This is a genomic window from Gammaproteobacteria bacterium (genome assembly GCA_021648145.1).
Taxonomy (GTDB): Bacteria; Pseudomonadota; Gammaproteobacteria; order JAADGQ01; family JAADGQ01; genus S141-38.
In genome coordinates this window covers 1-57,671 of record JAKITI010000016.1, presented here as the reverse complement: position 1 = coordinate 57,671, position 57,671 = coordinate 1, and the positions used below count along the sequence as shown (strand labels likewise).

Annotated in this window: 57 protein-coding genes and 1 pseudogene (1 of these 58 running past the window's edge); 21 read left to right on the top strand and 37 right to left on the bottom strand. The window is 44.5% G+C overall.

Annotated features, from left to right (window positions below; translation table 11 throughout):
• The 4 genes from L3J70_10480 to L3J70_10465 all read left to right on the top strand — a co-directional run.
• Window positions 1-129: the 3' portion of a prevent-host-death protein gene (locus L3J70_10480; protein MCF6236778.1), read on the top strand. The gene continues 114 nt to the left of window position 1, outside the view; the window shows 129 of its 243 coding nt (coding positions 115-243); its start codon lies off the left edge, out of view; its stop codon occupies window positions 127-129.
• A gap of 156 nt (window positions 130-285) precedes the next feature.
• Window positions 286-1,104 carry a phosphate ABC transporter substrate-binding protein gene (locus tag L3J70_10475; protein ID MCF6236777.1) on the top strand — a complete coding sequence of 273 codons (819 nt, stop codon included), beginning with the start codon at window positions 286-288 and terminating at the stop codon, window positions 1,102-1,104.
• Window positions 1,104-1,961, top strand: a complete 858-nt coding sequence (gene pstC / locus L3J70_10470; protein MCF6236776.1) for a phosphate ABC transporter permease subunit PstC — start codon at window positions 1,104-1,106, stop codon at window positions 1,959-1,961. Before L3J70_10475 ends, pstC begins: the two co-directional genes overlap by 1 nt.
• On the top strand, window positions 1,958-2,791 hold the full coding sequence (locus L3J70_10465; GenBank protein MCF6236775.1) for an ABC transporter permease subunit: 834 nt from the start codon (window positions 1,958-1,960) through the stop codon (window positions 2,789-2,791). The genes pstC and L3J70_10465 overlap by 4 nt, the downstream gene beginning before the upstream one ends.
• A 15-nt stretch (window positions 2,792-2,806) precedes the next feature.
• Here L3J70_10465 and L3J70_10460 read toward each other — a convergent pair whose 3' ends face one another.
• From L3J70_10460 to L3J70_10445, 4 genes are read right to left on the bottom strand one after another with little or no spacing between them, the layout of a single operon-like run.
• Window positions 2,807-3,364, bottom strand: a complete 558-nt coding sequence (locus L3J70_10460) for a porin family protein (protein ID MCF6236774.1) — start codon at window positions 3,362-3,364, stop codon at window positions 2,807-2,809.
• Window positions 3,365-3,379: 15 nt separating this feature from the next.
• Entirely contained in the window at window positions 3,380-3,985 is a 606-nt protein-coding gene (lpoB, locus tag L3J70_10455; GenBank protein ID MCF6236773.1) for a penicillin-binding protein activator LpoB, read from the bottom strand.
• Between the two features lie 6 nt (window positions 3,986-3,991).
• Window positions 3,992-4,426, bottom strand: coding sequence for a YcfL family protein (locus tag L3J70_10450; protein MCF6236772.1), 435 nt, complete (start codon window positions 4,424-4,426; stop codon window positions 3,992-3,994).
• Window positions 4,427-4,450: 24 nt separating this feature from the next.
• The gene (locus tag L3J70_10445) at window positions 4,451-5,857 is read right to left on the bottom strand and encodes a hypothetical protein (GenBank protein ID MCF6236771.1); all 1,407 of its coding nucleotides are present in this window, start codon (window positions 5,855-5,857) and stop codon (window positions 4,451-4,453) included.
• Between the two features lie 120 nt (window positions 5,858-5,977).
• Here L3J70_10445 and L3J70_10440 point away from each other — a divergent pair, with 120 nt between their 5' ends.
• The gene (locus L3J70_10440; protein ID MCF6236770.1) at window positions 5,978-6,745 is read left to right on the top strand and encodes a phosphate ABC transporter ATP-binding protein; all 768 of its coding nucleotides are present in this window, start codon (window positions 5,978-5,980) and stop codon (window positions 6,743-6,745) included.
• A 73-nt stretch (window positions 6,746-6,818) separates the two neighbouring features.
• Here the strand turns inward: L3J70_10440 and rpsD are convergent, their stop codons facing one another.
• Together rpsD and htpG are read right to left on the bottom strand one after the other, a co-directional pair.
• On the bottom strand, window positions 6,819-7,439 hold the full coding sequence (gene rpsD, locus L3J70_10435) for a 30S ribosomal protein S4 (GenBank protein ID MCF6236769.1): 621 nt from the start codon (window positions 7,437-7,439) through the stop codon (window positions 6,819-6,821).
• A 279-nt stretch (window positions 7,440-7,718) separates the two neighbouring features.
• Entirely contained in the window at window positions 7,719-9,611 is a 1,893-nt protein-coding gene (htpG, locus tag L3J70_10430) for a molecular chaperone HtpG (GenBank protein MCF6236768.1), read from the bottom strand.
• A 138-nt stretch (window positions 9,612-9,749) separates the two neighbouring features.
• On the opposite strand from htpG, the gene L3J70_10425 reads away from it, so the two are divergent.
• Entirely contained in the window at window positions 9,750-11,381 is a 1,632-nt protein-coding gene (locus L3J70_10425; GenBank protein ID MCF6236767.1) for an alpha-D-glucose phosphate-specific phosphoglucomutase, read from the top strand.
• 104 nt (window positions 11,382-11,485) lie between these two features.
• Here the strand turns inward: L3J70_10425 and sat are convergent, their stop codons facing one another.
• The 4 genes from sat to L3J70_10405 all read right to left on the bottom strand — a co-directional run bounded on the left by sat (window position 11,486) and on the right by L3J70_10405 (window position 17,452).
• Window positions 11,486-12,703 carry a sulfate adenylyltransferase gene (gene sat, locus L3J70_10420; protein MCF6236766.1) on the bottom strand — a complete coding sequence of 406 codons (1,218 nt, stop codon included), beginning with the start codon at window positions 12,701-12,703 and terminating at the stop codon, window positions 11,486-11,488.
• Window positions 12,704-12,793: 90 nt separating this feature from the next.
• A complete protein-coding gene (locus tag L3J70_10415; protein MCF6236765.1) occupies window positions 12,794-14,158 on the bottom strand; it encodes an NAD-dependent succinate-semialdehyde dehydrogenase in 1,365 nt (454 codons plus the stop codon).
• Between the two features lie 15 nt (window positions 14,159-14,173).
• Window positions 14,174-16,282 (bottom strand): hypothetical protein, encoded by a 2,109-nt coding sequence (locus L3J70_10410; GenBank protein MCF6236764.1) that lies wholly within the window; start codon window positions 16,280-16,282, stop codon window positions 14,174-14,176.
• 297 nt (window positions 16,283-16,579) lie between these two features.
• Window positions 16,580-17,452 carry a phosphoribulokinase gene (locus L3J70_10405; GenBank protein ID MCF6236763.1) on the bottom strand — a complete coding sequence of 291 codons (873 nt, stop codon included), beginning with the start codon at window positions 17,450-17,452 and terminating at the stop codon, window positions 16,580-16,582.
• A 226-nt stretch (window positions 17,453-17,678) separates the two neighbouring features.
• Here L3J70_10405 and L3J70_10400 point away from each other — a divergent pair, with 226 nt between their 5' ends.
• Both L3J70_10400 and L3J70_10395 read left to right on the top strand, forming a co-directional pair.
• The gene (locus L3J70_10400; GenBank protein ID MCF6236762.1) at window positions 17,679-18,140 is read left to right on the top strand and encodes a hypothetical protein; all 462 of its coding nucleotides are present in this window, start codon (window positions 17,679-17,681) and stop codon (window positions 18,138-18,140) included.
• A 13-nt stretch (window positions 18,141-18,153) separates the two neighbouring features.
• Window positions 18,154-18,621 carry a peroxiredoxin gene (locus tag L3J70_10395; GenBank protein MCF6236761.1) on the top strand — a complete coding sequence of 156 codons (468 nt, stop codon included), beginning with the start codon at window positions 18,154-18,156 and terminating at the stop codon, window positions 18,619-18,621.
• 42 nt (window positions 18,622-18,663) lie between these two features.
• Here L3J70_10395 and L3J70_10390 read toward each other — a convergent pair whose 3' ends face one another.
• From L3J70_10390 to trmJ, 18 genes are all read right to left on the bottom strand, one after another.
• On the bottom strand, window positions 18,664-18,861 hold the full coding sequence (locus L3J70_10390; protein MCF6236760.1) for a DUF3330 domain-containing protein: 198 nt from the start codon (window positions 18,859-18,861) through the stop codon (window positions 18,664-18,666).
• Window positions 18,862-18,923: 62 nt separating this feature from the next.
• Window positions 18,924-22,025: an efflux RND transporter permease subunit gene (locus tag L3J70_10385; protein MCF6236759.1), complete on the bottom strand. Its 3,102-nt coding sequence runs from the start codon at window positions 22,023-22,025 to the stop codon at window positions 18,924-18,926.
• 44 nt (window positions 22,026-22,069) lie between these two features.
• Window positions 22,070-22,264 (bottom strand): hypothetical protein, encoded by a 195-nt coding sequence (locus L3J70_10380; GenBank protein MCF6236758.1) that lies wholly within the window; start codon window positions 22,262-22,264, stop codon window positions 22,070-22,072.
• A gap of 212 nt (window positions 22,265-22,476) precedes the next feature.
• Window positions 22,477-23,298, bottom strand: coding sequence for a KilA-N domain-containing protein (locus L3J70_10375; GenBank protein ID MCF6236757.1), 822 nt, complete (start codon window positions 23,296-23,298; stop codon window positions 22,477-22,479).
• A 78-nt stretch (window positions 23,299-23,376) separates the two neighbouring features.
• Window positions 23,377-24,528: an efflux RND transporter periplasmic adaptor subunit gene (locus L3J70_10370; GenBank protein ID MCF6236756.1), complete on the bottom strand. Its 1,152-nt coding sequence runs from the start codon at window positions 24,526-24,528 to the stop codon at window positions 23,377-23,379.
• Window positions 24,515-25,879, bottom strand: a complete 1,365-nt coding sequence (locus L3J70_10365) for a TolC family protein (protein ID MCF6236755.1) — start codon at window positions 25,877-25,879, stop codon at window positions 24,515-24,517. Before L3J70_10365 ends, L3J70_10370 begins: the two co-directional genes overlap by 14 nt.
• 131 nt (window positions 25,880-26,010) lie before the next feature.
• On the bottom strand, window positions 26,011-26,526 hold the full coding sequence (locus L3J70_10360; protein ID MCF6236754.1) for a DUF1566 domain-containing protein: 516 nt from the start codon (window positions 26,524-26,526) through the stop codon (window positions 26,011-26,013).
• A 59-nt stretch (window positions 26,527-26,585) separates the two neighbouring features.
• The gene (iscX, locus tag L3J70_10355) at window positions 26,586-26,786 is read right to left on the bottom strand and encodes a Fe-S cluster assembly protein IscX (protein ID MCF6236753.1); all 201 of its coding nucleotides are present in this window, start codon (window positions 26,784-26,786) and stop codon (window positions 26,586-26,588) included.
• 1 nt (window position 26,787) lies between these two features.
• Window positions 26,788-27,126, bottom strand: a complete 339-nt coding sequence (gene fdx, locus L3J70_10350) for an ISC system 2Fe-2S type ferredoxin (protein MCF6236752.1) — start codon at window positions 27,124-27,126, stop codon at window positions 26,788-26,790.
• Window positions 27,127-27,130: 4 nt separating this feature from the next.
• Window positions 27,131-29,014, bottom strand: a complete 1,884-nt coding sequence (gene hscA, locus L3J70_10345) for a Fe-S protein assembly chaperone HscA (GenBank protein ID MCF6236751.1) — start codon at window positions 29,012-29,014, stop codon at window positions 27,131-27,133.
• 10 nt (window positions 29,015-29,024) lie between these two features.
• On the bottom strand, window positions 29,025-29,573 hold the full coding sequence (gene hscB, locus L3J70_10340; protein ID MCF6236750.1) for a Fe-S protein assembly co-chaperone HscB: 549 nt from the start codon (window positions 29,571-29,573) through the stop codon (window positions 29,025-29,027).
• A gap of 2 nt (window positions 29,574-29,575) precedes the next feature.
• Window positions 29,576-29,899, bottom strand: a complete 324-nt coding sequence (gene iscA / locus L3J70_10335) for an iron-sulfur cluster assembly protein IscA (GenBank protein ID MCF6236749.1) — start codon at window positions 29,897-29,899, stop codon at window positions 29,576-29,578.
• A gap of 4 nt (window positions 29,900-29,903) precedes the next feature.
• The gene (gene iscU / locus L3J70_10330; GenBank protein MCF6236748.1) at window positions 29,904-30,299 is read right to left on the bottom strand and encodes a Fe-S cluster assembly scaffold IscU; all 396 of its coding nucleotides are present in this window, start codon (window positions 30,297-30,299) and stop codon (window positions 29,904-29,906) included.
• Between the two features lie 21 nt (window positions 30,300-30,320).
• A complete protein-coding gene (locus tag L3J70_10325) occupies window positions 30,321-31,535 on the bottom strand; it encodes an IscS subfamily cysteine desulfurase (protein ID MCF6236747.1) in 1,215 nt (404 codons plus the stop codon).
• 14 nt (window positions 31,536-31,549) lie between these two features.
• Entirely contained in the window at window positions 31,550-32,683 is a 1,134-nt protein-coding gene (locus tag L3J70_10320) for a cysteine desulfurase (GenBank protein MCF6236746.1), read from the bottom strand.
• A gap of 24 nt (window positions 32,684-32,707) precedes the next feature.
• Entirely contained in the window at window positions 32,708-33,181 is a 474-nt protein-coding gene (locus L3J70_10315) for an Rrf2 family transcriptional regulator (protein MCF6236745.1), read from the bottom strand.
• A 104-nt stretch (window positions 33,182-33,285) separates the two neighbouring features.
• Window positions 33,286-34,041, bottom strand: coding sequence for a serine O-acetyltransferase (gene cysE / locus L3J70_10310; protein ID MCF6236744.1), 756 nt, complete (start codon window positions 34,039-34,041; stop codon window positions 33,286-33,288).
• 46 nt (window positions 34,042-34,087) lie between these two features.
• Entirely contained in the window at window positions 34,088-34,819 is a 732-nt protein-coding gene (gene trmJ, locus L3J70_10305) for a tRNA (cytosine(32)/uridine(32)-2'-O)-methyltransferase TrmJ (GenBank protein MCF6236743.1), read from the bottom strand.
• Window positions 34,820-34,931: 112 nt separating this feature from the next.
• Between trmJ and apbC the strand changes: the two genes are divergently transcribed.
• From apbC to L3J70_10290, 3 genes are read left to right on the top strand one after another with little or no spacing between them, the layout of a single operon-like run.
• Window positions 34,932-36,020 carry an iron-sulfur cluster carrier protein ApbC gene (apbC, locus tag L3J70_10300; GenBank protein ID MCF6236742.1) on the top strand — a complete coding sequence of 363 codons (1,089 nt, stop codon included), beginning with the start codon at window positions 34,932-34,934 and terminating at the stop codon, window positions 36,018-36,020.
• 32 nt (window positions 36,021-36,052) lie between these two features.
• Window positions 36,053-36,619: a dCTP deaminase gene (dcd, locus tag L3J70_10295; GenBank protein ID MCF6236741.1), complete on the top strand. Its 567-nt coding sequence runs from the start codon at window positions 36,053-36,055 to the stop codon at window positions 36,617-36,619.
• 46 nt (window positions 36,620-36,665) lie between these two features.
• Complete coding sequence (locus L3J70_10290; protein ID MCF6236740.1) at window positions 36,666-36,932, top strand: hypothetical protein; 267 nt, start codon at window positions 36,666-36,668, stop codon at window positions 36,930-36,932.
• Window positions 36,933-37,018: 86 nt separating this feature from the next.
• On the opposite strand, the gene L3J70_10285 is transcribed toward L3J70_10290, so the two are convergent.
• Together L3J70_10285 and L3J70_10280 are read right to left on the bottom strand one after the other, a co-directional pair.
• Complete coding sequence (locus L3J70_10285) at window positions 37,019-38,098, bottom strand: hypothetical protein (GenBank protein MCF6236739.1); 1,080 nt, start codon at window positions 38,096-38,098, stop codon at window positions 37,019-37,021.
• Window positions 38,099-38,383: 285 nt separating this feature from the next.
• Entirely contained in the window at window positions 38,384-39,109 is a 726-nt protein-coding gene (locus tag L3J70_10280; GenBank protein MCF6236738.1) for a DUF3108 domain-containing protein, read from the bottom strand.
• 96 nt (window positions 39,110-39,205) lie between these two features.
• Between L3J70_10280 and L3J70_10275 the strand changes: the two genes are divergently transcribed.
• Window positions 39,206-39,652 (top strand): YaiI/YqxD family protein, encoded by a 447-nt coding sequence (locus L3J70_10275; GenBank protein MCF6236737.1) that lies wholly within the window; start codon window positions 39,206-39,208, stop codon window positions 39,650-39,652.
• Window positions 39,645-40,517, top strand: coding sequence for a peptide chain release factor N(5)-glutamine methyltransferase (gene prmC / locus L3J70_10270; protein MCF6236736.1), 873 nt, complete (start codon window positions 39,645-39,647; stop codon window positions 40,515-40,517). Before L3J70_10275 ends, prmC begins: the two co-directional genes overlap by 8 nt.
• Here the strand turns inward: prmC and L3J70_10265 are convergent.
• Genes L3J70_10265 through L3J70_10235 form a run of 7 tightly spaced genes read right to left on the bottom strand, consistent with a single transcriptional unit; the run spans window position 40,495 to window position 47,733 of the window.
• A complete protein-coding gene (locus L3J70_10265) occupies window positions 40,495-40,953 on the bottom strand; it encodes a type IV pilin protein (protein ID MCF6236735.1) in 459 nt (152 codons plus the stop codon). The two genes, prmC and L3J70_10265, sit on opposite strands and share 23 nt — an antisense overlap.
• The gene (locus L3J70_10260; protein ID MCF6236734.1) at window positions 40,946-41,215 is read right to left on the bottom strand and encodes a hypothetical protein; all 270 of its coding nucleotides are present in this window, start codon (window positions 41,213-41,215) and stop codon (window positions 40,946-40,948) included. The genes L3J70_10265 and L3J70_10260 overlap by 8 nt, the downstream gene beginning before the upstream one ends.
• Window positions 41,216-41,235: 20 nt before the next feature.
• Complete coding sequence (locus L3J70_10255; protein MCF6236733.1) at window positions 41,236-45,192, bottom strand: hypothetical protein; 3,957 nt, start codon at window positions 45,190-45,192, stop codon at window positions 41,236-41,238.
• Between the two features lie 33 nt (window positions 45,193-45,225).
• Window positions 45,226-45,816 (bottom strand): PilX N-terminal domain-containing pilus assembly protein, encoded by a 591-nt coding sequence (locus tag L3J70_10250; GenBank protein MCF6236732.1) that lies wholly within the window; start codon window positions 45,814-45,816, stop codon window positions 45,226-45,228.
• A gap of 8 nt (window positions 45,817-45,824) precedes the next feature.
• Window positions 45,825-46,622: a PilW family protein gene (locus tag L3J70_10245; GenBank protein ID MCF6236731.1), complete on the bottom strand. Its 798-nt coding sequence runs from the start codon at window positions 46,620-46,622 to the stop codon at window positions 45,825-45,827.
• A complete protein-coding gene (pilV, locus tag L3J70_10240; GenBank protein ID MCF6236730.1) occupies window positions 46,619-47,110 on the bottom strand; it encodes a type IV pilus modification protein PilV in 492 nt (163 codons plus the stop codon). Before pilV (L3J70_10240) ends, L3J70_10245 begins: the two co-directional genes overlap by 4 nt.
• Window positions 47,110-47,733, bottom strand: coding sequence for a GspH/FimT family pseudopilin (locus tag L3J70_10235; protein ID MCF6236729.1), 624 nt, complete (start codon window positions 47,731-47,733; stop codon window positions 47,110-47,112). Before L3J70_10235 ends, pilV (L3J70_10240) begins: the two co-directional genes overlap by 1 nt.
• Before the next feature lie 251 nt (window positions 47,734-47,984).
• On the opposite strand from L3J70_10235, the pseudogene L3J70_10230 reads away from it, so the two are divergent.
• The 8 genes and pseudogenes from L3J70_10230 (at window position 47,985) to L3J70_10195 (ending at window position 57,412) form a co-directional block, all read left to right on the top strand.
• Window positions 47,985-48,092: pseudogene (locus tag L3J70_10230) on the top strand (prepilin-type N-terminal cleavage/methylation domain-containing protein).
• Window positions 48,093-48,119: 27 nt separating this feature from the next.
• Window positions 48,120-48,425, top strand: coding sequence for a type IV pilin protein (locus tag L3J70_10225; GenBank protein MCF6236728.1), 306 nt, complete (start codon window positions 48,120-48,122; stop codon window positions 48,423-48,425).
• An 818-nt stretch (window positions 48,426-49,243) separates the two neighbouring features.
• Window positions 49,244-49,744: a type IV pilus modification protein PilV gene (gene pilV, locus L3J70_10220; protein ID MCF6236727.1), complete on the top strand. Its 501-nt coding sequence runs from the start codon at window positions 49,244-49,246 to the stop codon at window positions 49,742-49,744.
• Between the two features lie 33 nt (window positions 49,745-49,777).
• Window positions 49,778-50,731 (top strand): PilW family protein, encoded by a 954-nt coding sequence (locus L3J70_10215; protein MCF6236726.1) that lies wholly within the window; start codon window positions 49,778-49,780, stop codon window positions 50,729-50,731.
• A gap of 6 nt (window positions 50,732-50,737) precedes the next feature.
• Window positions 50,738-51,322: a PilX N-terminal domain-containing pilus assembly protein gene (locus L3J70_10210; protein ID MCF6236725.1), complete on the top strand. Its 585-nt coding sequence runs from the start codon at window positions 50,738-50,740 to the stop codon at window positions 51,320-51,322.
• Window positions 51,323-51,387: 65 nt separating this feature from the next.
• Window positions 51,388-56,253 carry a hypothetical protein gene (locus tag L3J70_10205; GenBank protein MCF6236724.1) on the top strand — a complete coding sequence of 1,622 codons (4,866 nt, stop codon included), beginning with the start codon at window positions 51,388-51,390 and terminating at the stop codon, window positions 56,251-56,253.
• Window positions 56,254-56,271: 18 nt separating this feature from the next.
• Complete coding sequence (locus L3J70_10200; GenBank protein ID MCF6236723.1) at window positions 56,272-56,886, top strand: GspH/FimT family pseudopilin; 615 nt, start codon at window positions 56,272-56,274, stop codon at window positions 56,884-56,886.
• Window positions 56,887-56,971: 85 nt separating this feature from the next.
• Window positions 56,972-57,412 carry a prepilin-type N-terminal cleavage/methylation domain-containing protein gene (locus L3J70_10195; GenBank protein MCF6236722.1) on the top strand — a complete coding sequence of 147 codons (441 nt, stop codon included), beginning with the start codon at window positions 56,972-56,974 and terminating at the stop codon, window positions 57,410-57,412.
• Window positions 57,413-57,671: the final 259 nt, after the last annotated feature.

The following is a 57,671-nucleotide window of genomic DNA, read 5'->3' as shown; positions in this document are numbered from 1 at the left end:
CAGCAAGAGTATGATCGACTGACAGGAGTGCGACCTGGTTTTAAAGAGTTCCTGCTCAAGCAAACCCCGAATCTGGATGACCTTGCTCTGAACCGTGATAAATCAGGAATGCGAGAGGTTGACCTGTGAGGGTGTTACTGGATACTTGTGTTCTGTCTGAATTACGCAAGGACAACTGCAACACAAATGTACGAAGGGTTGTGGAAGAAATCGCTGATGAACCCTTGGACAGAGTAGAAACTGACTCACTATTATCAATGATCACTCTATAAAAATGGAACTTCAATGAAATTCCTGCTTGCTATTTTATTGCTAATATCCAGCTTTAATCTTCCCGCTGCCTCTGATCGAATCAGTATCGTGGGTTCAACAACCGTGCTACCCATCATGGCACAAGCCGCTAAACGTTACCGTCATTTACATCCTGATATTATATTAACTGTTTCGGGCGGTGGTTCCGGAGTTGGGGTCGCCAGCATACGCCAAGGTACAGCGCAGATTGGTATGGTATCTCGTGAGCTTACCGAGCAAGAAAAAAATAGCTTCAATAACAGCGTAGAAACCATACCCATCGCACGTGATGTGGTTGCAATCGCTGTTTCCAAAACCGTCTATTTATCAGGTATCAAACAGTTAAGTATTGAGCAAATCGCGGATATTTATCGTGGCAAGAGACGTAATTGGAAAAGTGTCGGCGGGGCTGACACACCTATTTTAGTCATTGACAAAGAAGCTTCACGAGGTACTCGGCATGTTTTTGCGAAAGTTGTACTGGGTCATGCTCAGGCAAGAGCACGAGGTGCATCCATCATTACAGGCTCTAACAATGAAGAGCAAGCCGCAATTGCCAGAAGTGACCAAGCCATTGGCATGCTATCAACTGCCTGGTTAAATGACCAGGTACGTGCGCTTGCCATTATTGGCGCAAACCATGAGCCTGGGTCACTCACTCACATCACTGATAGCCACTACCCCATTCAACGAACTCTGGATATTTTACTACCTAAAAATGCATCCGATAAAACCCGTAAGTTTATTGATTTTTTATTGTCACCTGAAGGGCAAAAAATTGTGCAAAATGTAGGTTACCTTCCAATTCATTAATGTTAAAGCTCTATTGCACACTTTCAGCCGCACTCGCCACGGCCACAATTTTTTTAGTCATCGGATTTTTGGTACAAGCATCCTGGCCTCTGGTTCAATCTCAGGGATTCACTTTTTTATTTGAAACAGAGTGGTACCCTTATGAGGCGTTATACGGCATGCTACCTGCCGTTATTGGTACACTTTGGAGTGTTTCACTCGCACTATTGATTGCAGTTCCCTTGGGGTTTTCTGCTGCGCTTTTCAGTGCTGAACTGTTATCCGAACCTGCTCGGCAATTCGTTCGCTTTGGTATGGAGCTGCTCGCAGGTATTCCCTCGGTGGTTTACGGTTTGATCGGGCTATGGGTACTTCTCCCCATTATTGAAGTGCAATTCGATTTACTCTCAGGCCGGAGCCTGCTTGCCGCAGGTTTGCTTCTCGCTCTTATGATTTTACCCACGATCATGCTGTTATCAGAAGATGCCATATACAGTGTTTCCAAAGCCCAGAAAGAAGCCGCAACTAATCTGGGGCTGGACTGGAGTGAGCGTTTGCTTAGAATTATGATTCCTGAATCATGGCCTTACGTTCGCACTGCTACACTGCTCGCCATGGGCCGAGCTATGGGTGAGACCATTGCCGTTATGCTGGTTGTGGGTTCAATTGATCGCATTCCTGAACCTTGGTACAACTTGCTCGAACCCGCCCAAACACTGACATCCAGGCTCGGCCGTGAAATGGCCGAAGCCGGAGTGGACTCCATTCATTGGTCTGCTTTGATGGCTTGCGGCCTTCTATTGGCTTTATTTGCTATGGCCGTGGCTGTGATTTCCCTACGCCCAACCACACCAACAGAAGCCCTAAAAAAACCATGATACAGCGTGATGTATTTACAAAGTCTGTGATTATTTTACTGGCACTGCCTGCGCTGCTACTTCCTGCGCTCTGTTTGATCTATATTTTCTGGCAAGCCCTGCCCGTGCTGAATTTAGAGTTTATCAGTACAGCAGAGGATGGGGTTGAGTTTGGCGTGTCCGGCGGTATTTTGCCACAACTCACAGGCTCACTGATTTTAGCCTTGGGCGCATGTTTACTCGCAGCCCCTTTTGCGCTCGGTACGGCTCTCTATCACAAGTTATTCGCTTCACCCTGGCAGCAACAGTGGTTAAATTCCCTACTCAATACCCTTCAAGGTATTCCACCGATCGTATTTGGCTTATGCGGTTTAATCATTTTTGTACATGCTTTAAAGTGGGGAATTTCACTGGCCAGTGGCATCGTTATTTTAGCAGTCGTGGTACTTCCACTCATGGTATTAAATACGATATCTGCCATTCAACGTATCCCAGCTAACAATACGAATGCCGCACGTTCATTAGGCTTATCGGACAGTGAAGTGGTTTGGCGGGTTTGGTTTCCAGAGGCGTGGCCTAATATTTTGACCGGTTTGCTACTGGGAGTTGCCCGCGCTTTGAGTGAAACAGCCCCGATTCTTTTTACCGCCACCATTTTTTCAGGTGTACAATGGCCAGACTCAATTTTCTCACCCGTCCCCACCCTTCAAACACACATATTTTATCTTGCCCAGGAAGGCTCAAATCCACTTGCTGTAAGCACTGCATGGGGCAGTGCCGCCGTATTGATCACCTTAATCGCATTTTTTGGAATCGCGGCACGCGTATTAAAAAAAGCAGGAGCATCATGAGCGGTATTCACGCGCCTAAAACTGGTACAAAAGACCAAAGTTTACATTCAGAATATCTTCATCCACCGCAGTATTCGAAATTTTAGCATCCATTGAAAACTTCTGAATGGCGAAACGAGCCGTCAGATTACGCCCAACTTCATAGTTCAACCCTCCTCCAAAAAAAACATCAACACTGGAGTCATTCACCGCACCCACATCATAGTCCCAATTAGCCAGCCCAATCTGTACAAAAGCCGTTAATTCATTTGACAAATCAGCATTGGCCACCACACTACCATAAAGTGTACTAGCTTCACTCTTTACAGAGACGGCATCAACATCACCAAAATCGACAAAACCCAGCTCAATAGACAACAGCTCATTCAATTTCAGCCCACCAAAAATAGAGAATGAAGGCGAACTGTCATTTGCCAGATCATACTTGGCACTTCCTAGATTAACACCGAGATAAGGGGCAAACCCCTGACCTATCTTGCTGTGGCTGGTGACAATATCTGAATCGGCTGCATTAATAACAGGTGATGCCAATATCGCCATCGTGGCAAGAACAACTTTTGATTTCAGTTTCATTTCAACCCTCCTTAATCACAATCCGAACAGTGATTTCTCACGCTGTTTGCGGATCTCTTTTTCATCAGACCATTCAATCATCCCACTTTCAATATGCATCACTTTCAGCGTCAATTTGTAATAGACATCCTTCACACTACTGCTCCTTTTCACAATACTGCTCAAGTTGCCATACATCATATATTCAGCACCGATCTGACGACCGATTTGCACAGCACTGTTACGATCGACCATACCGCTTTCGTTCTGAAACGCTAACTGATCGCGCACTTCGGTTACTTTGGTCATATCAACAAAACGGAATTTTCCGGAACGTAGAAGGCGGGTGGAAATTGTATCTGTGATCGACTCTGTATCAATATGCTCCGTGGTCTTGTTTTTGATTTTCTCAACAAACATCACCGGACGACGCTGACTGGTCGCCTCTACAATCGGAGGGAAAGCCAACAATGAGTCAACCATTTTCGTGGCCATTTGTTGTAAATCCGTAGAACCAAACTCAACGCTCGTTGTTTCAACTTCAGTGGCATCCTTGTAACCCACCTTGTTTGCACAACCTTGCAATAGCAGCAGCGATACGGTGACCCATAATATTCCAGCCAGAGTTGAATATTTTTTCATCGACATTTACTGCCCCTTTACATTTAATCGGTAACTCTTCACAGAGCTATTTGGTGCGACACCATACACGCTAACACTCTGTGCGCCATGCAAGCTCACAGGAGTCCAGCCATCCGTACCCGCTTCAACTTCAAACTCATCGTGATCAAACCAGGAAAAACGATATGACACCTCTTTATCACTGCCAGTCAGGTTGGTCAGTTTCAACCTGACTTCAAGCAATCCACCCACCTCTCGACTGCGCATATCTGAAATCGTAATTTTTTTGGCGAGTGCATCATTATGTATCAGCAAGTGCTTTTTAACTTCAGTACCAGCCGCACTAGGTTGACCAATCGCTTCAATGCCCGAGGTACTGCAACCACTCAGTAACATCACGAACAGCATCAAAGGAAGCACCTTTATATAGCGGTTATGTTGACTCATTTCGACTCTTTTCATTTGAATACTCCATATATATTCATTCTATAACGTTATTGCCCGTGTGTGCAATCGACCACCAGCGGCAATGACATGTATCACCGTAGTCTGCCCAGGGGAAACCTGAATGCTCATCTCATCATTATAAAGCCCATTGCTCAACGTCAATGTCTGCTGCCCTCCATTCACAACGGTATGCAGAATCTGCACCTCGGCAGGTAACGTCAACCAACTACGCAGATCAGCACGGTTTAATAATAGTTGCCCCAATCCCGCCAGCGCACCAAAGAGATTATCCTGATGACGATCACTCCAATGCTCGCGAGCAATGGCACGCAACCCCTGCCGAACAATGATTCCTGGAAGCCGCTCTTCCAATGCCTTGGCTGCCATTGCAGAAATTTCGACGATCGTCTCAGTTTCACCAAGGCGATCACCACTTAACCCAACAACCAGTGGACGATAATTTTTTTTATGATTCACGTAGGTCGGAAATACCATATTATTAGGCACTCCGTACAGATCAAGAAAAAGATTAATTTCCTGCTTTTCTGGCGCATACCCCTGTTCATAAAGCACAACCACCCGACTCTCTCCCTTGGCCAGAGATACCATTTTTTCTTCAGAAACCCTACCCTTGATTCGTTCCAGATCCTCTTCCATTCCGAGGTACCGCGCCAAACGTACTACATCACCACGCAAATAACTGTTATCGGGATAGATCTCCAGCGCCTTTTTATAGTCGATGTAAGCATCATTGTATTCGCCATTAATCTCATAAATCAGACCTGATATATAGAAGGTATAGGCATTTTGAAAAGAGTTTTTGACTTTGGATGAGAGTGAAGTCAATGATGAAAACTTCTGTTTATAATTCCTGTTATTAGCAAGGATCATCGCTTTATTTCTGGCTTTTGTATCCTGCTGTTCCGCCTTATTCAGATCATCCTCATACTCAAGCAACGCTTGTTGTTGCTCAAGATTGGCACGCCGTACCTCAACAGCGGCCGCCTCAAGGTTTCGCTGGTTAAGGAAGTTCAGCGCCTGAAAACTGTGAACAAAAACGCGTTCATAAGTTTCACCACGATACGGCATCGCATTTTCATTCAGCATTATGGCTCCAGCCTTGCTGATAGCACCTGAAGCGGTCATTTTTGCTGCGGCCTCATTCGCCTCAAATAGATCCAGCACCTGTTCAAAATCCTGCACACTTGCATCAATGTTCCCGGCGATCTGGGAGATACGCCCCCGCTCCATTAGATAGAGTATTTTGTCTGCGCCCTGACTCTGTTTTCCCAGTAACATTTGCGCGGCAGAAAATTCACCTGCCATGATTTTTTGCTTGATGACTTCCGCCTGCAATGGGTAAGGGCTGAAGAGTGAATTAGTCGCACAGCCGCTCAGCAGGACGGCGCAAAACAACCCCCATACCACGACCCCCTTCACTTTCATCTGCACTCCTGCCACCAATAAGCTCATCACACACGCACTATAACGTCTTGCGAAGATGACTGCACATCTATAATTGATATAACCTTAACTACAGATAAAGTTAATTTTAGAGTGTTCAATATGCAAGCCATTCAAAAAACCAAAAACTGCACTCCTTTTTTTCAAGTTCAAAACCTGAGCTTGGCAATACAAGGGGATACCATTTTACACGACCTATCTTTTAACTTGCCTTCGACTGGAATTACAACGTTGATTGGGCCATCAGGTGCAGGGAAAAGCTCCTTGCTACATTGTTTAAATGGTCTATTACAACACTGGACAGGCTCGGTATGCGTTGCGGGACACGACACACGAAAGTGGCCTGGTGGCATGACTGCATTACGCCGACATGTAGGGTTAATTGGTCAAAAACCCTGTGTTTTTCCTCGCTCTGTTTATAGAAATGTTACTTTTGGAATCCGTGGATTTAATCAACGCCGTAAAGCTCATGAATTAGTTGAGCGCTGTTTACGTGCTGCTGCCTTATGGGATGAAGTCAAGAATCGCCTGGAGATGCCTGCCCGTCATCTTTCTATTGGCCAACAACAGCGTTTGTGTCTAGCCAGAGCATTAGCCATTAAACCTGGTCTCTTATTGCTTGATGAACCTACCGCTTCACTTGACCCTAAATCTAAACAACTTATTGAACAATCATTATTTGATCTCTCAGAAACAATCCCGATGCTCTGTGTCACGCACGACATTGCTCAAGCAATGCGCATCAGCAAGCAGGTTATTTTTATTTGTGAAGGACGAATCATCGAGCAAGCGGCTGGCTCTGATTTTTTTAAGCAGCCACAGCGTATTGAGAGCCGCGAGTTTTTAAAGTGGAGTGTGTGTGACTGCTAAAAAATATTACTTTTTAAAAAGCACAAAAAAGCCCGACTGAAGTCAGGCTTTTTATCAAGGTCAATGAAAAACCTTAACGAGAATAAAATTCCACAACAAGATTTGGACTCATTTGAACAGGATAAGGAACATCATTGATCACAGGAATCTCTTTAAAAGTTCCTTTCACATTTTCTTCCATCGTAAAGTAATCAGGAATATCGCGTTCCATTTTTTGTAACGCTTCAACGACCATTGGAATTTTCTGGCTCTTCTCACGTACTTCAATAATATCGCCAGGCTTGCAACGATAAGATGGAATATTAACAACCACACCATTAACAGTGACATGCTTGTGGTTAACAAACTGACGTGCAGCAAAAACAGTCGGTACAAAATTCATACGATAAACGATCGCATCAAGACGCGACTCAAGCAGTCCGATCAGGTTTTCTGAAGTATCACCTTTACGGCGCGCAGCTTCTTTGAAAATAGCGCGAAACTGCTTTTCACTGATGCTGCCATAGTAGCCTTTAATTTTCTGTTTTTCACGTAACTGAACACCATAATCCGTTGTTTTAGCACGTTTAGCGCCATGCTGACCCGGACGTGTTCCTTTAGAATTTGTTGGACATTTACTGCGTCCCCATAAATTTTCGCCCAGACGACGACAAATTTTGTACTTGGGGATTGTGCGCTGATTACTTCCAGCCATAATATATTTCCTCTACCTTCACGCTTTAATAATTAATTAAAAATCGGTAATTAAAAAGTTGGGATCATCTGTAAAAAAACAGACATCGCAATAACTTCCCGTGCCGCATTTATCGAAAAAGTGATCAAAACCACTTCCATAAGGCGGATTGCGAACGAGCTTTATACACGAACACTCTGTATAAATCAATATATCAAGAAGGCTGGATGACCCGCTTCTCGACTCCCTCATACCTAAATTCTGCAAGCGATAATGCTTGCAGAATTTAGGCCATATATATTACGCCGCTTTTTTATCACCCAGCAGCAATCCGTTCATACGACGAACAAATGCAACAGGATCATTAAGCTGTCCGCCTTCGGTCAACAGTGCTTGATCAAACAACAGCAAGCTCCATTCCTTAAAGCGTTCTTCGTCATTTTCAGCTTTAATAAACTCAACCAAGGCATGATCTGGGTTAATCTCCATAATTGGAGTGACTTCCGGCATGTTATGCCCGGCTTCTTTCATCAGCTTTTGCAAACTTGCTCCCATGTCATTCTCCTCAACAACCAGACATGATGGAGAGTCAGTTAAGCGATGACTGACACGAACCTCTTTAACTTGATCACCAATCGCTTTCTGCATTTTTTCAACAAGAGGCTTAAACGTTTCTTCCGTCTCTTTTTGCGCCTCTTTTTCCTCTTTATCTTCCAGATCACCCAGATCCAGAGTTCCTTTAGCAATGGACTTCAGTGACTTCCCTTCAAACTCATTCAAATAAGAGATCATCCAGTCATCCACACGCTCATGCATCAACAACACTTCAATGCCTTTTTTGCGGAATACTTCCAAGTGTGGGCTGCCAATGGCTGCAGCATAACTATCGGTAGTAATATAGTAGATATCTTTCTGCCCCTCTTTCATGCGCTCGATATACGCATCCAAAGAGACATCTTCAACATCATTGTCATTATGAGTAGAAGAGAAACGTAACAGCTTGGCGATGCGTTCACGGTTTGCAGTATCTTCTGCAACCCCCTCTTTCATTACTTTGCCAAAAGTTTTCCAGAACTCAGCGTAAGTCTCTTGCTCATTTTTTGCCATTTTTTCCAGTCTGCCCAAAATTCGGGAAACCGAGGCTGAACGCAACTTATCAATCTGCTGATTCTTCTGTAATATTTCACGCGAAATATTCAATGGCAAATCATCAGAATCAATCACTCCACGAACAAAGCGCAGATAAGTTGGCATTAGCTGATCCGCATCCTCCATAATAAACACACGCTTTACGTACAGTTTAATTCCGTGAGAACGCTCTCTTTCATACAGATCAAAAGGAGCCCGTTTAGGAATGTAAAGTAATGAAATATAAGACTGTGTACCTTCAACATGATTATGAATATATGTCAGCGGATCTTCGAAATCATGTGCAACATGTTTGTAAAACTCATTGTATTCTTCTTCTGTGACTTCCTGCTTAGGGCGAACCCATAAAGCTGAAGCACGATTCACCGCTTCATATTCATCTTCTTTGCCTTCTTCTGTTGATTTCATTTCGATCGGCAAATTGATGTGATCTGAATAGCGCGTGATAATTGAGCGTAATTGGTAGCTCTCTAACAGCTCATCTTCACCCTCTTTAAGGTGCAAAACAATCTCAGTACCGCGAGCTGTTTTTTCAACTGTTTCCAGTGAGTAGGTGCCTTCAGCTTCAGATTCCCAACGCGCTCCATGCTCATGACCCAAACCTGCTTTACGGGTGGTCAATGTCACTTTGTCTGCAACAATAAATGCTGAATAAAAACCCACACCAAACTGGCCGATCAAGTGGGAATCTTTCGCCTGATCACCCGTCAGTGCTGACATGAACTGCTTTGTACCCGACTTGGCAATCGTACCAATATGATCCACCACCTCTTCACGAGTCATACCGATACCATTATCAGTAATCGTAATGGTACGTTTTTCTTTATCAAAATCGACTTTGATTTTGAAATCACTGTCGCCTTCATACAACGCGTCATCTGCCAGCGCTTCAAAACGTAATTTATCGCACGCATCAGAGGCATTGGAAATCAATTCCCGTAAAAAAATTTCTTTATTGGAATAAAGCGAGTTGATCATCAGTTTCAAAAGCTGATTGACTTCAGTTTGAAAACCGAGCGTCTCTTTATGTGATTCAATCGTCATGACAGGATATTTCCCCTTATTTTTCCATTTATTAACAAACGATGGCAAAATAGTGGGTTCGACCTACCAGTTTTTCAAGGTCTACCGATACTGTACGTAATACACCCTCTTTTATATTAATAAGGTTTTGATAAGGATATGAGTCACTCGACTGTTCAAACCACTCCATTTTCTGATCAAAAACCCGGAACATCGGGTCTCAGAAAGAAAGTAACCGTTTTTCAAGAACCACACTATTTAGCTAACTTTGTACAATCCATTTTCAACTCACTGGATGGTTTTCAAGGAAAAACTCTGGTTGTAGGCGGTGATGGCCGTTTTTATAATCAGGAAGCCACTCAAATTATTTTAAAAATGGCTGCTGCCAATGGTTTTGGTCGCGTTTTAGTCGGCCAAAATGGGCTGTTATCCACCCCTGCTGCCTCTCTCGTTATCCGTAAGCAGAGTGCCTTTGGAGGCATTATTCTCTCTGCCAGCCACAACCCAGCCGGACCGAACGGTGATTTTGGCATCAAATATAATATTGGTAATGGTGGCCCTGCTCCTGAAAAAATCACTGACGCTATTTTCGAACATACGAAAAAACTTGATTCTTACCTGATCACCGAGTCAGATAATATTGACCTCTCTAAAATCGGCTCATCACAGATTGGTAATATGCAGGTTGAAGTGATTGACCCTGTTTCAGATTATGCTGAGCTAATGGGTTCACTGTTTGATTTTGATGCAATACAAACACTGTTCAAAGATGGATTTCGCCTCTCTTTTGATGCCATGCATGCCATCACAGGGCCTTACGCTAAAGCCATCATTGAGCAGCGTTTAGGTGCGCCAACAGGCAGTGTATGCAATGCAGAGCCATTGACTGATTTTGGTGGTGGTCACCCTGACCCTAATTTGACCTATGCCCATGAATTAGTCGATACACTTTATGGTGAAAATGCACCTGATTTTGGCGCAGCATCCGATGGTGATGGGGATCGCAACATGGTTCTAGGCCGCCATTTTTTTATTACACCCAGCGATAGCCTTGCAATACTCGCCGCTAATGCAACACTCGCGCCAGGCTACAAAGCTGGGCTGGCAGGAATCGCACGATCCATGCCGACCAGCGCAGCAGTTGACCGCGTTGCAGAAAAGCTCGGCATTGACTGTTATGAAACACCGACAGGTTGGAAATTCTTTGGCAATCTGATGGATGCGGGCAAGGTCACCCTGTGTGGCGAAGAGAGTTTTGGTACGGGTTCAAACCATATCAGAGAAAAAGATGGGTTGTGGGCCGTACTTTTCTGGCTAAACATTATCGCCAAACGTAAACTTTCTGTTGAAGAGATTGCACTAGATCACTGGGCAATTTATGGCAGAAACTTTTATTCGCGTCACGACTATGAAGGTGTCGATAGCACTGCCGCTACGGCACTTATGAAGCACATAAAAAATAATTTTTCATCAATAAAAGGGCAAACCTTCGGCAATTATCAGGTTTCAGAGTGCGATGATTTCAGCTATACCGACCCCATTGACCAAAGTGTCAGCACAAATCAGGGTGTTCGTATTTTATTTAGCGATGGCTCACGCATTATCTTTCGTTTATCAGGCACAGGAACGGAAGGGGCAACCATTCGTATCTATCTGGAGTCTTTTGAGAAAGATCAATCAAAGCATGTTTTAGATGCTCAAGAAGGACTGGCTGAACTCATTCAAATAGCCAATCAAATTTCTGAAATTAAAGAGCGCACAGGGCGCAGTGAACCCACTGTTATTACATAGTGGCAACACAGAAGTCACCATTAATATTATAAAACCATGAAATAATCACCAAAAAAAGCCGCATATTAATGCGGCTTTTTTGTAAGACTAAAATCAAGTTAAAACTATCTGGCTGAATGACCGCTCAGCTTTACTTCAACCTTCTCATCATCTTTCAAGCCTGCATAATATTCACGCAAAATTTTCAACACTTCAGGGCGACTAAACTCTGCTGGCACATCATCACCTTCAGAAAGTGCTTTGCGCAGTTTTGACCCTGACAACAAGAGTCTATCCTTCGCCTCATGAGGACAAGTTTTCATGGAGGCCATGCCAGCACACTCGTAACACCAGAAAGTCCAGTCAATTTTAAGCGGTTTGGTTTCCAACGCATCCGCAGGGATTTCATCAAAAATATGGTGCGCATCAAATGGTCCATAATAATCGCCCACACCCGCATGATCACGCCCAACGATCAGGTGTGAACAACCGTAGTTTTGGCGAAACAGCGCGTGCAATAGAGCCTCACGCGGCCCAGCATAACGCATATCCAGTGGGTAGCCCGCTTGTAATACAGTATCTTTTACAAAATGTTTATCAATTAGCTCACCAATTGCATTGCTACGTACATCAGCAGGAATATCACCTGGCTTTAACTTACCCAGTAACGAATGAATCATCACGCCATCACAGATTTCAACTGCAATTTTTACCAAATACTCGTGCGAGCGATGCATTGGATTACGTGTTTGGAAAGCAGCGATGGTATACCAACTTTTCTCTTCAAAAATTTTACGAGTCTGCGCGGGGGTCATATAAGTATCTGCAAACTCTACTGGAAAGCTACCTTCTGACAGCACTTTAACCGAACCCGCCAAATTCACATCACCTTGCGCCATTACCATCGCAACACCTGGGTGATCTTCATCGGTCGTTTTGAAAACCATCATGCATTCATGCGCTTTATCAATGCTGTATTTTTCTGTGACTTTCATTGTCGCCATGATTTCATCATTTTCACGATTCACCAATGCGACTTCAGCTCCCAGATCAATACTGTTGGCTGTACCTTCATCAGTCGATAAAGTAATAGGAATCGGCCAGAACAGACCATTAGACAATTTCATGCCATCACACACACCTGACCAGTCAGCGTGTGTCATAAAGCCTGCTAATGGAGTGAAACCACCAATTCCCATCATAATGAGATCGCCCACTTCGCGTGAGCTCACTTTGACTTGTGGCATTTTTTTAGCACGCGCCAGTTCAGATGCCCGTTCGTCACCCTCCAGCAACAACGGTTTTAGTTCATCACTACCGTGAGGCTTGACTAACTTTGACATATTTTTACTCCTTAAAATAAATTCAATAAAACTAAACGGGGCGAACACACAGGCTCGCCCCTACAAAAAAATTAGATGAAAATCGGCTGTTTATCGTAACCAGATAGTTTTTGCGCTGACAAATTCTCGAATACCATGACGAAACAATTCTCGCCCATAACCTGACGCTTTGACACCACCAAATGGCAAGCGTGGGTCACTTTTCACCAAACCATTGACAAAACAAGCACCTGACTGCATTTGCAAAGCCAGTGCCTCACCACGCTTTTGATCGGCCGTCCAGACACTGCCACCCAGACCATAACGTGAACTATTTGCGACGGCTAACGCCTCTTTTTCATCAGACACACGAATCACCGCTGCAACTGGGCCAAAAAGTTCATCTTCATAGGCGGGCATACCGGATCGCACGTAATCCAGTAGTGACGCAGGATAAAAAGAACCTTCTAATTCAGGCACAACACAACCCGTGACAGGAGTTGCTCCTAGAGCCACACTATCCATCACCTGTTGATGCAGTTCATCACGCAGATCAAGCCTTGCCATCGGCGCTAATGTCACCGCTTCATCCAGTGGTGAACCCATTTGCAACGTTTCAATAGCTTGTTTAAAACAATCAACAAAAAGATCAGCCACTGCATCAACAACAATAAAACGCTTTGCCGCAATACAGCTTTGTCCAGCATTTAAAAATCGTGAAATTAAAGCTGTTTCGACTGCTAAATCAATCTGTGCATCTTCAAGCACAATAAAGGCATCGGTACCACCCAGCTCTAATACTGTTTTTTTCAGATGAGCACCCGCTATTGCCGCAACTTTACGGCCTGCATATTCACTGCCAGTGAGTGCCACCATCTGTACAGAGTCATGGCTGATCACATCAGCCACTTGCTTTGCTTCAATGTCCAACGTCCGAAAAATATTTTTTGGCATCCCTGCCGCTTTAAATATTTGCTCAATCGCATGAGCACACTGAGGCACATTAGAGGCATGCTTTAGTAAAACAGTATTACCAGAAATCAAGGCAGGCACCGCACAGCGAAATAGCTGCCAAAAAGGAAAATTCCAAGGCATAATCGCCAACACGGTTCCTAGCGGCTGATATGTCACGTAACTCTTGCTGGCATCAGAAGTAACTTCTTCGGACTTTAAAAATTGTGAGCTGTATTTTGCATAATATTCACAAACTGCAGCACACTTATCAATTTCAGTACGCGCTTCACCGATAAGCTTCCCCATCTCCAGTGAGGCAAGTTGTGCCAACTCCTCACGCCGTGCTTTTAATTTTTCAGCAACACCAATTAAACTCTGAGAGCGTTCATTGATTGATCGAGCAGCCCAACATGGTGTTGCGGTCATTACATCATGTAATACGCATTGAAGCTGTGCCTGATCCCAAACTTTAAACGTATTTACAACTTTACCATTAACTGGATTGATTGACAGCAGAGACATTACTAATGAGTACTTTTAAAAATAGCGCCTGAATAGTGGCAATGAAAAAATAAACAGTGTTAACAACCCGGAAAAACCACCACCGCCGCCAAAACGTTCAACATTTTCACCACCTCCGGCTCCAGGATTTCCCGTTGTCACATCATTTTCATCTTCAATGATTTCCAATATTGTCTTGCCATTTCCACCGATAATGGCTCCACCAGCTTCAGAATATAACTCCAAAACCACTGTTTTTTTACCCAGTGTAAAATCGGTATCATTAATAACATTAACTATGAGGGATTTTTCACTTAACTCTCCATCGGCCCAAGTGAGTTTACTTTCAACGAAGTTATAATGAGTCCCGCGCCAAGCAGTTCCTGGGTCACTTTCAGCCAATTTATAACGCACGGAGACTTCACCCACACTGTTGCCCGTGCGCTGCACAATCAACGTTGCAAACCCAGTAACATCATTTTCATTAATTGTATAACTAGGCTGTTTAAATTGCAGCACAGCAGGCCCTAAAGAACCCGCTTCATAAGCACCGATATCACACCTTGCAACACCATCGCCATCACCATCGGTATGACGTAAAAACCCACGCTGGTCAATGCTCAGCTTTTTATCCTCAAATGATTTACATTCATTTGGGTCACCCGCATCAATTGCAGCACTGCCTGCTCCAATTTTATGCGTTTCGGTCAAACTCCCTGGCTCAATCTCCAATGCAGCCAAAAAGGGATCCGTATTATTTATCTCCCCTTTTGTTGTATTATTAAAGCCACAGAGCTCTTCACTCTCCAGATTATAGCCATCAGAACTGATTAAGCCACTGCAATCTCCACCTGGAGTAGGCTCTGAGCTCGCTGTCTGTAACCAATTTTTTGCAACAATACTGTTCTTAATTGAGGTCATACCGGCACCATCAACTTTTTGATACAGCCCTGCCCCCTCACCGGCAATATTTTCTGAAATTGTTACATTGCGTAATGTGACGATTGAAGATTGACCGCCACTACTGTAAACCCCTCCTCCCTGGCTGATGATCACATTTCCTTTGCTATCTTGCGCAAAAACCTGACCATTTTCATCTTTACTTAATGCTTCATTGCCACTCACTGTTGAGTTAGTTATCGTTACTTCTGCTTTCGCACCCACATTGTAGATGCCACCCCCCACTGACCAAGTTTGAGTATGAGTCGCTTTATTATTTATAATCGCGCTTCCCAATATCTCCAGAAGCGTTTTTTCACCTGAAAACCCTGCTCCTGGAAAATTAGCAATACCGCCGCCGCCAGAACCGATATTATCACTGACTGTTACATACGTTAAACTCAAGTTAGCCGCATTATAAATCCCACCACCGCGTCCCCCAGTGCTCAAAATAAACGGCCCTCCTTCACTGCTTTGATCTGTTGGCGCTCGATTGCCGCTCACAACAGAGTTAACAAGGCTCATTTCTCCGTTCAGGTTTTGAATTCCACCACCATTAAACAGAGTCGCTTCATTATTACGCACGATACTATCGGAAAGGATAAAGGTACCAAAAATAGAGTTAGAGGCCGTGTTATTATTGTTAATACCGCCACCAGAGCTGGCCGAATTTCCTTCAATAATAACGTTAGAGACGATTAGGTATCCCCCCTCATTATTAATGCCACCCCCATTACTGACAAATGTTTTCGGCTGCCCACCTGTAATAGTCAACCCTCTGATCGTTACATCAATAGTACCTTTTTCGTCTGGATCCTTAATGTGAAATACACGATCAATTCCATTACCATCAATAATGGTTGTATCCCTATTTTGGCCCACAATGGTCACACTATCCAGAATATCCAGGTCACCATCAATTGACTGGTTTTCATTCGTAGTCGCAAGTGTAATTTGATAAGTACCGGGCGGCACAACAATTAAATCGGCACCATTTAAGCTGTTGGATTCCATAATTGCAGCACGCAACGAACACGCACCACTGGCATTGGCACAAAAACCATCGCCTGGCAGTGAATCTATAGAATCACCTGCATCAGGATCAACTTGAAAGCTAGCGGCCCATACTGCAGGCATTGACAGAAAAGCTGCACTAATCAGCCATAATTTCAATACTTGAGTAAAGCCAAAACTTCTATCGTGCATGCTAGATTACCTTTAACAACATATATCTGAATGTACGACAGCATAAGGCTGCGAAAATTATTTTTCCCATCTTAAAAACTGTTTTTAAAGAAAGGTCTTACTATATTGTCCGCTCATTAGTGAAATTTCTTTAGAAAAAATAACACTTAAATTAAGTCTTGATCAAGTAAAAAACCTTTTTTCGGCTCACCTTTCCCGCCCCAGTTACGTTAAAAACAGTCTCAAAAGCTTCATTTACTCTTGAGATCGTTTAAAACTGGAATAAAATTTCGGCACTATTACTGTATAAGTTGTTCCTTAACTTGCTGTGCTTTTGTTTGCAATAAGTGATTCAATCATTGGCTTCAAAATAATTTCCATCGCGAAACCCATTTTTACACCTGGCACAACCAAAGTATTTGGGCGTGACATCCATGAGCCTAAAACCATCTGTTGGTAGCCAAGAAGGTCATGCTCTTTAGGCTTGCGAAAACGAATCACAACAAAGCTTTCGTCTGGAGTCGGAATATCACGAGCAATAAAAGGATTCGAAGTATCAACCATCGGTACACGCTGAAAGTTAATATCAGTCAGTGAAAACTGTGGTGCAATAAATTTAACGTAATCGGGCATACGGCGAAGAATAGTATCCGTCACGGCCTCAGCAGAGTAGCCACGCGTTGCTGTATCACGATGAATTTTTTGAATCCACTCAAGATTAACACTAGGTACAACACCAATTAGTAAATCAACCCATTGTGCGACATTCACATCACCATCAACCGCACCGCCGTGCAAACCTTCATAAAAAAGTAGATCTTTTTCTGTATCAATATCTTCCCAGGGAGTAAAGGTTCCAGGCGCTTGATTGTAAGGTTCAGCTTCTTCTTCGTTATGCAGGTAATAACGTTTTTTACCCGTTCCGGTTTCACCATAAGTCCGAAACAACTCTTCAAGCTTATCAAAATGGTTACCTTCTGGCCCAAAGTGACTGATGGTTGTGCCTTTTTTTGCTGCTTCAGCGATTGCAACCTTCATTTCGTTACGGTCGTAGCGATGAAAGCTATCACCTTCGATGACAGCCGCTTCTACTTTTTCACGACGAAAAATATCATCAAATGCATGCTTTACTGTTGAAGTACCTGCTCCTGAAGAACCCGTAACTGCAATCACCGGATGTTTAACTGACATAGATGGTAACTCCTTGGTTAGTATAAATAAATAATAAAAATTCTGTTTTTTAGCCCAGGATGCTTTTGGCAGTAACAATGCGCGTGCTACAACCTGCGACTTTACAAACAATGGAATTCTATCACTGAATTCAACATTCCGGTATATTTAAGAGAATTCCGGCTTTAATTTCGGCACAATTATTGACGATAACCACCAAGAATTAACTAAGTCTTCAGGAGTCCAAATGAAAAATAACGCATTCATTCTTTTTTTCAATCTACTGATGAGTACCGCTTTGCTATCTTTAAGTGGTTGCTCAACACTCATCCAGAAGACATCAGAAAGTGATAGTGCCACTCATGCAACCATTCATTTTTTGCGTCCTGATACAGAGCGCCCGATGGGTTTTATGGATAATACACTTTTGATTGAAATCGACAAACAACCTCGCCTTAAACTCAAAAAACGTGATAGCACATCAATCAAACTCGAACCTGCAGAATATTTAGTTACACTACGCTACAAACATGTATCTGGCGCAAAAAACGAAATCAAAGAAGCATCCAGTGAGCGCTGGTTTACCTTCAAGAAAGGTACAAGTTACTACCTTGTACTCAAAGCAGTTGATGAAGAGTTCAGGGGTGGGTATTTTGAAATAGAAAGTGTTGATCAAGCAACTGCTCAAACGATTAAAAAATTATTTTAAGGAATAAAACCAAGTGAATAATATTGAAATAGATCAACCCGTGCCAGACTTTGAGTTGCCCGCAACAGGTGAGCAATCCATCAGCCTTTTAGGATTAAGAGGTAAAAATATCGTTCTCTATTTTTACCCTAAAGACAGTACTCCTGGTTGCACATTAGAAGGGCAAAATTTTCGAGACCTTCATGATCGTTTTATTGCATTGAATTCTGTGATACTGGGTGTATCCCGCGATGGCATTAAGGCGCATGAAAACTTCAAAGCAAAACAAAATTTTCCGTTTGATCTTTTATCGGATAAAGAAGAGATCCTATGTCGGTTATTTGATGTAATCAAGCCTAAAAAACTCTATGGAAAAGAGTTCATGGGTGTTGAACGCAGCACATTTATCATTGATCAAGAGGGCATTTTAAAAGCTGAATGGCGTAAGGTGAAAGTCAAAGGGCATGTGGATGAGGTGCTTACAGTAGTTGAAAAGCTCTAAGCATTGAGGCTTCTGAAAATTTAAGAAGCCTCGTATAAAAAATTACCCTGCTGCAATATCTGGTTTTTTATTTTTTTCTGATTGCTCTTTCCATTTTTGATGACACTCCATACCACAAACATATTGCACATAATCATCACCTTCCACACTGAGTGCAACAGAAGCAGGAATTTCATTCATACACACACCACATGACACTTGTGGTTCATCTTGAGTTATATTTTTTCGATCAACACACATATTCTCACTCCTTTTTTAAGGCTTATACATTAAGACAGAAAAAAATGAATAAAATTCAAAATTTACGCCCTCTTCCAGCGTGCAGTGCAATCATCCAGAATCAGATAGAGTGATGGCACTAATATTAATGTAATCATCGTCGCAAACAGCACACCAAATCCTAATGAAATCGCCATAGGGATCAAAATTTTGGCTTGTATTGATGTCTCCAATATCATGGGCGAAAGCCCACCAATGGTAGTCAATGTTGTTAATACAATCGCCCTGAAGCGCTGTATCGCTGCTTCTTTAACCACTTCATGCACCGACTTCCCACCTTCGCGCCTTAATTGGTTTGCATAATTAATCAACACCAGTGAGTCATTGACAACGATTCCTGACAGCGCCACCACCCCGAGCAAGCTGGTAATGCTCAGATCGTACCCCATAATTAAGTGGCCATAAATCGCGCCAATAATCCCAAAAGGAATCGCCACCATAACAATGGCAGGCTGAATATAACTTTGGAAAGGTATCGCAAGCATGGCGTATACAATCAGCATCGCAACCACAAAACTGACTTTTAGGCTACCCAAGCTATCACTCATTTCTGCCTGATGCCCTCCAAAATTAAACTGTAATCCAGGGTATTGGTTTTCCAGCTCGGGCAATAAATTTTCTTGCAAATCATTCAGCACTTCACCGGCTTTACTTTGCGGTGTTGCATTAGCGGTAATTTGAATAATCCGGCGACCATTCTGACGACTGATTTCTGTATACGCATGCCCTCGTTCAATATTGACCACATCGCGCAGTGGCACAGCATTGCCTTGCTTTGTAATCAACATCAGTTCATTGATATCACGCTCTGAAAGTCGCTCTGTTTCAGGCAGGCGAACCATCACTTTGATCTCATTACGCCCGCGCTGCTGTCTCACCACTTCTGAGCCGTAAAATGCTGCTCTGACCTGCCTGGCCACATCCTGAGCGGTAAAACCCAGGCTACGCCCTTCGGGTCGCAGGCTAAAATCCATCTGTTGCTTCCCTTGTGAAAAGCCATCGTCCACATCTTTAACCGATGAATACCCTTTCAAAGCATCGCCAACCTGCTCGCTCACCTTCTCTAGCACGCCCATATCTCGATGACTCGCTTCAATCGTAATCGTAGGCCCTGACCCCGGCCCGCCAAAATCAGAGTGAAAACGTAATGACTCTACGCCCGAAATATCGCCCGTTAACTCACGCCAGCGTTCGGTAAACTCTCCTGTACTCATGATGTTTTTACGTATGTCAGGGTCAGTCATATAGACTTTAATCATCGCTTTATGGCTTCCACCTTGCCCCGTTTCAGCGAGTATTCCTTTTATTAGCTCATCACCACGCGGCAGTTCAGCTGCGACAGCTCGTGCATTTTGCAATAACTGGTCAACCACTCGGTTGGTTTTCTCGGCTGATGTGCCGTATGGCAGAGTCAAGCCAGCCACTGCAAAATCAGATTCTGTTTTAGGAAACATCTCCATACCCATGCGCCCACTCATGGCGTACGACAGCGTGAGCAGCAAGATAGAAAAAGCGATAACCACCGTGAAATATCGGTGATACAGAGCAAAATCAAGAAACGCTCCAAAACGGTATTTAACCCAGTGTGCAAAAGCCAGGCTGAATGATTGCTGTTTTTGATGAAGCCACAACCCTGCACCATGACGCTTTTTATCTTTTATTCGTGCCAGATGTGCCGGCAAAACAAACAAGCTTTCTAGTAACGAAATAATGAATACGGTGACCACCACCACAGGAATCACCTGAAATATTTTGCCCATCATGCCGGGTACAAAATAGAGCGGCATAAAGGTCGCAATATTGGTCAGAATGCTGAACGATATCGGCATGGCCATTTCCCGAGCGCCCCGAATCGCGGCCTGAAGGGGCGGCACTCCTTTTAGGCGATAGTGATAGACGTTCTCACCCACGATAATGGCATCATCCACGACGATTCCTAGCGCGACAATAAAAGCAAACAGTGAGATCATATTGAGTGAAACACCCAAGAACGGCAGCACTAGAAACGCACCCATAAACGAAATAGGGATACCCATCATTACCCAGAAGGCGAGCCGTATTTCCAGAAAGAGTGCCAGAAAAATTAGCACTAAAATCAGCCCGAGCGCACTGTTACGCAGCAATAGATCAACACGCTGCTGGTAAACAACAGAGCGATCATAAATAACATCAGCTGCAATCCCTGACGGCAGGGTCGGTCGAAATTGATCCAGATGTTGATAGACTGAATCTGAAATCTGGATCGGTGTTTCATTGCCAACACGATAAACATTGACCATCATGGCCGCTTGCCCGTTGTAACTGGCCTGATAATCGGTATCTGCGTAATGATCATGTATCTGGGCAATCTGCCCCAGCAAAACTTCACCGCCCTCTGCTGTCATAATCACCGGCAGTTCGGCAAACTGCTGCCCGAAATTACGCCGCTCTTTCATGCGAATCAGTATTTCGCCATTCAATGCTTTAATACTGCCACTCGGCAGATCAACCGAAGCGTTTTGCAGACGACGCGCCACTTCATCCAGCGTTAATTGATAGCGGCGTAAATTTTCCTGGGATATCTCAATACTGATTTCCAATGGGCGCACACCCGACAGCTCGGCTTGAGTGATTCCCGAATAACTTAACAACTGGTCACGCAGTTGTTCGGAAAGTTCGTGCAGTGAATGTTCGCTGGTATCGCCGTAAAGTGCCACTGAGACAACGCGACGCTTATTGGTCAAAATAGAGACCTGTGGATTTTCAATATCCAGAGGAAATGTTCTGATGCGGTCGACAACGCCTTGAATATCTTGCGCGAGCTTTTTTAAATCCGTGCCGACCAGTGCTTCAACTGTCACCGTTCCGATGCTTTCATTGGCAGAAGCGTTGATTTTTTTGATGCCATCAATGCCGACAATAGCCTCTTCAATCGCCAGAATAATCCCTTGCTCAACCTCTTCAGGGCTTGCGCCGGGATAAGCCACATTGATCTGCACCTGGTCGGCATCAAATTCAGGAAAAACTTCCTGCTTCATCTGGCTCAAAAACAGATAGCCACCCAACAGGCAAAGCACCATGATCAGATTCGCCGCGACGGGATGACCCGCCATCCAGCTTATCGGGCCATTTTGGTTATTTTGCATGTGGTTTAGACCGTAGCTTCATGCCTTGAACGGGAGCGGCCAGGTCACTCACGATCAGTCGCTGATTTAAAGTATTCTTCTCTGATCACTTTATTCTTCAGCGTGACAACAGCCGTACCAGTTTTTTGCGCTATCTCTCGTGCTTTAATCGCTGCTCGCTTCATTGCAATTTCTGCATTTGCCAAATCAGGATCTCTTTTATGTGATTTTGAATTTTGATCAAACTTATCTACACTCATAATTTTACACCCTCTTCAAGAAGTTCAGGGGTTACCCCTGAGTTATCGTAAACTGCCCATTCATCTACCAAGGGTTTGTACAAGGTTCAAACGATCGAATTTTGAGAAATTCAATAAGTACTTTTCTTGTTGAAACCCCTCTAAGTAAAGTTACTGTTGAATTAACATTTCGTTTATCCACCAACTGTATGTAATATCCTAATCGCTTGTAGCTACTCATCATCCAACATTTTTACAGATTTATCTCTCAACAATATTTTCATCTGTGAAATAGCAATTTGATTCAGTTTTACCAATCGGTCGCTTTGTGGCAAACCATCATTAATAAACACCGCATTTAAGTTTTCGAGATTGGCAAGGCATACCAATTGGCTGACATTGGCATAATCTCTAATATTACCTTTCTCTTTGGGGTTTTCGTCTCGCCACTGTTTGGCTGTTTTCCCAAAGAGAGCCACATTTAAAATATCTGCTTCATTGGCGTAAACAACAAATATTTGTTTTTTATTTAGGTTTTTTGGGATAAGGTTTTCTTTAATAGCATCTGTATGTATGCGATAGTTTATTTTGGTGAGGTTGCGTTTAATATCCCAACCGAGTTGCTTTTGTTCTTCATCTTTTAGACGTTGAAATTCTTTTATCAGAAAGATTTTAAACTTTGGCGAAATCCAAGAAGCAAACTCAAAGGCAATGTCTTTATGAGCATAGGTTCCGCCATACCTTCCTGCTTTGGCAATAATACCAATGGAGTTTGTTTTACTTACCCATTGTTTAACAGAAAGTGCAAAGCGATTTAAGCCTGCCTGATTTTTAATTCCCTCGAATTCGGGGGAATTAAAATTAGGGTTATAAATTTCTTCCCAAATCCCAAGAAATTCAATCGTGTTCTTGTTTCTTAGCCACTTTTCAATAAGAACAAGCCCATTATCAATATCCCGAACCATATCGGTAAGAGATATATAGTCTTGTTCTTTGGTAGAAATGATAGTTATCTCACTCCCCTGGACATCTATTTTTTTATTCTTTTTGCTCATAGCTCGTATCCAAGTGTTTTGAAAGCGTTAATCAATTGGTTTTAGTATTTGATGTAAACAATGAAATGAAGCCAGCCCTTATTCAGACCGCAGCTTCATACCTTGAACAGGAGCGGCCAGGTCACTCACGATCAGTTGCTCTCCCGTTGCTAATTGATCAGAGATATAAACAATACCACTTTCACGCCAGCGAATATCGACGGTACGAATATCCAGCTCATTGTTTTGGGTCATCACCCAGATCTGCGAGCCTTCATGCAGTGATGGCTCTGGAATATGCAGTACATCGGTAAGAATTTTCCCCATCATTTCAACACGAACAAAAGCACCTGCCATCAATTTTGGTCGATCCTTATTCTCCGTTTTTAGTGCCATGGGATCTTTGATTGATACTATAATTTGAGCCATATGATCCTCTTGTCCAATCATGGGCTTAATTGATTTCACGGTTCCTTGCCGAAAAGTGTTCTCTCCCCAGGCAGATGTGTGCTTAATGTGAGCGTCTGCCCCGATATTGACCCATTTAAGCTGATCCACCGGAATAGCGACTTCAACCCAGTACGTATCGGTATCGACTAATGTCATCAACGCTGTCGCTGTAGTCACTTGTGAACCCACGCTGACCTTTTTTTCTTGAACAAGCGCATTAAAAGGAGCTTTAATCTGTGTCCGGCGCAGATCCAGTTGAGCTCGATCCAGTGATGATTGAGCCGCTGCAATATTCGCTTTTGCCATTTGCAGGTGCGGCTGACGAAGCACCAGAGAGAGCTCTTCACCTTCCAGTTTTTCACCTAACAGCAGATAGTCTTGCTTTGCAATTTGTTGCCGTCCTACTTCCAGTGCCAGCTCATATTCAGCACGGACAAGATCACTTTTACGTTGTTGGACAACCAACTCATAATCTGTCGGATCAATTTTCAAAATCTCACTATTTTTTTTGAACATTCCACCAGGTACAAGTGAAGAGCTTACTTTAATGACTTCACCGCTCACTCGCGCCATCAACTCAATTTGCTGCGCCGCGATCACGCGACCCATCGCTTGCACGGTCACTGAGTGCTCACGGAATGGTGGAATCACCGTTTCAACCAACGGTACTTTAACCTCAGGTTTAACTCGCTCAGCCTGAGGTTGAGTCGAAATAAGATAAAAAGAGAGTGCAATTGCAACCAATAAAATAGCCAGCGCAATCAATATTTTAAATATTTTTTTAAATCTAGTTTCTGACATGTTTCACATCCCAGTCGCCCGCTAGTGCCCGATACAAATTAATACGATATTCAATCAATTCACGCTCCGCCTGCAACTGACTACGCTGTAATTTTTGATGACTGGATACTGCGCCGAGGAAACGGAAAAAATCCATTTCACCATGAATATAGTGCTGCCGTGTTTGCTCGACAACAGCCTCTGAAAATGATAGCTGTTTATTTAAACGATCCAGCCATTGCTGTTGATGCACCTCTTGAACCAAAGCATCCTCCACCTCTTTCAGCGCTGTTAACACCGTTTGTTTGTAGCGATTCAACGCTTCGAAGCGAACCGCCTCAGTGCGATCAACTTCGGCCTTGCGCTGACCGCCATCAATAATCGGCACTAATAAATTAGCTGCTATATTAGTCAACCAGTTATTAAATAGTTCAGTCGCATCAAAATCCAGCTTTGCCGTTAAGCTGATGCGAGGAAAGCGCTCACTCACCGCCACTGCCATACGTTGATCCGCTGCCTGAACCTGTAGATAAGTCTGACGAACATCGGGTCGCTGATTGATAAGTTCAGCAGGAATGCCCGTCTTAGGCAGTGCAGGTAATTTGGGGAATATTTGTGCTTTGGGGAATAAATCAGCATGAGGTGACTGCCCTAACAAGAGCGCCAACTGGTGATTTAACAGCTGAAGCGTTGATTCAGCCAGAGAAGTTTCACCCAATGTTGCTTCGACTTTCTGACGCTGCTGAAGCAGATCAGTCGAAGTAATTTGCCCTGCTTTGAATCGTCCGGTGACAGCACTCAGGTGTTTTTTATCCGTCAGGTGCTGCTGTTTAAGTAACTCAATTTGACGTTGTTGATCGACCAAACGATACCATGTAACAGCCACTTCAGAGCTGAGTGAAATTGCAGCCGCATTCAGTGCTTCCTGACTAGCAAGAAAATCTAACTCAGCCGCTTGAGTGTTTGAGTTGATTCCTCCCCATAAATCCAATTCATAACTTGCTGCAATACCGATCGAAGAGATATCGGTCGTGACTTTACTCAGTTCATCGCTTTGACTGACTGAACGTGAAGAACCTGCCGACCCATCCAGACGAGGAAAACTTGCAGCTCCACTTTTACGTGCAACAGCACGCGCCTGCTCCAGACGATTCCTGACACTTTGGAGGTCAAAATTATCGAGCAGTGCTGTTTCAATTAATTGATTGAGAGATTCATCATTGAATACTCGCCACCATTTTTCCGGCAGCTCGGATGAGCCTGTTTGAGTGAATTCCAGAGGAAGTGAGGGGGGTTGAACCACTGCTTTTTCAGAAGTGGCGCATGATGCCAATAACAATATTGCAGCAATGGGTAGATATCGCTGTAACATTATGTTTTTAAATACTTCTTGATTTCATCCATTTTTTCAATGATGCCAGTCTTTCCCCATAAGCCTTACCCGCTATTAGTCCTTCAACACTCAGTGTGTTTTTCGTTACAGTGACATTTTCTATAGACATATTAACGCACCAAGCGTAAAAACCACTCATCTTTTTTACTGCTTATGTAACTTGAGCCATGCCGAAACAACACAATCCATGCATGTTTGTCAGAGTGAAGATCCTTGGTTTCAGTCCAATAACCTGTTGTGGCTGTTCTTGGAAAAACTTCTGTACTGATGGATGGAGCAAAGCATTTATGTTCTACAATTTTTTCCAGCTCATTACGAGTGGGCAAGCGCCACTTTTTAGAGCCTGCAAAACCTTCTTTATTTAAAGATTTAACTTCTGACGTTGCTTTACGCCAGCTTTTACGATCAGCATCACCTGCACAAATTTCTCCGTTCCAGCTCATACCTACAGAACACTTCATCCATGTTAGGCCATTTTTTTTATCGGTAACAGTGCCATCACCATTATTTTTAAACTGAGATGCGGGAGCCGTTTCCAAGCCCATACCTTTACAGTTATCAGCCGCCAATGAAGTACTAAAAGTAAAAAGTGAAACGGATAAAGCCAAGGCAAATCGGGAGTACATAACTCCTCCTAGTTAAGTTAAAGAATTGCCCTTAATCTAGCTTGACAGGCCTACCTATGTCAATCTCGCTCTTCCAGCCACATCATCTGAATGGCTTCCAGAATTTTTTCACCACAATGCGTAGGGTCATCATCAAACTCTGCCAACTCAAGCACCCATTGCTGCAAATCAGTAAAACGTACATATTGTGGATCAACATCAGGATGAGCTTCATCCAGTTCAATGGCTATATCTCGTGTATCGGTCCAACGCAGTGTCATTTTAGTGCCCTTCTGAAACCATGTTGATGGTGTACTTTGGAATTTCGACCACGAGATCGTCTTCTCCTACAATCGCTTGACAGCTTAATCTCGAATCTGGGTCAAGCCCCCAAGCTTTATCCAGCATATCATCTTCATTTTCACTGGCTTCATTCAGTGATTCAGCCCCTTCTCTGATATAAACATGACAGGTCGTACAGGCGGCAACTTTTTCACATGCATGTTCAATAGGGATATCAGAAGCCAACGCAGCATCACAGATACTGACTCCTGCTTGGGTCTCTATTACTGCCCCTTCAGGGCATAATTCATCATGTGGTAGAAATATAATTTGCGGCATATATTTACCCCTTATTATCAAAATCAGTCACGCTATGACCAGCCAAAACCTTCTGGATATTGGCATCCATACGCTTGGCTGCAAAACTTGCGCTGGCTTCATCTAGGCTTGATGTCAAACGTTTAACCTCTTCAAGTGAAGCGCTATTTTCTGACTCTTTAAGTTTTTCCAGTGTCTGATTAATCTTTTGACACTCATTATAACTTAAAAGTTTTTCGGCATCCGCCGCCAAAGCACTCTCTACAGCTTCTATTAATCTTTTTGCATCCACCTGAGCTTCTCGTAAGCGTCTTGCTTCAACATCAGATTCTGCATAATGCATAGAATCTTTGAGCATCTGTTCAATCTCGTTTTCTTGAAGCCCGTAAGAGGGTTTCACTTCGATCTGACTGCTGATACCTGAGGTTTTCTCAATAGCAGAGACACTCAACAAGCCATCCGCATCAACCTGAAATGTAACACGAATACGCGCGATACCTGCAGCCATGGGAGGAATACCACGAAGTTCAAAGCGTGCCAGTGAGCGGCAATCATCGACCAGATCCCGTTCGCCTTGTACGACATGAACCATCATGGCTGTCTGGCCATTTTTATAGGTTGTGAACTCTTGTGCTCTTGCAACGGGAATCGTGGTGTTGCGTGCAATCAATTTTTCACTTAACCCTCCCATTGTTTCCAGACCCAGTGACAGTGGTATCACATCTAAAAGCAGCATTTCACCATCGTTTTTATTACCCACCAAAATGTCTGCTTGAATCGCCGCACCAATAGCGACAACTTTATCGGGATCAATATCGACCAGAGGCGGTTGTGCAAAAAATTCGCCCACCAATTTTCGCACTAATGGCACTCGGGTCGCGCCACCGACCATCACAACATCTTCTATATCACTCACCTGAATACCAGCATCCCTTAAAGCGCGGCGACAAGGTGCGATTGTGCGGCGAATGATAGGCTCAATCAGTGTTTCAAATTGTTCGCGTGTTAATTGGCTTTGCCAAGTTCCACCCTGATCCAAATCAATATTCAACGGAGCGGAGTGCTGCTCTGTTAAAGTTTCTTTTGCGATACGTGATTCATTCAAAATATGGCGCACTTGGCTGTGACTTGCATCATCACTAATACCTGCTTGTGTCATGATCCATTTGGTAATTTCATGGTCAAGATCATCACCACCCAAAGCGGCATTGCCTGCGGTAGCAATCACTTCAAACACACCTTTGCTAAAACGCAGTATTGAGATATCAAACGTACCACCACCCAAGTCATAAATAACATGAATGCCTTCAGAGCCACGATCCAATCCATACGCAATAGCCGCAGCCGTTGGCTCATTGAGCAGACGTAAAACATTGAGCCCGGCTAATCGAGCAGCATCTTTGGTGGCCTGGCGCTGCGCATCATCAAAATAGGCGGGCACGGTAATCACCACCCCATCAAGCTCACCCTGCAGGCTCTGCTCTGCACGTAATTTAAGTTCTTTTAATATTTCTGAAGAGACTTGAACAGGGCTGACATCACCCGCAGCCGTACTAATCCGTGGCATTCCCTGCTCAGATTTTGTGAACTGATAAGGTAATTTATTACCTGTTTGGACGATATCTTCAATACCACGCCCCATCAAACGCTTTACCGATGCGATGGTATTAAGTGGGTCAGAGACAGCCTTTGCTGCAGCAACCCGACCCACAATCACTGGCTGATCTTTTGAATATGAGACAATTGAAGGGAGCAGATGGTATCCCTCAATATCAGGCAGTACATCAGCAACACCACTGCGCGATGTTGCTACCAGTGAATTCGTGGTTCCTAAATCAATTCCTGCAGCTAAACGCCTTTGATGAGGGGCTGGAGACTGCCCAGGTTCGCTGATCTGTAATAATGACATGTTTTTAAAATTAATCCATCAGCTCATCTTCAAGCAGAAACGCTTCTTCCCGCAATTTCACCATGAACTGTATTTTATTTAATGTAGATTGAATGGTTGATAAATTATTCGGCGAAATTTCTTTAAACTCTGTTTTCAATTGCTCAATGATTTCACTGATAGAGTCGTCCGTTTTCTTAATAAACAGAAGCAGATGATCTAAACTATCTGGTGCTGTTTTTATCGATTCCAGCTCTTCTCTGAGCTCAAATTGCTGCATCAAAAAAACAGGATCTTTTATTGAAACTTCCTCTGGCAGGTTTTGCTCATCAGGTTGATAAAGCGACAGCAGATAAAAACCGCGCTTAACCGGATCTTTTAGTATGCTATAAGCGTCATTAAGTTCAGTGCTATGTTGCATTGCCAATCGTTGCTCATGATCAGGTTTCGATGCATATCGGTCGGGATGAAAGTTTTTTTGAAGTAATTGATAGCAGTCAGTAAGTGCTCTTAGGTCAAGATCAAAATCACAAGGCAGAGCTAAAAACTCAAAATAGTTTTTTTTTGACAAAGAAGACATGATCAAACAGTAAAACTTTCACCACATCCGCACTCATCGCTCACGTTAGGATTATTAAACTTAAAACCCTCACTAAGCCCTTCACGCATATAATCAAGCTCTGTACCATCAATATAGATTAAGCTTTTTGGGTCTACATAAATTTTAATAGCTTTATTTTCAAATAGCTTATCTTCTGGTGCGGCCTCATTAACAAACTCCATGACATACGCCATTCCAGAGCAACCAGATGTCTTCACACCTAGGCGCAATCCCAAACCACTGCCACGCTTATCTAAAAAGCCCTGAATATGTGTTGCAGCTGCATCTGTTAGTGTAATGGCCATTTTTTCACTCTATAACAGTAGATTTATGCTTGGACTTATAATCATCAATTGCTGCTTTTACTGCATCCTCAGCTAATACGGAGCAATGAATTTTAACGGGTGGCAATGCAAGTTCTTCTGCGATATCACTATTTTTTATGGTTCCCGCTTCGTCCAGTGTTTTTCCTTTCACAAGCTCGGTCAATAATGAACTCGAAGCAATTGCTGAACCACAGCCGTATGTTTTAAAACGCGCCTCTTCAATCACGCCATCATCGTTGACTTTAATTTGCAGGCGCATCACGTCACCACATGCGGGCGCTCCCACCATACCTGTGCCCACGGAATCATCATTTTTATCCAACACACCTACGTTGCGTGGATTCTCATAATGATCTAATACTTTTTCGCTATATGCCATAACTAACTACCTCGCTTATGATTAATGTGCTTCCCACTGTATTTTAGAGAGATCGATACCATCCTGATGCATCTCCCATAACGGTGATAATTCACGTAATTTTTCGATTTTATCCGGAATCAAGTTAATTGCATGTTCAATTTCTTCAGCCGTTGTAAAGCGACCTAGTGCAAAACGAATTGAACTATGCGCCAATTCATCACTACGGCCTAATGCTCGTAGTACATAAGAAGGCTCAAGACTGGCCGAGGTACAGGCTGAGCCTGATGAAACCGCCAAATCTTTCAGCGCCATCAAAAGTGACTCACCTTCAATAAAGTTGAAACTGATATTGAGCACACCTGCGACCCTTTGCTTGGAGTCACCATTGATATAAACCTCTTCCAGCTGCATCAAACTTTGCTCTAACCGATCACGCAGCTGACGAATTCGTTGATCATCCTGTTGCATCTCGGCGCGTGCAATGCGAAAAGCTTCGCCCATACCCACAATTTGATGCACCGCCAATGTGCCTGAACGCATGCCTCGCTCATGTCCGCCCCCATGCATCTGTGCTTCCAGACGAATTCGTGGCTTACGCCGAACATAGAGCGCACCGCAGCCTTTGGGGCCATAGATTTTATGAGCAGAAAAGGACATCAAGTCCACTTTCATTGATGCTAAATCAATAGCAATTTTACCGGCACTTTGTGCGGCATCCACATGAAACAGTGTTTTTTTAGCACGCGTTATTTCACCGATGGCTGCAATATCTTGAATCACCCCAGTCTCATTATTGACGTGCATAATAGAAACCAGCACGGTATCGTCACGTATCTCGGCTTCCAGTTTTTTCAGGTCAATTAAACCGTTTGTTTCAGGAGTCAGATAAGTGACTTCATAACCTTCTCGCTCCAACTGCCTGCAACTGTCCAGCACGGCTTTGTGCTCAGTTTTACAGGTGATGATGTGTTTGCCTTTTTTCTTATAAAAATGCGCCACACCTTTAATCGCCAGATTATCAGATTCGGTGGCCCCTGAAGTCCAGACAATCTCTTTTGGATCGGCATTCACCAAATCTGCAACCTGTTTTCGAGCCACGTCAATCGCTTTTTCAGCTTGCCAGCCGAACTCATGTGAACGTGAAGCAGGGTTTCCGAAATTTCCTGTCGTCGTTAAACACTCCATCATTTTTGTCGCAACACGTGCGTCAACTGGAGTTGTGGCGGCATAGTCAAAATAAATAGGCAGTTTCATTTACAATACATCTCTTAAGGCCACGTAGAACTTACTAATTGATCTAACAGTTTTTCCAGTACGGAAACGAAACAGTCAATATCATTAATGCTGTTATCTTTCCCTAAACTAATACGCAGTGTGCAACGAGCAATTTCAGGGCTTATTCCCATAGCCAGCAATACATGGCTCGCCTGACCACTTTGACTGTGACAAGCCGAGCCACTGGAAACAGCAATATTTTCTTTGTCCAACTGCATCAACAAGGTTTCGCCTTCGATACCTGGCACAACAATCATCGTCGTATTAGGTAAACGTGGCGCATTTTGTGCAATCACTGATACGCCCGAAATTTTTTGAAGTTGAAGCTCCAGGTGATTACGCAACTCCATCAAATGAGTTTGCCGCGTATCAAGCTCATTTTTTGCCAGTGCAGCCGCCATGCCGAAACCCACAATACCGGCAACATTTTCAGTGCCACTGCGATACCCCATTTCATGACCACCGCCATGAATCAGTGGGCTTAACTCCAAAGACTTGTCAATAATCAAAGCACCGATGCCCTTTGGGCCATATAACTTATGTGCTGATAGTGTCATCAAATTTACATTTAATGCCTGAAAATCGACTTTGATCTTACCTGCTGCCTGTGCAGCATCAGTATGTACCACCACACTTGATTGTCGCGCTCTATCTGAGATAGCAGCAATATCCTGTATCACACCGGTTTCATTATTAGCCATCATGACGGATAACAAACTAGGCTTTGCCTTCAAAGTATGGTCAATCGCTTTTTCAGTGACACGCCCCGAGTCATCCACAGGAATGACATCCAATATCAAGTTACTTTTCAGTGAATCAGCCGTTTGCAACACAGAGTCATGCTCAACTGCACTCACAGCCAAATGCTGAGTTTCACCTAAAACAATACCTTTAATCGCCAGGTTGTTGGCTTCCGTGCCTCCACTGGTAAAAATCACCTGCGATGGTTGCACGTTGACCAAATCAGCCACTTGTTCACGCGCATAATCTATAGCAGTTCGTGCCAATCGCCCTTCACGATAAATACTGGAAGGGTTTGCATAACAGCTTTTTAAATAAGGGATCATTGCTGCAAGAGCTCGCTCATCCAGCGGTGTTGTTGCATTATGATCCAGATAGATACTCATGATTCAAATAGCATCTATTAAATATTAACCCATCTTCTGAAGCTGGCTCACTCGATCACGTAACTGTCCGTCCAAACGTTCAGCTATTTTTTTCACCTGACGATTTTTCACCAGATCACCCAGTGAAATCCCGCCCAGAAATTCACGTATACGTTTACTCAAATCACACCAGAGAACATGAGTCAGACAATCGTCACCATCCATACATCCCCCTTGAGACTCACAGCGAGTTGCATCAACTTTTTCATCAATCGCATCCAGTATTGCGAGCACCGTAATCTCTGACGCGGCAAGACTCAAACGATATCCACCCCCCGGGCCACGTGTACTTTCCACCAACTCACCCCTGCGCAAGCGTGTAAAAAGCTGCTCCAGATAGGAGAGTGATATACCTTGACGCCCCGAAATTTCTGACAACGACGTGGGTTTTTCTGTGGAGTTTATTGCTAAATCCAACATTGCTGTCACTGCATAGCGACCTTTTGTAGTCAATCTCATCTTTAAAAATTCCTTAATATTTTAAATACAAATTTGAAAAAAATCAAAAGATGTATTTGTTTTACATATTTAAACATTCCATACTAAATTAGTCAACCTTTAAGCTACTTAGTTTTGTTACTAATAGCGCTACCGCTATCCAGCACTTCCAACTCAGGTAAAGATATATCTTTTAACTCGACTCCCATACCCTTTAATGCATCATGCATCGCCTTCATATTGCGATCCATTGCATTGATATGATCCAACATGCAACCCACCGCGTGAGCGACTGGATCGGGCATCTCTTCTGCGCCGCCATAAGCATCAAATACCTTCTCTGCGATGGCATTTTGTCTGTTTTTAACCTCTTCTACAACACGCCCTGGCACACCTACGACAGTTGAATACTGAGGTACATCTTTAACAACCACAGCATTTGAGCCAATACGTGTGCCTTGTGAAATGACAACAGGCCCAATCACTTTAGCCCCAGCACCCACCACAACATTATCTTCCAGAATTGGGTGACGCTTTCCTTTTTTCCAACTCGTTCCACCCAATGTCACGCCATGGTATAAAGTACAATCATCACCAATAACAGCCGTTTCACCAATCACAACCCCCATACCATGATCAATAAAAAAGCGCCTACCAATGCGAGCACCTGGATGAATCTCCACACCAGTCAACCATCGGCTGACCATTGACATAAAACGAGCCACCCACTTTAACCCCAAGTTCCACAAAAAATGATTCATCCGATAATGCAGCAGAGCATGCAAACCCGGATAACAGGTTAACACTTCAAAAGTGCTTCTCGCGGCTGGATCACGTTCAAATACGCACTGAATATCTTCTTTAAGTCGCTCAAGACTCATAGTTGTCACTCATTATTAATTCCAAACTTATTCTATTAGTAGTATGTTAATTTTTTATCACGCGCTGCACAGATGTCAACATTCCACGCAATATATTCACTTCATTTTGTTCAAGCCGTACACGCTGATATAAACGCCGTACTTTGCGCATCAATAAACCAGGGCTGGATGGGTCAAGAAATTTTGTTTCAATCAAGACATCTTCAAGGTGATGATAAAACCGTTCGATTTCATCTGAGGTCGCATATTCATTCTCAGTCTTTGTTGTTTCTTTCAAACAACCTTTTTGTATATTTTGCTTTGCTACAAGTATTTCATAGGCAATCACTTGTGCCGCCGCCGCAATATTCAGTGATGAAAAATCTGGATTACAAGGGATATGCATCAAGTAGTGACACAACTCCAACTCCTCATTAGTCAGCCCCGAATGCTCTCGCCCAAACAGCACGGCAATCTGCGCATTCTCTTTCTCAGCCACTATTTTTTCAGCACTCGTTCGTGCATCCATCTGTGGCCAGGAAATAGTACGTAAACGAGCACTGGCTCCCAATACTAACGAGCAACCTTCAATCGCTTCACTGACTGTTTTACAAACCGTTGCATTCTCCAAAACACTGATCGCACCCGACGCACGTGCCGTTGCAATCGTTGAAGGAAAGTTTTGTGGATCAACCAAGTAAAGCTGTTCTAGGCGCATATTCTTCATCGCCCGTGCAACCGCGCCAATATTACCGGGATGAGATGTATTAATCAGAACAAAACGAATATTGGAGAGCATGACCCAAAATCCTAAACTTCAAGAATATGCGTAGTGTATCCTAAACTGTAAATTTCCCCATGTTTTTGTACAATGTTCCTATTATTTTATAACAACAGGCTGTAACCCAAAGATGGTTAATACTCTTCAAACACAAATCGAAGCACTTTTAAAAACAGTTATTGATGACAACCTACAACAGGATTTACTCAGTAGTGGCACTGTAAAAAAACTCGAAATCAATGGCGATACAGTCACGCTCGATATTGTATTCGGTTATCGCTCAACCCAAAATGAAAAATCGTTAAATGTAAAGCTGAGCCAAGCACTGGCTGCAATTGAAGGCATTCATAATGTCCACGTTACAGTCACATCAAAAATAGTGGCTCATACAACGCAAAACAACATCAAACCATTCAAAAATATCAAAAACATTATTCCAGTCGCTTCCGGTAAAGGCGGCGTTGGAAAATCAACAGTTTCGATTAACCTTGCCTTGGCATTGGCGGCTGAAGGAGCCAGTGTCGGCATTTTGGATGCCGATATTTATGGCCCCAGCCTACCACGCATGATAGGCAACACTGAAAAACCTGTATCAAACGATGGTAAATTGATGGAACCCATTTCAGCATGGGGCATTCAAGCGATGTCGATGGGCAACCTGGTTTCTGAAGAGACTGCAATGATCTGGCGCGGCCCTATGGTGACTCAAGCGTTGAACCAGTTAATGACAGAGACAGACTGGCACGATTTGGATTATCTGATTATTGATATGCCCCCAGGTACGGGAGATATTCAACTCACATTGGCACAAAAATTCCCCGTCAGTGGAGCACTCGTCGTGACCACTCCTCAAGATATTGCCCTGCTTGATGCACATCGAGCACTGAAAATGTTTGAAAAAGTTAATATTCCTGTGCTGGGGGTCATTGAAAATATGAGTACACATATCTGTAGCAACTGCCAACATGAAGAAGCCATTTTTGGCTCGGGTGGCGGTGAAAAGATGGCTCAACAAAACCATATTGAACTGCTCGGAAAATTACCGCTTGATATATCAATCAGAGAAAATGCAGATCGGGGTCAACCCAGCGTTGCCATTGAACCCGATAGCAAAATTGCCCAAATTTATCGTAAAATAGCACTTCGAGCCGCCGCACAACTTTCAAAACGCCCCAAAGACTACAGCAGTAAATTTCCTGAAATTGTAGTCAATAATTAACAACCAATAATTTATAAGGTTTATTCCAGAATATGAGCATTAAATCAGACAAGTGGATTCGTCAAATGGCTTCGCAGCACGGCATGATCGAACCCTTTGAACCAGGCCAGGTTCGAGAAGTGAATAATAACCGCATCATTTCCTACGGCACATCAAGCTACGGTTATGATGTACGTTGTTCTAATGAATTCAAAATTTTCACTAATATTAACTCAGCCATTGTTGACCCGAAAAATTTTGATGAAAACAGCTTTGTCGATGTGCAATCCGATGTATGCATTATTCCACCCAACTCATTTGCACTCGCACGCACCATAGAATATTTGCGAATTCCTCGTAGCGTGCTAACAATTTGCCTGGGGAAATCAACATATGCTCGCTGCGGGATTATTGTAAACGTCACACCTTTGGAGCCAGAGTGGGAGGGTCACGTCACATTGGAATTTTCAAACACCACCCCGCTTCCTGCAAAAATATATGCTAATGAAGGCGTAGCTCAATTCCTGTTTTTCGAATCAGATCAGGAGTGTGAGACATCCTACAAAGATCGAGGCGGCAAGTATCAAGGGCAAACCGGTGTGACTTTACCGAAAACATAGCATTCGGCGTTTTCTTAAAATACGAATTAAGAACAAAAAAGAAATATTGACACAAATTTTTGTGGCTATTGAGCGGATTGAACGCCGCTTTGCTCCCATCGAATCACCAGATGACTTTCTCGACACCGAAGAGGGTATCGACAAACTTGATGCCATTTTCATGATATTGGTCGCCACTGGAGAAAGCCTGAAAAATATTGATAAAGTGACAGTGACTAATCATAGTTACGCAGTTATTAGCCGAATTCAGGAGTATTTCAAAGTGATTTATTATCGGGTAAAATGGGGTCAGACTCGAATGGCACATGCTTAAGCATTAATAGAAGTAAATAAGCCAGAACAGGTCATATCATTTTTACCTGTCCTGGCAGTTATATCACTAATTATTTAATCACGCTCTTAATATCTTAGCGACGCAGGGGGGGCTAACTGGTCTCTGCCAATCACATCAACTTTGTTATCCCTTGCGATTGGTGTACCTATTTTAATGCCCAGTTCTTTAGCATCGTCCAGATTTTTGATACTGTTTAACATGACTTCTTTCTCCAGCGCATAAGTAAAATCCTTCTCAGAGATGACAATACTTAACGCCTCACTCTCACGTGCTTCCAATGTTTCGTAGCTGTAGCTGCCTGCAACGTTTACCCTAGGTGTAGGCTTGCATGCTTTTGCTATGGCAGTTTCGTAATCATGAAGAGCGGATAGAACGCCATTTGAAACGAAAAATACAAATGTAAAGCGAATGGTTTCACCTGCCTTAATAAGTTTTTCACGATGCCGAATGTGCATTGTATCGTCTTTATAGGCAAAATTTTGATCCTCAAATTCACCATCGGGATCTGTCTTCCATCGGGTATGGCCAACATCTTGTCTCTTTTGATCACAAACACCATAGCTGGTTGTTAGTCGGGTATGGTGCCCTGAACTCATCACTAAATTCCCCGATGGCATCACGTCATTGTATGTTCGGAATTCATCATATCCGGGGTGATCCTGATCTGGGTCTACAGCATGCATAAAGATAAAATTTTCCACATCGCGATGGTCTTCATTGGTAACGACAACATCAATTTTCATTATATTGCCATTTTGATACCAACTTTCTTCTTTCATAACTCGCATATTGCCAGCGTTCCAAACCGTTGTTGAACCAATGTTTCCAAAGCCTGAGCCACCAACATAGCCGACAACAGGCACTTGTAATCCCCAGCAATAATAAGTAGAGTTACCTAGGAACTGGTCACTGTCATTGTAGGCAATGCTTACCTGTTGCCAAGGGTTTCCAGGATAAGAGATAGGTATGCCATTAAAATCCATACCTTGCCCAACGGAGCGGTCATTCCACAGACCATGGCTGTTATAGGCCACCTCAAGGCCATTTCCAGTAAAAACAGCAGGGACTTTTTCAGCATGTGCAATGGTAGCGGATCCTGCAGCTAAAATAACACCGCTGAGAATAATATTTTTTACGATTTTCATTTTAATCTCCTTTTTAAAGTATCTGAAATATCAATTAAGTTCCTAAGCCCTTAATTGATTTTCAAATTGAAGATTAACATCTAGCCATTCATTTAAGCTGATAAAATTTCACAATATTTTTGTGAAAAATTCACTATATTTAACATCAGTGCTCCCCTATTTTTCAGCGTACAGCAACTGGTTATAGCCTTATGTGGACTAGTTAGAATTCTACTTTTCGCGGTACAGCGGTTGACTTTGTATATTTCTAAAAAGATCAAGCTGAGAAGCCTGAACCTGTAATTGCTATCTAACAGGCAAACCCTTCACTTGACTCAGCTCTGCTGAAAATCGGTTACCATCGGCTTCTATTTGCTGGATTTTAACTGGAAGATAGTTTAAAGATTTCGCGCACCACATTGTGGTGCTGCGTTCATCACCTTCACGAGCCACTATGATTGTGTCAAACTTTCCTGCAGGCGTTTCAATAGTCTCTTCACCACGCACACGAATATCATAAGTTTTTAACTTCCCACCATCAGCAATGGCATATTTCATCTGTTTTTTGCCTGCCGCTAAATCCTTCATCAAACTCAGTTGGTAAAGTAATTTATCCAATGTTCCATCAGTCAATGCCATTGTCCACGGATCACCATTAATTCGATTGGTCACTTTTTTAGCTTGCCAATCAAACTTCAACTCCACTTCTCTCTTTTTCCCACCGCCGGTATTTAAATAGCTAAACTCCAGTGGCTGCAAGCGCTCTCCCTGAAATTGCCAGATGCTTTTTTCCGAAACTTCTCCTTTCACAAAAAATGCAGCAAACCCGGTCGGCTTTGTTTTGGATTCATAAGTAAAGCGCCCTTGCTCTAGCTTTTTCAAGGTACGCCGAGTCTCACCAAATGTGATAAAACCTTTTTTAAGTTCGTAAACTGCTTCAAAACTTTCAGGAAATGAAGCACTTTTAGCGCTCGTCACAAGGCAAAAAAACAAAGCACTTCCAAGAAAAAAGGGAAAAAAAGTTCGACTCATACAATAAAATCTCATTATGATTCTGGTAGAATTCCAATCAGGCTACGATATATTATAAGCGCTTTCAACCACATATTTTGGGGTGAATATCATAAAATGAAAATCTGGGTCGATGCTGATGCCTGTCCTGTCGTGATCAAAGAAATTTTGTTCCGCGCCGCGCAGCGCACTGGAGTGCAACTCACACTTGTTGCAAACCAACCAATACCTACACCACCTGCACCGAACATAACATCAATTCAAGTTCCACCTGGGTTTGATGTCGCTGACAATGAAATTGTCAAAAGAGCCAGTGTAGGTGATCTTGTTATTACAAGTGATATTCCTTTGGCTGACGAGGTGATTGAAAAAGGAGCCTATGCACTTAACCCTAGAGGTGAACTCTACTGCGCAAACAGTATTAAGGCGCGCTTGAATATGAGAGATTTTATGGATACCTTACGAGGCAGTGGAATTCATACCGGTGGGCCACCCGCGCTCAGCCAAAGTGATCGACAAGCTTTTGCAAACCATCTGGATACGCTCTTAACCAAACATGGCTAAAACCAATCGCGTTGATGTACTTCTCAAAAATGCCAAAGACTCTTTATCCTCTAAGCATGATACAGCGGCCGTTGATGCAGAAATTTTGTTATGTCATGTGATTAATAAAAATCGCAGTTTTATCTATTCATGGCCAGAGCACACACTCACACAGCAGCAACAAGATGATTACCAACAACTTATCAAACAGCGTTTATCTGGGCAACCCGTCGCTTATCTGGTCGGCACACGAGATTTTTGGTCTTTAGAGCTCAATGTTTGTGCTGATGTATTGATTCCCCGCCCCGATACTGAACGACTCGTCGAGCTGGCACTGGAAAAAATACCCGTTAATACTAAATGGAAAATTGTTGATCTGGGAACGGGTTCAGGTGCGATTGCATTAGCCATCGCCAGTGAACGCCCTAACTGCCATGTTTATGCAGTTGACTGTTCACCCAGCGCCTTAGAAGTTGCAAAATCCAACGCCAAGCAACTTGAAATCAATAATATTGATTTTATAACAGGAAACTGGCTTGAGCCGCTCTTCGGAGATCAGTTTGGCATCATCGTCTCTAATCCTCCCTATATTGCCGAGCAAGATATTCATTTGACTCAAGGTGATATCAGGTTTGAACCCAGCAGCGCCTTGGTCAGCGGAAAAGATGGGCTGGATGATATTCGATTGATTATTTCCAGCGCGCCACTATTGTTAAAACATGGAGGCTGGTTACTGCTTGAGCACGGCTATAATCAAGGTGATGCTGTACGCAATCTTTTCATTCGTGAAAACTATACTCATGTCACAACACATCAAGATCTCTCAGGAAACGACCGAGTCACTCTGGGAAAACCAAGCTATATTACCAACGACTCTCTCCGCTAGAACCATCGTTATCTTTATCCCAATGCATCAGACCCGTGTTGGTTATTTCCAGCCAGCCATAACCCGCTTGAGCACCACCAGCGATAGGTGTTGCCCGTAAAGTGTAACGTGTTGCGTTAGTTGAAGACTGAATTGTTAAATCATAATATTTTGTTGAGCCTTGTTTTGGGCTTTGGGTGAAAGGTAACACAGGGTCTGTATTGTCACCTGTAGTCGAACAAAGCCCATCTACCCCCTTATACTGATAACAGCTATTATCAGTATAAAACTTTTCCATAAATTGACTTAACTCCAAAAGTGCCGCCTGTGCATCACCTTTTCGTGACTTTTTAACCTGCTCCACATAAGATGGGTAGGCAATACTGGCCAGTATCGCCAATACAACCAAGGCGATCATCAGCTCAATAAGCGTGAACCCTTTTTGATGATTAATCACTCTCTCTCTCTGCCTTTTTAGCCTCATCAAAATATTTACTTGTTTGCATATCACGCTTTTCGAAAGAGTTCCATATCTGTTGATTACGCAGTTCTTCTATCCTTAAGCGCTCTGAAATCTCTTCTTTGCTCAACACGTCACCTGCTTTAAAATTAAACGTGGCCGTTACTGTCACTTTATGCTCTTTGCTATCTGTTTCTTCGGCAGCCATGAGCGATGTACTGCTTAAAAGCAAAGCACTTATCACAAGAATTTTTTTCATTGAAAATCTCCAAAAACTTGTTATTGAATCAATTCGCGCCAGGAATTACGACCTGAGCGCTGACCACCTGTGACCTCAATTCCATCCATAACACCCGTTGTGTTATCCGTTTTTTGAGGTGCATTAGGTATAAGGTCGATTTTATTCGGACCCGTAGTGGTCAGAGATACCCTATTAGGCTCCCCAAACCCAGCGTGTATATGACGATCACGACTTCCAAATTTCCCATCCGGAAATTGACCTGTTGCTAAATCATATAAATAGTAATAAGCCACATCCAGGGAACTACAGGCACCTGTAGTAAGTGCCAAAGCCACAGGCAGAACGACTGCATCACCAGCAAGAGCAGCAGCATCAGTGATCACTGCGCCTGGAGGCAATGAAGGAATTCCTGTGGTTTTAAGTGTGAAATACCCATCAGTATCAGTCCCGAGTGAACCCGTTGAGTCGGCTGTATAATCTCCATCAGCATCCCATGACCCTGCATTATTCGTTGCATCAGAACTGCTGGTCCATGCTCTGCGCCATACGGGCACATCAGCTGTTGCAGAATTGCTATCATGATCAACATAGTCTTCTCTAAAAATGGTCAGACGTGATGTTGACTGAGTTCGTAAATAACGTTTTTCATCACTGCTTGTTGTGATACCTAGGTATGTCAATTCAGATGATGGAAAAGTTGCTGGAACAAAATTTCCTAATTTAGCCGTTGTCAAGTTTAAATCAGCAAGTAAAACACTATCCGCTTTCAATACTCCACTTCCATCCAACAACTCCGTACGATAAACATTGCCATTTTCATCGCCAAGGTAAATTTCATCATCTCCTGAAATCAGTGGTACAGCGGTTATTTTGAAAGAAAAACCTGTCACAACCACTTCGTCACTTTTTTTGGCAACATTGCGTATGACTAATGTTGATGCACCAGCACCATTGTTCACGACATAAATTGCATAAACCTTACTGTCATGACGCCACAACTGGGGCTCACCATCTCCTGGAGAGGTATGGCCTGTATATTCTTCACTCCAAGCCATCTTTTTCAATTTTCCATTATCTTTCAGCCTTAATGAGTAATACATTGCACCTGACCTGGCTGCTCCCACAATATATGTTTTATAATCATCACCACTTTTTTTTCTGGCATCCACTGCATAAAAGCGGCCATCCATATAGTTACCAAACTGAAAAGTGCTATAGGTTTGCATATGCTTGACTATACTTCGTGGAGTCCAGCCCCAGAGCAAGTCACCATCGGACTGCTTAAAGGCATACAAAAAACCATCGTCCGAACTGGTTAATACGAGGGGAATACGATCAAGTTTTCTGGCCTTAACATAAGTACGATAATCTGAATCACGCCACAAAGCAGGATCACTCGGTGAACCCAAAGCCATGGTGTAGTTATTTTCCCCAATAGTGCCTAACAAACTGCTATATTTTCGATTCAGGAGGTACGCTTCGTTATCATAGGATGGATCAAGCGTATACTTCTTGATCGTCGCTACTGTTGGCGTACCACTGGCTACAAAAGCAGCATCATCTAGGGATTTAAACTTTTTAAGATCACCATCAGACTTTGTTGACCATAGCCTGCTTTTACGCTCAGCGACTGTCATTTGATCTGCTGCATCCCAACTTAAAGTTAAAGCATCATTATTATCAACTTCATAGGCTCTGAGATGCCCCGCACTTGGCGATTGCTCACTCCCTGCCAGAAAAACCTTGCTACCCGCTTTGGTAACAGTGGGGATAGCCGGAGCCACTTCACTCACTTCACCGCTCAGACCAATAGTGCTTAATGTACTGGACAGAGCATTTTTAAGCTCTTGCGGTGTACCCGCAACATACGCTTCAGCAGGAGAGCCATTAACAGCAGGGTTTCCATTAGCTGCAATCAGGTTTGCCTGGTCAATATCACCAATGTTATTTGACATGATGACTACATGAACCCGAACACCCAGATCATCATATAATTTGGCTGCTATCTCTTCTGGTTTAGCATAAACTCTATTGCCGTCAACAGTTTCCCAGCGAGCATCTTCCTTTCCATCATAAAACAGCAAGATATTATTGCTTCGACAACTATCATATAGAGTATCAGCCTCTTTATAAGCACTGAAATAGGCATAAGCACTCATGAGTGATTGATAAATCGGTGATTGATTCGCCTGCCATGGGTGTGAGCTGGCAGCAATACCTTTACTTCCAGCTATAGTCTGAGTTGCAGGATTGTAATCATTACCATCAAGCCCCATCTGTTGATAACCCATAAACCCCTTTATTTTTGCCCTGTTATCAGCGTATCCCAATGCCGGATCAGGAAGATCCAGGAATATGCCCATGTGGCGTGAATTTGAGGGCAAATCTTCCCCCATGGTTTTAACATATCGATACAACTTGTCAGGATCGTTAACATCAGTTGTATTAGGGCATAAATTACGGCTGTCATCACAAGGGTCCGTTACACCTGAAGGATAAGAGGCTGTCATGCACTCATCTGTACCGACTCCTGCTCCATCACAATCCCTTTTATAGATCGTTTTACCAGACCATCCAGTCATTGCTCCAATTTCAGCATCCGTCGTATTAGCGCTAACGCCCATCCAGTAGTATGGTATTTGTGAAAAATAGGCTGGTGTCAAACTAGGGTTTCCTGAAAGAGGCCCCCACGCTCTAAGCTGATCACTAACTCGTGCAGTTTGAGTAATAATATTTTGAGCTGAAAGAGGTGACGCACAATTAGTAACATAATCAGAAATTGACCTATCATCGCCTGCTCTGTCAACCAACAAGCCGTTTGCGTCAAACAAATAGCCGTCTGGTGTAGAGTAACGTAGACCGTAGCCTGAACTAACCCCTGGGTATGCGTGACGATAAGGTCGATTGGCATTATAAAATGCTACAAACCTATTCATCTGTGAGTTATACGATACTCTGCACAGGTAATGTTCAATCACAGGGAGATTGACATCAACTTCAGCCTGACTGCGTGCCCCCGTAACATTACGCACCCCCCAAGGCCAACGATCTCCATCAATACTACACTCTGTACGACTATATGACTGATCTTTTGCTCCACTCCGGTATTTTAACCGAAGCGGCAATCCACCATCACCACCGTTATTGTCAAGAAACGTTGTAAAACTATCGTCTAAAAAACCTCGGCCTGTCTCATAATATTTACCACTAGCTCCTCCCAAAGCAGGATTTCCATACATTGGGCTTCCTGAAACAGGATAAGCACAAGGGGTCACTAAACCAGAGTTACTATAGTCATTCCCTGTTACGCTTTCAGGAGCCTTCCAATCAAACCATTGCCGCCACCATTTCATTGAAGAAAAATTAGTCATATCACTTGCAAACACATTTTTGTCAGGCGTTGAAGCTTTAAAAATATCATTTCCGGCTGGGTGTGTTGGGTGCAGTGAGGCAGGGTCTGCAGGGTTACCTCTGTTAGTCAGATTCGCAAAAGGGTTACCTCCAGGTGGAAGAACTTCAGGATAAGTTGCAGTGCTCATACGTTCCATAGTGGCCATTGACAAGCCAAACATTTGCCTGAATGTAGAAAATCCAATATTGATATCACCCGTAAGGCTATCATTATTTAAAATCTCCAGAAAGGCCTTCTTACTCTGATAAAGCTTTGAATCAGGCTGGTTACCATGTAGCCCAGTTCTCAGGAAAGTCCCACTGCTATTCCACGGTGCGGGCGCTGGCGAAGCATTACCAAGATTCCATTGATCGAAGCCACCATCATCAAAGCGATAATAATCATCACGTGTTACTCCATCGTTATCAGTATCTATACGTGGGTAAGTTGAGTCATCCATTTCACGATGCATCGAAAATGCAGTGCTGAAAATAATCATCAAATTAGGGGCGACCGTGGTTGTATTAGTCGTCGCATTGACATTGGGCGTTATCAACAAACTCAGTATTATGGTGACACTACATATTTTTCGATAAAAACGCATAATTTCGATCCTCTTATCGTATTAAACAGAGCCTTAAAGCCCTACATCAACATTAAATAAAGTCTGGATTTTCACAGTGGTGTTTTCTTCCTCACCATAGCCCAGGCTGGTCACTACAAATGTCGCCACTAATCCACCTGGCGCACTGCTGCTTTCAAAGCCTTTACGTTTCTCAAGATTAAGCAGTACAACTTGTTGGCGCGGGTCTTTTGCTATCGCACTGTTCGTACCAAAAAGAGATGTTTTCTGAGCGGAAGTTAATGCCTGATTTTTTACAACACCACTTTCCCAGACCTTATATGAGCTATCCCAAGGCTTGGCATTACCACCACTATCTTTACAATCAGTAGACAGGGTGCTTAAATCCTCGACAAACAGGTCACACCACTCCGTAAGGTCTATATTAAAAATATCCCCACCAATGTCATCGAATACTTTTTGCTCTGTCCAGGAAGCTGTTGTTTCTGCTGTTTGAAATGCTATCTGCCTATCTTGAGAGTTTTTTGCCATACGCTCTTGCGTTCGCGTACCATGTGTTGAGCTCACACCTAATAATGTAATAACTAATAACACCAACAAACTGATCATCAGCACCGCACCGCTCTGTTTTTTCATTTCAACCATCACAACTCCTAATTTCTTAACGTCACAGTTGTTGTTACAACACGCCGCCTTAAACGGTCTGTATAGGAGCCACTTGTTGTTCCTAACAGAGTATAATTTTGTGTCAAATCACTGCTCTCGACAGCAATCGTGGTATTAAATAGCAGTGCCAGACGCACACTCACAACCTCGCTCCAGTCTGTAATCGCTGCCGCATTGGCATAACGATTCGCCGCACCATTGGCATCATCATCCAGGCCATACAAAATCTGCATATCATCAACACCCTCAGCCAATACCTGCTCGGCCACAGCGGTCAACTCAGCACCTGTTGCTGCATCTCTCACTTCAGACCGGCAGACCAAGTTGCTGCCACTAATATAAAAATTTATATTAGTCACCTCTCCGACAGTCAATGCAGTGCCAAGGCAATTATCTGATGCACCGAGAATGCTACCCAGATAACGAAAGGTTACTGAATCAGGAGCGCCGCTGCTACCATTAACGCCTTGAATAACCTGCCCTGCCAATACTCCGGGAACTGCGGGTGCTGGTGCCATCAAAGTTCCACCTATAATCAGTGAAAAGTCATCTTCTATGGAATTGGATGAAGCATCTCGATACCCCGCCAAACGCATATAACGCCCAACCATATCTAAAGCAAAGCGTGAATTTTCCTGCAGTATAGAAAAACCTTCATTAGCCTGGTGGGACAACCTGTGACTTTGAAAAGCTTGAATCAGCCCCGCAGTAAGAATCATGCCGACAATCAAAGCCACCATCACTTCGACTAAAGAAAAGCCATATTGCTTCATGAGTGGTTTCATAAAGTAAACCTGAAGTCAAAGCTCATGGGTAATCCTTCAAGATCATTCCAGCTAATTGTCACGGTATGGGGTGAAGTTTCAGTGCATGGGGCATCACTGCATACAATGGTTCCGGTTCCAGCAGGTAAATACTCTGCAAGTGCGGATAACCAACCATACTGAGATGCAGCAATATTAGCTAAAGCAAACTCTGCTTCTGTGCATGTTGATCCAGCAGGAAAAGTTGTAACGCAATTGAAACCAAGCGGACTATCATCTTCGCTTCCTGTCACTGCTGCATAAGCTCCATTACCCACTGCGACTGGATTAGCACGCATTCGATCAGCAATATCATAGGCTAAAAACACGGCCTGACTGCGCAGGTAGGCATTGCTGTTATTTTGAGCGTTTGTTATTTGCAAGGCAGCAACTCCCAGAATACCCACGCCTAAAACGGCCATAGAGACCAATACTTCGATCAGAGTGAAACCTCTATTTTTTATATTCATCAAGTGCATGAGTTCACCGCAGCATTCACATCAGCATGATCACCTTCAACTGTTCTGATGCGTCCAATTTGAGAGATAATGACAACACGCGCCTTGCCTTTGTCTGTTGCAAAGACTTTTATTCGATCATCACAGAGAATAAGTTGTCCGTTCGTTGCAGTGGCATAACCTGAAGCCAGAAAAGTCACACGATCAGTGACTGAACCAAACTGACCACGCAAAGTGCGGTTTGAGCCTTCCAAAGGAGCGTGAATTTGAAACGGCATTTCATCTACTGTCAGATCAGCAGAGTAATCCACCACACTATCGGCATCTTTATCAACAAAAGCGATCCATCCCTGCTCCCACCCTCCTGAGGTTGTACAAGCGGGCTCTGCCACCGTTGGGTTATTACTTTTACATACCGTCACTCGAATACTTTGTTTAAGTGCTTCACTTCGCGCGGCATTTAATGTACGAACGAACTCATTCACCGCTGTTGCCATTTGATTATCGCTCACGGTGCTTTGAAAGCTTGGAATGGCGACCATCATCACAATGCTGGCGACTGAAAGGGTGACCATGAGTTCAATCAATGAAAAACCTGTAGAGTACTTCCCTGTCTGGCTTGTACTACTTTGCATATAATTTTCACCTCACCTATGCATGACGGTTTTTTGTCAGCTATGTACGTATCTAAGTATCGTTCGTTCTATCCAGAACTTGAAAATTGACTGGATGTGATTTAATTCACAACTCTCCACTATTCAGGAATTTTTCACTAAATCCCTGACGCTATTTGGATTAACGGCACTGGAAAGCTCAACAAAATGTGCATAGTATGATTTACATCATGCTTGGTGGCGGCTAAAAACAGACAATTAGGAAGTTGAAAATGAAAAAAACAGGTTTTAGTTTGATTGAACTCATGATCGCTGTAGCAATTATTGGCATATTAGCCGGAATTGCTTATCCGAGTTATGTCGATAGCGTTAAAAAAAGTCACCGTGCGGATGCTCAAGGGGCATTAATGGATTTTGCAGCATCAATGGTGCGTTACCAATCTCAAAATCTCACTTATGTCGATGCAGCGACAACTGTGCCCGGCCCACCTAAAACAACTATTTTTGCAACGCAGGCTCCCGTTCACTCTAATAAAAAAACTTATAACTTAGCAATACAAGTGGTCACGGCATCGACTTATAAATTGCGTGCAACACCGATTAGTGGTGGGTCACAAGATGGTGATGGTTACCTGGAGCTGCTCTCTACGGGGCAGAGAAACTGGGATAAAGATAATAACGGAATAATCGTTTCAGCAGAGAAAATATGGTAATAAAACAGAATGAGAGGGTATTAATAAAAGCAGGTGCAGGTATGGCATAGGCCCTGTTTTTTTAATTATCGTGCCCCATACCCACAAACTTAAATTATAGTTTTCTATCTTATTAAATGTGCATGTGTAGCGAATAATTTATGAAATCAGAGTACTTGTACATTGATGAAAAACTCAAAATTTACATGTAAATTTTGAACTGCAGTTCAAAAAATGTATGCTTTTATTGAATTCAGGATATAAGAAATGCCGTTATTGGAAATTTTACTTCTGTAGACTCACGCACTGATATTGGCGCTTTATGGGAAAATTTTTTAGTCAGCGAGAGAAGGAAATACTTATCATACCAACAGGATTTCACAACCCGATCTTACTTTTGGAGAGCACATCAACAACAGGAGGTAGACTATCTTGAAGAGACTCACAACAAACTACATGCCTGGGAGTTCAAATGAAACCCAAAAGCCAGAGTTAAATTTCCAGCCTCTTTTTTAAAGGCCTACCCTGATAGTAAAACAGCATTTGTTAACGCTGATAGTTTTGATGAATTTCTTGGAGTCACATGAATCTGAGAACATAGCACAAAACTGCTTTTCACTGATGCTACCGTAATAATCAGCTATATTTGTGACTCCGAACACAGCCCAGCCTTCTCTGCCATTATTCACTTAACATTTATAAGTTCCTGACGCTATTAGTGAGTAATAGATCTGTGTATTAGGCTGAATTATGAAAAGCACACTTGGGTTCACACTGATAGAAAACATGGTCACTTGCTGTAGCAGCAATTACCCACACAGCGTGTTAATGGCACTTAAATGATGGCGATACGCTCTTCAGGATTTTCATTAATCGAAGTTCTTGTGACGATGATCGTTATCTCTATCGGCCTACTGGGTCTGGCCGGTCTGCAAGCCAGCAGCCTAAAGCACAACAACAGCGCCTACCAACGCTCACAAGCAACCTTTTTGGCCTACGAGATGCTGGATCGCATGCGTGCCAACCCCATGGGCATTGATGCCAATGCCTACAACAGCATTGATACAGGTAGCCTGCCCAGCGATCCTGGCTGCATTATCTCCAGCTGCTCCCCGGCCAATCTGGCCGACAATGATGTTGGAGAATGGTCCATCAACCTTGCCGCCACATTGCCCTCGGGGCGTGGCACGGTCACTGGTACTAGTGCCAGCTTGCCGCATACCGTTACCGTGATGTGGGACGACGCACGCAACGGTGCCACAGGTATCAGCTGCGACCCAACTGACCCTAACGACATGATATGCCTGAGCATCTCAGGGCAAGTGCTTTACAGCCGTTAACCCCTATTACCGAGAACTGTTTATACACACAAAATGAAAGATACACGCAACACATCCAGACATCAGACCGGACTGACCCTCATCGAAATTATGGTGGCTATGGTCATCAGCTTGGTGCTGATGGCTGGGGTGTTGCAAATTTTCTTGGCCAACAAAAAAAGTTTCTTGGTGCAGGAGTCACTGTCAAGGATGCAGGAAAATGGCCGTACCGCTATGCGTATTTTGGCGGATGACCTGCGCATGGCCGGATACTGGGGGTGCCGTAGCCAGGATATTTCTATCACCGATAATCTCGACAACGGAGGTACGGGATATATAAATCTGCTAGGCCAGGGCGGCCTCGGTGGCACCAACAATGCTGGCCTCAACAGCTCCGACACCGTTACTCTGCGGGGCGCACTAAGCGATGGCATGAGAGTCACCGCCCCCTTCATGCCTACAGCATCTTCCGTCCTCCATGTTGCCGATGCTTCGGGGCTGGCAAAGGGAGACATAATGCTAGTGACCAACTGCGAGGCTGGCGACTTATTTCAGATATCCAATAATAACCCCTCTGCCTCAAATACCCTGAATCACAATACCGGTGGAGGTACTTCGCCGGGCAACAACACCTCCAGTATGAGCCAGCAATATCAAGGAGGTGCCATGGTTTACCAGGTACGCGAAGCGACATATTCCATCCAGGCGGGTGCCAGCGGCGAACCCGCTCTGTTCCGCTCAATAAACGGTACTTCTGCGGTGGAGCTGGTGGAAGGAATCGAGGATTTGCAAATCCAGTTTGGTGAGCTACTTGATGCCACCAACGGTGCCATGCGTTATGTGAGTCCTGGTACCGGTAGTCTAAAAATAGATCAGGTCAACAGCTTGCGCGTCACCCTGATAGTACGCAGTGAATCCAGCAATGTATCCCCCAAGGGTGCCAGTGGTGATGGCCGTCTGCGGCGTACCTTCAATAACACCATTAGTATTCGCAACAGGAATCCGTAAGCTATTATGCACCCCACCACTGACAACAAATCGCTGACGGTTTTCGCCGGTAAAACACCCCTGGCCAAAGTACAAGCCGGTGCCTCTCTCATCATCAGTTTGATGTTGCTGGTGGTGCTGACCCTGCTGGGTTTGTCGGGCATGCAATCCACAATAATGCAGGAGCGCATGTCCAGTAATTCACGTGACACAATGCTTGCCTTCCAGGCTGCGGAAAGCGCCGTACGTGAAGGGGAGAGCTGGATAAATAGCCAGATACAAGCACCAGGCACAGTAAATAGCTGCGCCAGTGCTCCTTGTGACATCTTTAAATTAAATGCGACAGACTTAACCAACATGACAGACAAGTCACTCAGCTGGTGGCAGTCTAACGGTCGCAACTACAGCAGCACCCTCAATGGGCTGGCTGCCAGCCCACGTTTTATTGTTGAACAAAATAGCACGTCCCGGGGTAGTTTGGTGATGGGTACTGGGCAATCACGCTCCCAGCGTGTGATTTACCGCGTTACCGCCCAAGGCATCGGCGGCACCGACACCGCGCAATCCATCATCGAAACAATGTATGCCGAACGCTTTTACGGCTCACAATGAGGTTTCATGTTATGAAAATGCCACACATTTTTACTACAGCCATTCTCGCTACAAACATTCTGGCTATGGGTTTGTTAACCACCGCCACAACGGGTATGGCCGCAACCCTGAATCTTTCTGATTCCCCATTATTTGCCGCGCAATCTGCTCCGCCGCTTACCCTGATGACGATGGGTCGTGACCACAAATTGTATTACGAGGCTTACAACGATGCCTCTGATCTCAATAGTGATGGAATATTAGACGTGGGTTACAAACCGACAGTCATTGATTATTACGGCTATTTCGGCTCTAACTTATGTTACGTCTACAACTCGACCAACAGCCGCTTTGAACCCAGCGCCACCACAGTTACCAAAAAGTGCGTGGGTGCTAACGAATGGTCCGGCGACTTTCTGAATTACCTCACGACCTCGCGCATTGATGCCCTGCGCAAAGTGTTTTACGGTGGCAGCCGTTCCACAGACACCGTTTCTACGACGGTACTGGAACGTTCCTACATTCCACAGGATGCCCATAGCTGGGGCAAGGAATACGCCAGCATCGCCACAGATGGTTACGATATTCAAGAATATTCACCACTTAACCTGCCCGTCTCAGGTACACGTCACTTGTTTGCCAATACCACTCTAGTGAGCAGCAATGACCCGCCCCTTTTCCGAGTATTGAATGATAGTTATTTTCGCATCTGGGAATGGGTCTCCAAAGAACGCCCTGTGGCGGGCAGCACTTGCGGCGATACAAACTGCGCACAAACTGCGAGTAGCTGGCAAATTGTGCCCGCCAGCTCCGACCCAACGGTAGCAGGCCTGGAAAATCTTACTCAAACAACATACGATACCCATCACTACGGCTCCTACCCCAGCAATACGGCTGATTACGACGCGCTGGAAGCCTCTTATGCTACTGCTGGAAACAAGTTTGGCTCAGGCAATGTCAGCACAATCAATGGTAGCGGCAACCCATACGGCAGCAACGATAATTACCTGACGATCTTTGAAGGTATACTGGTCATTCCTCCTGGCGAAGCAGGTATTTACTCCTTTGCAGTGGATGGTGACGATGCAGTCGATGTCATTATCGATGGCTTTGTTGTCGCTGATTGGTATGGTGCCCACGGTAAATGCAACTGTCAAACCCACAGTGGCACACGGTTCCTGTCCGTCGGCAATCACACAATCAAATTTCGCCACCAAGAAACTGGGGACGGTGACAATTATTTCCTCTATTGGCAGAAAGCCCGTCCCGCTTCGACCATTAGTGATTACGTCGTCCGCACTCAGGTTTGTGTCGCAGGTCTATTGGAAGCCAACTGCCAGGTTTACCCTAACGGTAACTACAAACCTGTCGGCCTGCTGCAAAGCTACGGTGAAAACGACAGCATGTACTTCGGTCTGCTAACCGGATCCTACGAAAAAAATATGTCCGGTGGCGTTCTGCGCAAAAACGTTGGTTCCATCACAGACGAAATCAACGCCAATGATGGCACCTATACCAGCACCATTGGTGTGATTGGTACCATGGATCGTTTGAGAATCGCTAATTTCCGCTATGGAAGCAAAGACTACGCACCTGGCTGGCCTGGCGCATGGGTGACCAATGGTCCGATGACAGAAGGTGTGATTACCGACTGGGGTAACCCGGTTGCCGAAATGATGTATGAAGGTATGCGTTATTTTGCTGGCAAGGCAACGCCCACACCTGAGTTCAATATTGCCAGCTCAGGGAATGATGATGCGACCCTGGGTCTGCCGTTGCCAAGCTGGATAGATCCGTATGGCACCAGTGGCTTTCCCGCCTGTGCAAAACCTTTTCAGATCGTGATTGCGGACATCAATCCGTCCTATGATTCCAATCAACTGCCGGGCAGTTATTTCGGTGGTCTCGCTAGCGATATGAGCGGCGTAAACGTATCAACACTCGCCAATACGATTACCAGCGGTGAAACAGGTATTGTTGGCAACCACTTCATTGGCCAATCAAATGCCGTCTATGATGGCGCACCCACCAGCAAGACCGTCACCAGCCTCGGCACTATCCGCGGCCTGGCACCGGAAGAACCCACCAAAGAAGGCAGTTACTACTCAGCGAGTATCGGTTATTACGGCACCATTAACGATGTCAATCCAGCCATGGGTGACCAGAAGATTGATACCTTCTCTGTCGCGCTTGCTTCACCATTGCCAAACATCGACATCCCAATGGCTGGCGGCGGCAACATCACTCTGGTGCCATTTGCCAAATCCGTGGGCGGCTGCCTGGGTATCACCCCGTCTGTGAGCGATTTCCAGCCCACCAACACCATCGTGGATTTTTATGTCGAAACCCTCACGCCAACCTACGGCAAATTTCGCATCAACTACGAAGATGTGGAGCAGGGTGCTGATCATGATATGGATGCCATTGCGGTGTACGAATACGTTGTCAATGGCGATGGCACAGTAACCATCAATATGACTTCCACTTATGCCTCCGGCTGTATCGTTCAGCATATGGGTTACATCATCTCTGGCACCACCGCCGATGGTACCTATCTGGAAATACGCGATGTAGACACTGGTGCCAGCAGTGACCCTGACTATTTTCTGGATACCCCTAACATTGCAGGTGATCCCTTACCACTTGTGGCATCACGCACATTCACCCCTGGTAACTCGGGTACTTCCGCCACATTCCTCAAAGATCCATTGTGGTATGCCGCCAAGTGGGGCGGATTCCAGGAAGATAGTGCCTCTGCCAACAACCTGCCCGACATGACCTCCGAGTGGGATAGCGACGGCGATGGTGACCCAGACAATTATTTCCTGGTGACCAATGCGTTAAACCTGAAAAAACAGCTATCCAATGCCTTTAATGAAATCATCGCGCGCAGCGGTGTATCGGCCAGTGCCGCAGCGCTGACCAGCGGTGAAATCAGCTCGGATACTGCCCTGATCCAGTCCACCTTCGATACCGGTACCTGGACGGGCGACCTGAAAGCCTATTCCATAATATCTGATCCGGCTCTGGGCGTAGTGGGCAGTATCAGCAGCACGCCCAGCTGGTCGGCGGTGGACAACATCCCCACTTTTGGATTACGGGTGATCCTCACTCATGACGGTTCGGCAGTATCTGGCGCGGGCGTGCCTTTCCGCTGGAACAGTGGTATTTCAGTTACGCAGCAGGCCATGTTGAATAACAACTCCAACGGTGTTGTCGATGGCCTGGGTTCCGACCGTGTTGATTTCTTGCGCGGTAAAACCGGCATCAGTGGCTTCCGCGATCGGGTCGATTTAAATGGCAATAGCCACGTTCTCGGCGACATGGTCAATTCCAGCCCGGTCTTTGTGGGCAATCCCAATTCCTTCTTCCCAGACACATGGGGAGCGGGCGCACCGGAAAATGCCGTGGCCTATTCCACTTTTCACAATACATATCACAGCTCGCCCCGCACTCCCATGGTGTATGTCGGCGCCAACGACGGCATGTTACATGGCTTCGATGCTTCAACCGGCAGCAGCAAGGGTACGGAAATGATGGCCTATGTACCCAACGAAGTCTATTCACGGCTTAGCGCCCTGACCTCGCCCAGCTACAGTCACAAATATTATGTAGATGGTACACCCACGATATCCGATGCCTTCTTTGGCGGTTCGTGGCATTCCGTACTGGCTGCGGGTCTCAATCGTGGTGGCCAGGCCATTTATGCACTGGATGTAACCAGCGCCAGTTTCACGGAAAGCAACGCTGCCTCCACCGTGCTGTGGGAGTACGCTGACAAAGACGATACCGACACCGATGCTGACATGCAATATGCATTGGGTTACACCTACAGCAAACCCGCGATTGTGCGGCTCAATAGCGGCACCTGGGGTGCAGTATTTGGTAATGGTTACAACAACACAGAGTCTGACGGCGCTGCCAGCACCACCGGCGATGCGGTGTTGTACATCCTCGACATCTCCAACGGTTCAGTGATCCGCAAGATCAACACCCAGGCAGGCATGGCAGAAGACCCCACTGGTGCCGGTCGTGCCAATGGCTTAAGCGATGTGGCTCCAGTTGATACCAATGGTGACCACATTGTTGACGTGGTCTACGCTGGTGACCTGTTTGGTAATATGTGGAAGTTTGACCTGAGCAGTAGCAGCTCCAGTAGCTGGAGCGTGGCCTACTCACAAGGCACTACGCCAAAACCACTGTTCGTTGCCAAAGATGCCAGTGGCAACGCGCAACCCATCACCAGCCAGCCGGAAGTGGGTTATGCCCCTAACGGCTCGGACTTGATGGTCTACTTCGGTTCGGGCAAATATCTGGAAGCTACCGATAACACTGCCACCGGTTCACAAAGCCAAAACTTCTACGGCATTATCGACAGCGGCAGCCGCATAACCGGTACCCCCGCCATCGAACTATTAGAACAAACCATCTCCACCGTGATTAACACCACGTGTGTGGATATTGCTTCCAACTCTGCAAACTGTGAAATCCGGGTCACCAGTGACAATACTATGGCCAGTGGTGACAAGGGCTGGTTTATGCAGCTACCAGAACCTGGTGAACGGGTCATTTACCGCCCGCTGCTGATGGGAGATGTCATAGTCTTTGTGACCCTCATTCCCAGCGGAAATCTGTGTAATCCTGAAGGTACTGGTTGGCTCATGGAGCTGGATGCCGCAGACGGTGGTCGTCTGCAAGAGTCACCCTTTGACATTAATGGCGACGGTCTGTTCGACGATAATGACAGAGTGACCTACGACGATGTTGAATTACCTGGTAGCGGACGCCTTATTCAGGGTGGAGCCCCCTCCGGCACACCCGCTATTCTTAACGATGGCAAATCTGATTCTGATCTCAAATACCAAAACACCAGTAGTGGTACCACTGAGGTCATTCGTGAAAATACCTTTGGTCAGGGCACCGGCCGTCAGGCCTGGCGCCAAATCAAATAACCAACGAGCACACACGTCATGATAAACAGAGTCCATTCTGATACTTGCATAGGGCATTTTCCGCCCGGTGCACAAGCCGGTTTCACCTTAATCGAAATGATGATCACCCTGTCTATAGCCGCTATTTTGCTTACAGTAGCTGTACCCAGCTTTCAGACCACCATCGCCAATAACCGGCTAGCCACGCAAACCAATAACTTGGTCACAGATATCAATATTGCCCGCAGCGAAGCGGTTAAACGCGGCACAAATGTAGTGCTATGTACTAGCGCCAGCCCCAGTGCCACCACCCCCATCTGCACGGGCAGTGGTAATACCTGGACATCAGGTTGGATTATCTTTGTGAATGGCATAAGTGATACAGATGCCACCCAATTTGCCGCCACCACCGATACTCTCATCAAGGTCGGTAACAGCGTGAACGGTGACACCACCATACTTACCGGCGCTACACTCAACGCCTTTATTTATTCTGCGGATGGCAACAACGCCGGTGCTGTAGCCAACTTCGCTATTTGCGATAGCCGAGGTGTAAATTATGGTCGGCAAATCCGCATCAGTGCCACCGGACGGCCGCGTTTGATTAGCGGTAGCAACACAGCTCCACTAGGCAGTTGCACTGCGCCAGGCTAAACATCGCATCACACGCATTGAACTCACAAGACAAGGTAAAATCATGTACATTCCGTTGACCGCCCGCACACAATCCACGCACATAATGCACGGCTTTACCCTGATCGAGCTGATGATCACCGTTGCTATCATCGCCATCCTCGCCTCCATCGCTCTGCCCGCTTACCAGGACTCGGTAACAAAAGCACGCCGTACCGATGCCCAGGGCGCCTTACTGGGTTTGGCCAACGCCATGGAACGACACTTCATCAGCAACAGCTCGTTTCAGGGTGCGGCCGGCACTCAGGGTTCACCTACTGACACCGGCAGCCCGTGGATATTTTCCAGCACCTCACCCGTTGACGGCGGCACAGCGGCCTACAACCTCACCATTGCGGCCACCGCAAGCATCTACACCCTGACCGCCACACCCACCGGCCGACAGGCCGGCGATGGCGTTATGACACTGAGCAATGCCGGTGCTCGCCGCTGGGACGAAGGCAATGACGGTTTTGGAGCCACAGATAACGATTGGAACGTGAATTAGAATTAAATGACAAAGCCAGCGACAGCCCCTTAAGGAAAATACGATAGTTTCGAGCACTTAAAAAGAGCTGGGTTTGTTCTGGGTGTGGAGCTTGTTGAGAATCAGAAGGAGTCATGATGTGCTCGTTCCTAATTAAAAAGACCCTTTAGTTTATCTTGCACTTCATCAGCTGCTTTCTCTTTTAAAGCTTCCTGTTTCTCTTTAAGCTTTTTCTCAGCTTCTGCTTTTTTTGCATCCGCCTTGGCTTTTAACTCTGCTT

Coding starts and splice junctions, on each gene's coding strand:
- iscX (MCF6236753.1), bottom strand. CDS start 26,786: ATGACACTGCGTTGGACCGATACACGAGATATAGCCATTGAACTGGAT.
- L3J70_10400 (MCF6236762.1), top strand. CDS start 17,679: ATGAAAAATAACGCATTCATTCTTTTTTTCAATCTACTGATGAGTACC.
- L3J70_10205 (MCF6236724.1), top strand. CDS start 51,388: ATGGGTTTGTTAACCACCGCCACAACGGGTATGGCCGCAACCCTGAAT.
- L3J70_10360 (MCF6236754.1), bottom strand. CDS start 26,526: ATGTACTCCCGATTTGCCTTGGCTTTATCCGTTTCACTTTTTACTTTT.
- pilV (MCF6236730.1), bottom strand. CDS start 47,110: ATGAATATAAAAAATAGAGGTTTCACTCTGATCGAAGTATTGGTCTCT.
- iscA (MCF6236749.1), bottom strand. CDS start 29,899: ATGGCCATTACACTAACAGATGCAGCTGCAACACATATTCAGGGCTTT.
- L3J70_10370 (MCF6236756.1), bottom strand. CDS start 24,528: ATGTCAGAAACTAGATTTAAAAAAATATTTAAAATATTGATTGCGCTG.
- L3J70_10225 (MCF6236728.1), top strand. CDS start 48,120: ATGGATTTTGCAGCATCAATGGTGCGTTACCAATCTCAAAATCTCACT.
- L3J70_10280 (MCF6236738.1), bottom strand. CDS start 39,109: ATGAGTCGAACTTTTTTTCCCTTTTTTCTTGGAAGTGCTTTGTTTTTT.
- L3J70_10425 (MCF6236767.1), top strand. CDS start 9,750: ATGAGTCACTCGACTGTTCAAACCACTCCATTTTCTGATCAAAAACCC.
- pstC (MCF6236776.1), top strand. CDS start 1,104: ATGTTAAAGCTCTATTGCACACTTTCAGCCGCACTCGCCACGGCCACA.
- L3J70_10285 (MCF6236739.1), bottom strand. CDS start 38,098: ATGAAAATCGTAAAAAATATTATTCTCAGCGGTGTTATTTTAGCTGCA.
- L3J70_10440 (MCF6236770.1), top strand. CDS start 5,978: ATGCAAGCCATTCAAAAAACCAAAAACTGCACTCCTTTTTTTCAAGTT.
- lpoB (MCF6236773.1), bottom strand. CDS start 3,985: ATGAAAAAATATTCAACTCTGGCTGGAATATTATGGGTCACCGTATCG.
- L3J70_10380 (MCF6236758.1), bottom strand. CDS start 22,264: ATGAGTGTAGATAAGTTTGATCAAAATTCAAAATCACATAAAAGAGAT.
- L3J70_10200 (MCF6236723.1), top strand. CDS start 56,272: ATGATAAACAGAGTCCATTCTGATACTTGCATAGGGCATTTTCCGCCC.
- L3J70_10375 (MCF6236757.1), bottom strand. CDS start 23,298: ATGAGCAAAAAGAATAAAAAAATAGATGTCCAGGGGAGTGAGATAACT.
- iscU (MCF6236748.1), bottom strand. CDS start 30,299: ATGGCATATAGCGAAAAAGTATTAGATCATTATGAGAATCCACGCAAC.
- L3J70_10365 (MCF6236755.1), bottom strand. CDS start 25,879: ATGTTACAGCGATATCTACCCATTGCTGCAATATTGTTATTGGCATCA.
- L3J70_10475 (MCF6236777.1), top strand. CDS start 286: ATGAAATTCCTGCTTGCTATTTTATTGCTAATATCCAGCTTTAATCTT.
- L3J70_10235 (MCF6236729.1), bottom strand. CDS start 47,733: ATGCAAAGTAGTACAAGCCAGACAGGGAAGTACTCTACAGGTTTTTCA.
- hscA (MCF6236751.1), bottom strand. CDS start 29,014: ATGTCATTATTACAGATCAGCGAACCTGGGCAGTCTCCAGCCCCTCAT.
- L3J70_10465 (MCF6236775.1), top strand. CDS start 1,958: ATGATACAGCGTGATGTATTTACAAAGTCTGTGATTATTTTACTGGCA.
- L3J70_10450 (MCF6236772.1), bottom strand. CDS start 4,426: ATGAAAAGAGTCGAAATGAGTCAACATAACCGCTATATAAAGGTGCTT.
- rpsD (MCF6236769.1), bottom strand. CDS start 7,439: ATGGCTGGAAGTAATCAGCGCACAATCCCCAAGTACAAAATTTGTCGT.
- apbC (MCF6236742.1), top strand. CDS start 34,932: ATGGTTAATACTCTTCAAACACAAATCGAAGCACTTTTAAAAACAGTT.
- L3J70_10245 (MCF6236731.1), bottom strand. CDS start 46,622: ATGAAACCACTCATGAAGCAATATGGCTTTTCTTTAGTCGAAGTGATG.
- L3J70_10255 (MCF6236733.1), bottom strand. CDS start 45,192: ATGCGTTTTTATCGAAAAATATGTAGTGTCACCATAATACTGAGTTTG.
- L3J70_10405 (MCF6236763.1), bottom strand. CDS start 17,452: ATGTCAGTTAAACATCCGGTGATTGCAGTTACGGGTTCTTCAGGAGCA.
- L3J70_10460 (MCF6236774.1), bottom strand. CDS start 3,364: ATGAAACTGAAATCAAAAGTTGTTCTTGCCACGATGGCGATATTGGCA.
- L3J70_10195 (MCF6236722.1), top strand. CDS start 56,972: ATGCACGGCTTTACCCTGATCGAGCTGATGATCACCGTTGCTATCATC.
- L3J70_10445 (MCF6236771.1), bottom strand. CDS start 5,857: ATGAAAGTGAAGGGGGTCGTGGTATGGGGGTTGTTTTGCGCCGTCCTG.
- hscB (MCF6236750.1), bottom strand. CDS start 29,573: ATGTCTTCTTTGTCAAAAAAAAACTATTTTGAGTTTTTAGCTCTGCCT.
- L3J70_10215 (MCF6236726.1), top strand. CDS start 49,778: ATGAAAGATACACGCAACACATCCAGACATCAGACCGGACTGACCCTC.
- L3J70_10320 (MCF6236746.1), bottom strand. CDS start 32,683: ATGAGTATCTATCTGGATCATAATGCAACAACACCGCTGGATGAGCGA.
- L3J70_10325 (MCF6236747.1), bottom strand. CDS start 31,535: ATGAAACTGCCTATTTATTTTGACTATGCCGCCACAACTCCAGTTGAC.
- pilV (MCF6236727.1), top strand. CDS start 49,244: ATGATGGCGATACGCTCTTCAGGATTTTCATTAATCGAAGTTCTTGTG.
- L3J70_10250 (MCF6236732.1), bottom strand. CDS start 45,816: ATGGTTGAAATGAAAAAACAGAGCGGTGCGGTGCTGATGATCAGTTTG.
- fdx (MCF6236752.1), bottom strand. CDS start 27,126: ATGCCGCAAATTATATTTCTACCACATGATGAATTATGCCCTGAAGGG.
- htpG (MCF6236768.1), bottom strand. CDS start 9,611: ATGACGATTGAATCACATAAAGAGACGCTCGGTTTTCAAACTGAAGTC.
- dcd (MCF6236741.1), top strand. CDS start 36,053: ATGAGCATTAAATCAGACAAGTGGATTCGTCAAATGGCTTCGCAGCAC.
- prmC (MCF6236736.1), top strand. CDS start 39,645: ATGGCTAAAACCAATCGCGTTGATGTACTTCTCAAAAATGCCAAAGAC.
- L3J70_10275 (MCF6236737.1), top strand. CDS start 39,206: ATGAAAATCTGGGTCGATGCTGATGCCTGTCCTGTCGTGATCAAAGAA.
- L3J70_10390 (MCF6236760.1), bottom strand. CDS start 18,861: ATGTGTGTTGATCGAAAAAATATAACTCAAGATGAACCACAAGTGTCA.
- L3J70_10410 (MCF6236764.1), bottom strand. CDS start 16,282: ATGCACGATAGAAGTTTTGGCTTTACTCAAGTATTGAAATTATGGCTG.
- L3J70_10210 (MCF6236725.1), top strand. CDS start 50,738: ATGCACCCCACCACTGACAACAAATCGCTGACGGTTTTCGCCGGTAAA.
- L3J70_10315 (MCF6236745.1), bottom strand. CDS start 33,181: ATGAGATTGACTACAAAAGGTCGCTATGCAGTGACAGCAATGTTGGAT.
- trmJ (MCF6236743.1), bottom strand. CDS start 34,819: ATGCTCTCCAATATTCGTTTTGTTCTGATTAATACATCTCATCCCGGT.
- L3J70_10260 (MCF6236734.1), bottom strand. CDS start 41,215: ATGAAAAAAATTCTTGTGATAAGTGCTTTGCTTTTAAGCAGTACATCG.
- L3J70_10415 (MCF6236765.1), bottom strand. CDS start 14,158: ATGTCTCTGCTGTCAATCAATCCAGTTAATGGTAAAGTTGTAAATACG.
- sat (MCF6236766.1), bottom strand. CDS start 12,703: ATGTCAAAGTTAGTCAAGCCTCACGGTAGTGATGAACTAAAACCGTTG.
- cysE (MCF6236744.1), bottom strand. CDS start 34,041: ATGAGTCTTGAGCGACTTAAAGAAGATATTCAGTGCGTATTTGAACGT.
- L3J70_10385 (MCF6236759.1), bottom strand. CDS start 22,025: ATGCAAAATAACCAAAATGGCCCGATAAGCTGGATGGCGGGTCATCCC.